Raw genomic sequence first — 56,339 nt, forward strand, 5'->3', positions numbered from 1 at the left:
TGGCTATGCGGTGCAGATCTATTGCGACTTTTCCGCCTATTCCGACATGGCGATCGGGCTGGCGGCGCTGCTGGGCTACACTTTCCCGCGCAATTTCGACCAGCCGTACCGCGCCGCCTCGCTGCAGGGTTTCTGGCGGCGGTGGCATATCAGCCTATCGAGCTGGTTGCGCGACTATCTCTACATCCCGCTGGGCGGCAGCCGGAAGGGGCCGGTGCGGACCTATATCAACCTGTTCCTGACGATGCTGCTGGGCGGGTTGTGGCATGGCGCCAGCTGGGCGTTCGTGATCTGGGGCGCGCTGCATGGCGGCTGGCTGGCGATCGAGCGGTTTTGGGCGCGGCATCGCCCCGCCGGCCTGCCCACGGCGCCGCGCTGGGCCGGTATCCTGCTGACGTTCCACATCGTCGTGCTCGGCTGGATCTTCTTCCGTGCGCAGGGCGAGGGGGAGGCGTTCGCCTATCTGGGGCAGCTGTTCGCCGGCGATTGGCGCAACACGCTGGTCACGCCGCTGTCGCTGGCGCTGGTCGTGCTGGGCCTTGCCATCCATGCCGTGCCGGCCGGCATCCTGCAGGGGCTGGCGGTGCGGGTCCGCCACCATGCCGCGCCGATCATCGGGCTGGCGCTGGGCGTGCTGATCCTGATCGTCGACGCGATGCGGCCCGAAGGGGTCGCGCCGTTCATCTATTACCAGTTCTGAGCGGGAGCCGCCGATGACCACGGGTGCCGAACAGGGGGAGATCGTAGAGGTCGGGTCGCCGGTGCTGGTCGCGCCCGATCCGGTCGATGTCGTACGGCCCTTCGCATGGATGTCGACGATCATCGTGACCGCGACGCTGTTCTTGGCGCTGTTCAACGCGCATGCGATCGCGGCGTGGTTCGACGAGCTGCCGCCGTCGCCCTATACCGAGCCGTTGCGGGCGCCGATCGCGGCATGGGCGGGGTTGACCGAGCGGCTGGGGTTCGATGCGCCGCGGGCTGCGGTGCGGAGCCGGTGGGAAGCGGCGCAGGCAGCGCGGTTCGGGGGTGAGCAGCCGGGTGAGGATGGGAGCGCGCGGTAGTTACCGTCCGCTTCCGTTTGCTTCGAGCGCAGGTTCGAGCCTGTCGAGAACCGTAGTCGAGAAGGGCTGCCCCAAACTCAGGGTTCTCGACGGACGCTTCTCGACAGGCTCGAAGCTGCTCGAACCGAACGGGTTTGCGGAGGTGGCGGAAGAGTGTCGACCCACCAACGGCAACGCCCGCGGGAGCATGGCTCGGCGCGGGCGTTGCGGAGGTCCTGGCGGATGCCAGGAGCGTGTCAGCGGTAGAAGGTGTGGTCGGCGATCTGCGCGACGCGGGTGCGCTTCGGGAAGGAAGCACCGGCCGAGTGGAAGAACAGCGCGCCCGGGGCGACGTCTTCGCCCTTGCCGGCCAGCGTGCGCTTGGCGATGTCGACGGCGGTGTTCCAGCGGCCGTTGTTGCGCGGCGGATTGTATGCATCGACGTTGAAGAACTGGCCGCGCTGCTTGACGACGCCGCACGCGCTGGGGGCGAAGCGGCCGCTCTTCATGCGGGCGCGAATGACTTGGGCGACGGCCAGCTGGCCCTTGTGCGGCTGGTTGCCGGCTTCGTGCACGACGACCTTGGCGACACATTCGATCTCGGACTTGTCGAGATCGGCGGTATCGACGTCAGCGTCGTCGGTGGCGACGTCGGCTGCTTCGGTGGGGAGGGGCTGCACGACCGGGGTCGCGGCGGCAAAGGTAACGGGAGTGGAAGCGGGGGCGATCGGTGCCGGTTGCTGTACGACCGGGAGTTCGGGATCCGTGTTCATCGCGACATGGGCGCTCGCTACGCCGCTTGCCGCCGTCAGGCTCCACAACACCAATACGGACCAACGCTTATTCATTCCAACGCATCTTTTGTGCGCGAGGGTGCCCGCCATCGGCCGCAGAAACGCGGACAAAAGAAGCGGCCGTCGGGATCCCCCACGTCTCGCCGTGCGACTTCCGCTTCTTTGGAAAGGGCGGATGGCCGGACCGGCTGAAAACCGGGACGTCCTTCGGGCCGGCGCGGCAAACTGTCAACGTTTGCACCGTTCATCGGCGACGAACCGTTCGTGGCGTCCGATCAATCCACGGCCGAAACGATAAAATAATCGAACGTAAACGCGCGGAAACCATGTTCCTGTCGCCGGATTGTCGCGAATCGTCCGTAGAACCGAGCGTTGTCCCGCCGTCCGACTATTTCGATTCGTCGCCGCGTTCCCGCGCAAATTCATCGAGCAGCCAGCGCCGGAATTGCTGCATCGCACGCCCGGTCGGTCGTGATTTCAGCCGGGTCAGCCAATAGCTGTCGACCGCCGCCTCGATCGCAAAAGGCTGGACAATGCGTCCGCTGTCCAACTCTCGCCGGAACATGGCCGCGGGGGCCAGCGCGACGCCGTTGCCAAGCATCGCCGCCTGCACCATCACCAGCGAGGAATCGAACAGCGGCCCGTGCAGCGCGCCGACCTCCAGCCCCGCCGCCGCGAACCATGCCGGCCAGTCCTGCGACCGATAGGAGCGCAGCAGCGTCGTGCGCAGCAGGTCGCCGGGTTCGCGCAGCGTCCGCGCGACGACCGGCGCGCAGAGCGGGGTGAGCGGCGCAGGGCAGATCACGTCCGCCGCCACGCCATGCCATGCGCCGTCACCGAAGCGGATCGCATAGTCGAGACCCTCGGCCACCAGATCGACCTGGTTGTTGTTGGTCAACAGCCGCAGGTCGATCCCCGGACAGGCGGCACGAAAGGCCGGCAACCGTTCGAGCAGCGCGCCGACCGCGAAGGTGCCGACCGCGCTGACCGTCAGCACCTCGGCCACGCCGCCGGTATCGAACCGGTCGAACAGCCGATCGATCGCGCCGAACGAGTCGATCAGCGTGGGGGCCAGCGCCATCCCTTCGTCGGTCAGCAGCAGCCCGCGATTAGAGCGACGGAACAGCGTGACGCCCAGCCGCGCCTCCAGCGCCTTGATCTGATGGCTGACCGCCGCCTGCGTCACGCACAATTCGTCCGCGGCGCGGGTGAACGACAGATGCCGCGCGGACGCTTCGAACGCGCGCAGGGCATTGAGCGGAACCGGTGCACGCGCCATGGATGCCGAGATTTCCTAAGGATCGAACCGAGATATGATCCTTTGTCGGTGCGTGTATTTGCGGTCAATTCCCCGTAGCGAAGCATGGGCAAGGGGATGGACACAATGCGATACCATAAGCTCGTTCGGGGATGGCTGGCGTTGGCGGCGATGGTGGCGGCCGGTCCCGTTCTGGCCGCCGACCCGCCCGAATGGTCGACGCCGACCGAACCGTTCCGCATCGCCGACAATCTCTATTATGTCGGGACCAAGGGGCTGTCGGCCTATCTGATCGTGTCGCGCGACGGGGCGATCCTGCTGGACGGGACGCTGGAACAGAATGCGGCGCTGATCGAACGTAGTATCCGGCGGGTCGGTGTGCCGTTGAACCGGGTGAAGCTGATCGTCAGCAACCATGCCCATAACGATCATGTCGGCGCGATCGCCCGGATCAAGCGCGATACCGGCGCGCGGTTTCTGGCGAGTGCCGGGGATCGCTGGGCACTGGAACACGGCACCGGACAGAGCGACGTGACCTATCGTCCAACCCGCTATCCTGCGATCCAGGTCGACCGGGTGATCGGCGACGGCGAGGTCGTGCGGCTGGGCGAGGTCGCGCTGACCGCGCATCTGACACCGGGGCATACGCCGGGCTGCACCAGCTGGTCGATGGTCGCGCGCGACGGAGGCAAGCTGCGCCGGGTGCTATTTCCGTGCAGCATCACCGTGGCGGGCAACAAGCTGATCGGCAATCGCGGCTATCCGGGGATCGTCGGCGACTTCCGCCGCACCTTTGCCAAGCTGGCGACGATGCGTGCGGACATCGTCCTGCCGGGCCATCCCGAGTTCGCCGATGTGATCGCGCGCGGTGCACGGCGCAGGGCGGGGCGGGTGGATGCCTTTGTCGATCCCGGCCTGCTGCCGCGCATGGTGGCAGAACAGCGTGCGGCGTTCGAGGCGGAACTGGCCGCGGCACGGCGCAAGGTGAAGCGGGATGCTGTCCGGCGGAACCGATCGTCGTGAACAGCCGCTGCGCTTGTCGAAGCGGCGTATCGAAGGGCCGGCCCAAGTGCTTCGATATGGGCCTTCGACACGCTCAGTCCCTACTCGGCACGAACGGTTCCACCCGCCTGTGCCAATCGCGGCCGCAGACGCTGAACGCAGGTCACCAAGGTCGGACAACGCCGAGTTTGGATCAGCCCGGATCAGTCGTCCTCGTCCGGCGGCGCATCGCCGGGAGAGTGGAGCATCCCGCGATAGATGCCATGCTGCGATCCCGGAATGACGCTCACGTCCAGCCACCGTCGATAAAAGGCTTCCGGCCCGATACCGCCGATGATCGCATAGCCATATTCCATCGCGCGCATGTCGTGCAGGGTGGCGAACAGCAACGCTTCGCCGACACCCCATCCGCGTGCCGCCGGATCGACACCGGTCGGACCGAAAAAGCCGCGCATCGAACAGTCATAGGCCGCGAAACCGATCACGGCATCGCCCCGAACCGCGATCCACAGCGTCGTGACCGGCCGGATGAAGGCGCGCGCCGCCTCGCTCCGCCAAGCCGGACCGAACGTTTCCGCGACCCATGCCAGTACGACATGGCGTTCGGCGGACATTGCCCGGCGGATATTGACGCCGTGTTCGGCAAGTTGTGGACGGTGCTGCACATCGGGCAGGTCGTACAGGCGGACGAGCAGGTCGGTCATGCCGGCATCTTCGTCGCGGAGGACGCGAGACGCAATGTTTCGCTGACGATGCTGCGTCGCGCTCGCAAAACCGGTATCGGCGGCGGGCGGAGCGCGATAGGGTGGCGGTCATGCCGCCGCACCCGCCCGTGTCCGTTCGCAGCCGCCTGTCGCGGTGGGGCTGGATCGCGCTCGGCTGGCTGTTCGTCGCGCTGGGGTTCATCGGCGCGCTGCTGCCGGTCATGCCGACGACGATCTTCCTGATCGTGGCGGCGGGATGCTTCGCGCGCGGGTCGCCGCGGCTGGAGGCGTGGCTGCTCGGCCATCCGCGCTTCGGACCGACGCTGGTGGCGTGGCGGCGCGACGGGGCGATCGGGCGCCGGGCCAAGGGGATGGCCTGTAGCGGCATCGCGATCGGCTATGCGCTGTTCCTGTTCGGCGCGCGCCCCGGGGTCGGTCTGGCGGTGCTCGTCGCGGCGGTAATGGGCGGTTGTGCCGCCTATATCGTCACCCGCCCCGCACCGAGCGACTGAGCCGGTTCGACGATGATCGCCGGCGTCGTCAGCGCGACGAGGCTCAGTTCGAGCTCGGCATTGCGGAACGGCTTGGTCAGCCGGGGAACATCGGCATCGATCCCGTCTTCGTCGGCATAGCCCGACACGATCAGCACTGGCAGCGTCGGATGGGTCCGCTTCAGCCGGCGGGCGAGATCGGCGCCGCTCATGCCCGGCATCAGATGGTCGGTGATCAGCACGTCCGGGGTGAGGCCGGCGTCGAGCATGGTCAGCGCCTCTTCGGCCGAGGCGGCTTCGACGACATTGTAGCTAAGGTCGGCGAGCATGTGCGCGGTGCTCATCCGCACCAGATCCTCGTCGTCGATCAGCAACGCGGTGCCGAGCCGGGTCGGGGCGGGCTGCGGGTCGGCGGGGCGTTCCTCGTCGCTCGGCACGACCGAGCTGACCGGCAGCCACAGGCTGAGCGTGGTGCCCTTGCCCGGTGCGCTGTCGATGGTCAGCCCGCCGCCCAGCTGCGCGGTCAGGCCGTGGACCATCGACAGGCCGAGGCCGGTGCCCTTGCCGATGCCCTTGGTCGAGAAGAACGGCTCGATCGCGCGGCGGGCGGTCGCCTCGTCCATGCCGCAACCGGTGTCACCGACGCTCAGGCGGACATAGTGCCCGCGGGCGAGGCCGGGGACGTCGCCCGGCCGGATCGTGCGCCGGGACGCGGCGATGGTCAGCGTGCCGCCTTCGGGCATCGCATCGCGCGCGTTCACCGCGAGGTTCAGCAGCGCCATTTCCAGCTGGTTGAGATCGGCATGGGCCGGGGGCAGTTCGTCCAGCCTGACCTCGACCACGATGGTCGGCCCGAGGGTCGAGGCGATCAGTCCGGTCATGCTGTCGATCACCCGAGCCACGTCGACGCCGGTCGGTTGCAGCGGCTGGCGCCGGGCGAAGGCCAGCAGTCGCTGGACCAGCATCTTGGCGCGTTCGGCCGATTGCAGCGCGCCCTCGATCAGGCGGCGTTCGCGTTCGGTGCCGACATTCTTGCGCACCAGCATGTCGAGCGAACCGATGATCGGGGTCAGCAGATTGTTGAAGTCATGTGCGACGCCGCCGGTCAGGCTGCCCATCGCCTCCATCTTCTGGCTCTGACGCAGCGCCTCGCGCGCAATTTCCAGATCGGCCTCGCGCTCCTTCGCTTCGGTCAGGTCGCGGCCGACCGCGACGAAATTCTGGCCATCCGCTTCCGGCGCGACGGTCCATTCGACATGCTTCCATTCGCCCGTACTGGTCGCGATGCGGTTCTCGAAACGGTTGGGGCGATGCGTCGCCGCCATCTGCGCGATCGCGGCCAGCGTGTGCGGCTCGTCCTCCGGATGCATGAAGCGCGCATAGCCGCGCGAGAGCAGTTCGGCCTCGCTCCAGCCCAGGACCCGCGACCAGGCCGGGCTGACCGCCGACATCATCCCGTCATAGCCGGCGCGCGCCAGCATGTCCTGCGACAGGTTCCACAGCCGGTCGCGCTCGGCGGACCGGGTTGCGACCTGTTCCTCGAGCGTTTCGTTCAGCCGGCGCAGATCTTCTTCGGCCCGCGCGCGCTCGACCGCGTTCTTGACCCGTTCGCCGACCTCCTGGACCAGGCTCTCCTCGGCCGGGGTCCAGGCGCGCGGGGTGGCCGACTGCACGGCAAGCACGCCGACCCATTCGGTCTCGTCGAACAGCAGCACGTCGATGAACGCCGCGACCCGCCGCTCGGCGAGCGCGGCACGCGTCGCCTCGCACAGCTGCATGTTGCCGGGGATGTCGGGCACCACCACCGGCGCGCCGGTGCGATAGGCGTCGAGCAGGCCGGAGCCGAACGAGGCGAGCGAATGCGCACCGGCGAGCGACTGCACCCCGTCGCAATAATCGCAATCGATCCGCATCACCATGTCGCTGCTGATTTCGGCATAGAAGGCGCGGTTGGCGTTCAGCCATTTCCCCAGCCGCTCGGCCGCCAGTGCCATGATGTCGTTGCGCGTCGTCAGCGGACGCAGCGCATCGGCCAGCGACAGCAGGAACTGCGTCCGCCGCGTGTTGGTGACCCGGTCGGTCGTCTCGGCAAGGATGCAGATGACGCCGGCCGGCTCGCCGCGTTCGTCGAGCACCGGCGAATAGTCGAGGTCCATCCAGACCTGTTCGGGCCGGCCATGGCGGTGGAGCGTCAGCTCCTGATCCTGATAGCGGAGCGTGCCGCCCGCCAGTCCGACGCGCATCACATGATCGTTGAAGTCGGCGACCTCGGGCCACCCCTCGCGCACGTTCGATCCCAGCAGTTGCGGATGGCGCCCGCCGGCAAAGACCGAATAGGCGTCGTTGTACAACATGACGCCGTCTTCGCCCCACAGCATCACGATCGGCACCGGCGACCGCAGCAGCATCGCGGTCGCGGTCTTCAGCGACTGCGGCCAGTGGGCGATCGGCCCCAGCGGCGTCGCGTTCCAGTCGAGCGCAGCGATCAGCCCCGCACAGTCGCCGCCCCCGGCAAGAAACGCGAGATCGCGGTCAAGCGGCCGGGGTTCGACGGAGTGTAGGTCGGACATTGGAAACGACATATCCTGCAATGGCGATGGCCGCGAAATGCCGGTGAGCACCGGAATTTCGCGCACGCGCGGCTTTCCTGATAGCTCAATCGACGTCGGGAATAAACTGCCCGTCCCATGTAACGCGCCGATGCGCCATTCGGCGCCATCGGTTCGGCGCAAGTGGCGGATGGACGATGTACTATTGTGATACGCCCGCGCGAAACGTCTCGATGCCACCGCCAATCAATAGGTGAGGGCGGGCTGTTACCGGACGAGTTTTGCGGCTAATCGAGCTTTTCCCTTGTCGATCGGAATGTGCGTGTCGTCGGAACTGCCCAAAGCGCTTCGCGAATATTTTGAACAGTCGCGGGTCGCGCTCGCGCTGGCCTCGGCCGAGGGTGACAATCATCTGGTGCTGGTCAGCCCGGCGTTCAGCCGCCTGACCGGCTACGAGCCCGAGGACGTGGTCGGGCGCAATTGCCGGCTGTTGCAGCGCGATGCGGCGAATGTCGAACCGCGCGCCCGGCTGCGCGAATTCCTGACGCGGCCGTCCCAGCCCAATGTGCGGACGCCGATCGTCAATTTCCGCAAGGACGGGACGCCGTTCGTCAACCTGCTCTACATGTCGCGGCTGCGCTCGATCGACGGCAAGGCCAGCTATATCTTCGCGTCGCAGTTCGACGTGAGCCGGTCGCAGCCCGAAATGCTGGCGGAATATGACGAGCAGCTGACCGCCACGCTCGGCCGGCTGGTGCCGATCGCCAGCGATGCTGGGATCGTGGTGGAGGGTACGTTGCTGACCATCGCCAACAGTGCGGCGATCGTGGCACAGGCGAAGATGATGCTGGCCGGCCTGGAGTCCCCCCCCGATGCATGACGTCGTGAGTGCCAAGGTCGACGCGCGTTCGCACCGCCCGGCCGGGGTGCCGGTGGTCGGGATCGGCGCATCGGCCGGCGGGCTGGAGGCGCTGCGCGAAATGCTCGCCCCGGCCAGCCTGCCGACCGGCCTCGCCTTCGTCATCGTCCAGCATCTCGACCCCAACCATGAAAGCATGCTGGCGCAGCTGCTCGACCGCAACACCGCGCTGAACGTGCTGCAAAGTTCGGGCGGAGAGCGGATCGAGGCCGATACCGTCTATATCATCCCGCCCGGCCGTGGCCTTGCCATTCGCGACGGCGTGCTGGAACTGACCGATTTCCAGCAACCCCGCGGCATGCGCCGGCCGATCGACGATTTCTTCCTGTCGCTGGCTGGCGACCAGCAGTCCAACGCCGCCTGCGTCATCCTGTCGGGCACCGGCGCCGACGGCACCACGGGCCTGCGCGCGATCAAGGAAAATGGCGGCGTCTGCGTCGTGCAGCAGCCCGAGAGCGCGCGCTATGACGGGATGCCCTTGTCGGCGGTCGGCACCGGCCTGATCGATTTCGTCAAGCCGGCCGGCGAAATCCTCCATTGCCTTCAGGCGTTCTTTCGCCGGCGGGGGTCCGAACCGCTGCAACCGGAAGCGAATGTCGTCGCCGATCATGTCGACGAGATGTGCCGGGTACTGCGCACCGCCATCGGCCATGATTTTTCGGGCTACAAGCGCTCGACGCTGGTGCGCCGGGTTGAGCGGCGGATGCATGTGCTGGGCATCGATACCGGCCGGGCCTATCTGGCGCGCATCCGCAGCGATGCCGCCGAATGCGAGGCGCTGTTCCGCGACCTGCTGATCAACGTCACCCGTTTCTTCCGCGACCCCGATGCGTTCGAAACGCTGCGCATGCGGGTGATCGACCCGCTGATGGCGGACCGCGCGCCGGACGAGGATATCCGCGTGTGGGTGCCCGGCTGTTCGAGCGGCGAGGAAGCCTATACCATCGCGATGCTGTTCGCGGAGGCCGCGCGCAAATCGGGATCGCCGCTGGCGGTGCAGATTTTCGCCACCGATATCGACGAACAGATGCTGTCGATCGCGCGCGAGGGCAGCTATCCCGCCGCTGCGATGGCCGACATCCCGCCGGCCTTACGCGAACGCTATACCGTGCCGCATGCGGAGCGCTTCACCATCGCGGCATCGATCCGCGACATGATCCGCTTTTCCAGCCACAGCCTGGTCAAGGACCCGCCCTTTTCGCGGATCGACCTGGTGTCGTGTCGCAACCTGCTGATCTATTTCGACGACCGGTTGCAACAGGCGGTCGTGCCGCTGCTCCATTATGCGCTGCGGCCCGGCGGCTTCCTGTTCCTGGGGCCGTCGGAAAGCGTCGGGCGGTTCGAGCATCTGTTCGAGCCGGTCGACCAGCAGGCGCGGCTGTTCGAACGTGGACCCGGTGCGCCCAATTATCCGATCGACCTGCCCGGCAGCCAGCGCCAGCCCGTGCCGCGGCGCGAACGCGACAGCCGCGGCGACACGGCGTCGCTCGGCAGCGAATCGCTCGCCACCCGGCGGATGGTGGAACGCTATGCCCCGCCCAGCCTGATCGTCGATCAGGACGGCGGCATCATCTCGGCCTATGGCAAGCTCAGCCGCTATTTCGAATTTCCGGTGACGCGGACCGGGGGCAGCAGCGCGGTCAACCTGGCGCGCGCCGGCCTGCGCAACGTCATCGGCCCGTTGCTGCGCCAGGCGCGCGACGAACGCCGCCGGGTGATCGCGCGCGACGTGTCGGTGGAGGCCGATTACGGCACGCAGCCGGTCGAGGTGATCTGCGATCCGCTGGGCGATGGCACCTTGCTGTTCGTGTTCCGCGACACCGGGCCGTTCGTGCCGTCCGATCCGGGCGAGTTGCAGGACCTGGAGCCGAGCGACGATCATCTGGAATCGCTGGAGGACGAGCTGCGGCTGACCCGCCACCGGCTGCGCTCGGCAATCGAGGAGCTGGAGACGGCGAACGAGGAGCTGAAAAGCTCCAACGAAGAAATGATGTCGATGAACGAGGAGCTTCAATCGACGAACGAGGAATTGTCGACGGTCAATGACGAGCTGAAGAGCAAGGTCGACCAGCTGACCGTCGCCAATTCCGACTTGCGCAATTTCTATGAATCGACCGAACTGGCGGTCGTGGTGCTCGATGCCGATCTGAAGGTGCGCAGCTACACCGATGCCGCCACGCGCATCTTCCCGCTGAAACCCACCGACCGCGGCCGCCCGCTGACCGACGTCGCCAACCGGTTGCAGGATGCCGGCCATCTGGAGGATGCGCGCGCGGTTGCTGGCGGCGCGTCGCCGGTGCAGCGGCGGGTCCACACCGTCGACGGGCAGCATATCTTTTCGATGCGGGTGCTCCCCTATCGCACGCAGAGCGGCGAGGTGGATGGCGCGACATTGGTGCTGACCGACATCACCGACGCGCTGTCGCTCGAACGGCAGCTGGCGGCCGAACGCGAGCGGCTCGACCTCGCGATCAAGGCGGCGGGCATCGGCGTCTGGGAATATTGCCCGGAAAATGGCGAACTGGTGCTCGACCAGGCCGAGCGCCAGCTGTTCGAAGTGGCAACGGATGCCGAGGCGAGCATCTGAGCAGCCCCCATCGGGTGGTCCGGGTTATTAGTTAGTGCATTGTCGTCTCCGCCGCCATTGCCGGTCGTAGGTGGAGCGAAGCGGAACCGGAGGCCGGCAATGGCGGTGTCGCCGCTTGTGGTGCGGGCGGCCGATAGCCCAGGCTGCTGTGCGGCCGGACGGTGTTGTAGTGACGGCGCCACGCCTCGATCAGTACCCTTGCTTCAGCGAGGCTGTAGAAGATCTCGCCGTTGAGCAGCTCATCGCGCAGCGAGCCGTTGAAGCTCTCGTTGTAGCCATTCTCCCACGGCGAACCCGGCACGATGTACAGCGTCTTCACGCCAACCTGCCCGAGCCATTTCTGAACCGCGGTAGCGATGAACTCGCTGCCGTTATCTGATCTGATATGCGCGGGCGGACCCCTCGCGATGAACAGGTCGGCAAGCGCTGCCAGCACGTCTTCGTGTCGAAGCTGGCGCGCGACGACCAGTGCCAGGCATTCCCTGCTGGCCTCATCGATGATGGTCAGTATCCGGAACTTGCGCCCGTCATGCGTCCGCGCTTCGACGAAGTCATACGCCCACACATGCCCCGGATACTCCGGTCGCAGCCGGATGCACGAGCCGTCGTTCAACCATAGCCGGCCACGTTTAGGTTGCTTCTGCGGCACCTTGAGGCCTTCGCGCCGCCAGATCCGCTCCACCCGTTTATGGTTCACCGACCAGCCCGCCGCATGCAGCAGTGCGGTTACCCGGCGGTAGCCGTAGCGCCCGTACTGCCTGGCCAGCGCGACGATGTCGTCGGTCAGCACCTCTTCGTCATCTGCCCCGCACGGCACCTTGCGCTGTGTCGACCGGTGCTGCCCCAGCACGCGGCACACGCGCCGCTCGGATACGTACAGCACCTCTCGCACCTGGTCGATGCAGCGTCGGCGTCGCGCGGGGCTCAGAAGTTTCCCCGCGCCGCCTCCTGTAGAATCAACTTGTCCAGTGTCAGGTCGGAGATCGCACGCCGCAGCCGCAGGTTCTCCTTCTCCAGATCTTTCATCCGACGCGCCTGATCCGTCTTCAAGCCGCCGTACTCCTTGCGCCAGCGGTAGTAAGTCTGCTCGCTGACCGCGATCCGCCGGCATGCCTCAGCGGTCGTCCCGCCCTGGCCCAGCATGATCTCGACCTCACGCAGCTTCCCGATGATCTCCTCAGGCTTGTGCTTCTTGGCAGGCATGCGTCGTCCCTTCCTTGATCCAGACTGTCATAGTCGATGGACCACTCAGAAGGGGGCAGCTCACGATCAGGAGAGCCAGGCGGAAGTCGGTGTAATGGGCGCCAGCGGTCCTGATCTCCTGTTTTGAAAGCGGCTCGCGGGCAAGTGCGCTAAGCGCCAAGGCGGAGGGAATCGGTGCCCTTTTGATCTCGGCCACAACCGGTTCGGCCAAGGCAATCGCTTCGGCTTCAGGTAGCTGAAACTCAGCCGCCAGGCACTTCTTGCGGTAGCTGGCGAGATCGAACCCACCAATGAGGGCGGCCGCTGCATCGAGAATGTCCAGGCGGCGAGCATAATTACCGTCCGACGCACGGCTTTGCGACCCATGCGTGAGAACCTCATCCGCCCTAACCAACAGCGCCCGTTCCAGCGGAAGCGGTGCGCTCATGTTGCGAGCACCTGAAACTCGCATTGATCGCCGAGCGCCGGCTCATTGACCTTCAGTTCTCCTTCAGCGCGCGTAAAGCTGAGGACGTACTCCGTAACGCTGTCCCCGTTTGCACTCGCGGTGCGGTTTGGCCGGTAGCGACCGACGCCTTGAATTGGCGTGCACTCGACGGTGCCGCTGCGCTCAAGGCCCGCACAAAGGTCTTCCAAGTCCACGTGCCCTTCGCAACTGTATGAAATCAGTACGCGGCGTGACGCGATGCGCTCAACCAGCGAAAGCAAAGCATCGAGTGCCCTTGTCTTATAGCAGTATGCCGAGGCCTTGTGCTTCCACGGGCGTAGGCCGCTTACGCCTTCGACGTTCGGTTCATCACCGACGGCGATCGTTTCGAGGATGTGGTAATAGGATGCGTACTGCCGTTTCGTGTAGGGCGGATCCAAATAGACCAGATCGTTCGGCGAGGGTCGCAGATCTGCGACGTCTGCCACCGTCGCCACCAGCTCCGTGGCCTCATTTTTCAACGACCGCGGCTTCAGCTGGAGGGGCTGATGTGCAGAATTCTGCCACTTTCGCAGAAAGCAGCCATAGGTGCCTGCAATGTTGGCGACACGGTTGGCTGCCGAGATAAGGTCCGCGATGAGCAACTGCTCTTCGCGGTCAGTCAGGAGGCCATCTGTCGCCCATTCTGCTATTTGGGCGCGGACGGCATCTATTGCCGCCGCGTTGCGCTCGGTGAAGTAGCGCCGCTCAATGCGATCACAGTCAAAACGGGCTGACGCCGGGCTGTAAGTGCGCCACATGGGGCCTTCAGATGGCTCGAGTCTGTTCAGACGTTCGACCGCGTCAGAATACCCGCCAAGCGAGGCCATGCGAACTTCGCCCACTGACGCCAGCCTCGCTACCGTCATCACGATGGCGCTTTCCAAGGCGTCGTTAGCCCAAACTGGCCAGCCAAGCGAAGCCGCCAACTCGGCCACTGCGCCGGTGCCGCTGAATGCGTCTACGAATCGCCCGGAACCGTCGTCGAAGGCCTCGATTGCACGCGCCAATGGCATCGTTAGGCGGGCCTTTGAGCCAATGTACCGGAACGTCATGCGGCTCCCTCTCTTACCAGATTTGCGCGTCGCTACCTTGCCTAACAGCACTGGGATTCCTTGTTAATCCCTTGGGTGGTCGCCTATGCCTGAGCGCTCCGCGACACGCTGATTTCTAGTGGAGCCTAGGGCGGCGGTGCCGCCGCCCTAGGCTCATTACGCCGCCTCGCTATCCAACCACGGCGCGAGAGTCGCGGCATCGTTCGCCGCAGTCGCAAAATCTGCGGCGAAGCGCTTGGCTCGGCGTGCTGCAAGTGCCGCGAGATAGCCGCGCCCATGGCGCAGCTCGATCACATGGCGCAGGATGCGATCCTCGACCGCGGCGAAGTTGGCCCGCGGATCGTGCAACTGCCGCCAACGCGCGAGCAGCAGCGCGGTGCTGATGACGTCCCCCTCGCACGCTTCCTGCACCGCGTCCCACTTGCCGGCATAGATCAGCCGCGCGACCGCGAATGCCGGCACGCTGATCTTGGCGGGGATGTCGAGGCTGGCGAGGATTTCGGCCATGTGGACGGGCTTCATCTTGAACCCGCCGGTGGTGGTCCGCGCGAAGTCGAGGTGGCGGACGGGGTCGTTGCCGCCGAACCCGAGCCAGCCCCAGCCCTTGGGCAAGGTGAGCCCATGCCGCATAGCGCCGAGCGTCAGCAACGGCACATCGTGAAGCATGCCAGCCCAGGACACGAGTTCGGCACCGTCCGGCGCATCGGCCAGCACCCGCAGCACGCCGGTGATCACCGCGCGCTCGTCATGGTCCGGCTGGCTCAGCGTCACGAACCGCGACACGTCGAGGTTCCCATCCGGGTGCTCGACCAGGACCATGGCGGCGGCGGTGACGATGGTCTGGAACGGCCATCGCGGGGTGGTCAACGGATCCTCGTGGCGCTTGTATCCGCGGCGGCTCGGCTGGTCGTCGTTGCCGGGGACGTAGCGTTCCATCGCTTGGTAGCGTTTGTGTCCGGTTTCGTCGGTCACGGCGCTCTCGATATCGAGCACGACATAGGCACGTGGGCGGCGGGGTTCGAAGGGGTTGTCGATCTTCATTATTTTTCTCCTCCGGAATCATTCCCGGCCATGACGGTGCTGGACAGGGGCGGCCCCCGTCGCGCGGGGGCCGCAGGGTTTCAGCCGAAGCGGACGATCGTCTCGACCGGCGTCTCCGGCTCGCTCCAGTCGCTGCCGAACGGCACGAACCGGTTGTTGGCGAGCAGCTCGTCGCCCATCGTCGCGGCGGTGGCGCGGATCCGCTGCATCGCCAGCTTGCGGCCGGTGCCGATGGCCTTCGGCTTGCCCGGAACACGCACGAGCGAGCCGCGGCGATCGACCGCGAAGTGCTCGTCCGCGCGGGTGCTGACGAACAGGATCGGTCCATCGTCGTTGGCGGCGTAGGGGACGACGCGATCGACGATGTCGACGGTCAGCATCTCGCGATAGACGATCGTGAAGCCGAGCGGCGCGGTCGCCGCCATGTTCGCCCAGCTGGTGTAGACCGCGTCCTTGCGCAGCGTCTGGGCGATGCGCGCCATCTCCGAGCCGACCTCGAGGTCCATCCTGCGTCCCGAGCAGAAGGCGATTGCGTCGTTGGCGGGCTTGAAGCCCGGCCAGCCCATCTCGCGGCGTACTGCGAGCATGAAGTTCTGGTGGTGAAGGCCGATGTTGCTCTGCTGCATGCTGTCGTTCCTTTGGTGTGACGGTCGTTATGGCCGGAGCATTTTTCCCCAACCCTGGGATGCTCGCTTCATCTCGTCTTAAAGGGGACGGCGCGTCGCAGCGCGCCGTCTGCTGACGGTGGTCTCAGCGGTGCCGCTGATGCCAGGTGATCGGCAGCATCCGCGGCACCGGCCCGTGCGGCGCGATGTGCTGGCGGAACCAGCGTTCCTCAGCGGCACATTCGTCCTCGGCGAGCTCGCACCACCAGACCTTCTGACGCGGATCCCAGCGGTAGCCGCGGGCCTTGAGCGCGCTGCGCCGGTCGAACGACGCGCCCGTCGCCTCGAAGCGAATGGTTGGCTTCGCGGCGTTGGCCAGCAGGGCGCCGATCACGGTGCCGCCATGCGGCAGCCGGTGTGCGAGCAGGTGGATGAGGCTGACGACGTCGGCCATCGCCCTGTGTGCATTGTTGAAGCGGCCGATCTGCATCAGCAAGTGGCCGAGCTTGCGCCCGTCCAGTCCGGCCTCCAGCCAGTCGAAGTCGTTGGCCGAGCAGGCCCAGGCCGCGCCCGCTATACCTGGCATCAGGTTCTCGATGAAGGCGATGTCGAACATCGCGTTGTGCGCGACTAGCACATCGGCCTTGCTCAGGCGGTGTTCGAGCCGATCGAGGTCGATGATCCGTCCGCGCACGTCCGCGTCGGTGATGCCGGTGAGCCTGGTGATGTAGGGCGGGATTGGCATGCGCGGGTCGCGCAGCGCCTGCCCGGAGCTGACGATGCCGACGATCTCGCCCGCTGCGTCCACTTCCAGCGTGACAAGCGCGATGTCGATGATCTCGTCATGCATGGGGTCGGTGCCGGTGGTTTCAGTATCGATGACGGTGACGAACCGGACTGGCCCGTCGGTCGGCGGCGCCAGCGGGAAATCCTTCAGCGCAATGACACGGCGCAGGATGCGGATGTCCGGATCGTCCGGATGCACGGCAAGTGCCGCCCCGGCGGGGGCGGCGTCGGTGGTGTGGGTCATGGTCGATGCTCCTGTTCGAAGTCGACCGAGCGTCAGCGAGGTCTTTTCCCCTCGCTCTTCCCGGTCACGAAACAGGCCGCAGCCGTGGCTTTTCCACGCCTGTCACATGCGTCTTCGAGCACCCGCACCGAACCGCTGGCGTAGCGCGATCTTAATCGGCGGGGTGCAGAAGGGAGAGCATGAACGACGATGATCGCCGATTGCTGCAAGGATGGAACGACCAGCTGAGCCCCGTGCTCGACGAGAATTACGGGCTCGTGGAGAGCCTGCCGCGTGTGCCCGTCTGCGTCGCGTGTCCGATGGCGCAATGGTACAAGCTGGAAGGCCCGCCGCCGAAAGCGGGAACGGAGCCGAAGCCGCCAGAGCTGGAATGCTTCTGTACCGCCTTCCACGGTGTGATGTATGACGGACGACGCGTCGTGACGGCGTGCGACGCGCGAAAGGATGCGCTAAAGCAGCAGGACGGCTAGCCCGCGTAACCGGATCAGTCGCCGATGCCCTGGCCCGGCGGACGGGGGAAGTTGCGGGTCGGCGCTGATTGATCCGTCGATCGATCAGCCCCCGGTTGCGGGAGCATGCGGCCGGGGCGTGCGAGGCCGGCGTCGCTCGACCGTTTCGTTTCATCCCAGCCCGCCAACGCCCGCTGCCGCAGGGCGCGAGCCGCTTGCCATTTGCTGCCCCGCGGCTCCGCCGCCGCCGTCGCGGCTTCGAGTGAGCGTCTGTCGATGATCGCCTGATCGGCGACAGCTCGCGCTTCCCGCGCGGCGCGCACGACCATCTCGGCTTCGCGCTTCCGCCGCTCGTCATCCCGCCGCTGCGCTTCGCGGGCGCGCAGGATGGCGCGATCCAGCCTACCGAAATCGGCAAGGATCGGCGGAGCCCATGCCAGCGTGAGTGCGGGCAATTGCAGAACGATCGGCCGGGGCACGATCGGCGTCCGAAGGGCTTGCGCTGGCATCTTCGCCAGCCGGAGCGATGGTGCCGTCGGCAGGTGCGGGATCGTCGGTGCAAGTGCTTGCGCGGAAGCAACGGGCATGGCCGCCGGCAGCATGACAGGCTTCGGCCCTGGTAACGGACGGATTCGCAAATTTGCGATTCCCATATGGGCCGCGCGCGGAGTGGACCGGGGTGCTGCGCCTGTGGCGATCCCAACAGACGAAAGCCGGTAGGCGCCCCGCTGAGGCGGCTCGAACGACCCGATCACCTGGGCTCGCTCGGCTGTTGCCGGGGGGAGTTCCGGCGTGACGATCACCGCCGTGGACACACGCGGCACCGCGCCAAAGGCTGGCGCGTCAAGGACCATCGTGGCAGCGACGATCCGCTCCGGCACGCGCATGGGCAGCGCCGGCAACCGGGCGAACCGCGCGGCAATGGCGCGGGCGGTGTCCTGTGCCCTTGCCAGCGCCTCGTCGGCGTGACGCAGCGCGTCGTCGATCACTGCCGCCTTCGAGCGCATGACGCGCTCGTGGTTCTCCTCGTTCTCGGCGACATATTCGCCGCTGCGCGCCTGGTTCGTCCTCGCACCGCCGAGATGGACCTGCGGCTCGTGCGGCAGGCCGCGGTCGGCATTGCTCTTCGCGGTCCAGACCTGGTTCTGACCGACCTTGAACGACATTTCGGTCATGACGCTCGCATACATCTCACGGAACAGCTTCATGGCCTTGAGATTGTCGAGATCGGTGCGCAGCATCTCGCCGACATACCATTCGTGGTCGCCGGTGCGGACCATCGGCCGGAACGACCACAGGACGTGCAGGTGCCAGTTGCGCTGGTCGCCGTCCGGCGGCGGTGCGTGGAGCGTTACCAGATAAGGCAGGTCGAACCGGCCAAGCGTCTCCTCTGCCCAGCGGACGCCGCAAGTCATCATCTCGTCCGGGGACTGGCGATGATCGACCGCCAGTATGCCGTGCATCAACAGCTTGGCGTTCTTCTGCGCCGCCCAGTTGACCTGCTCGAGATGGTCAAACCCGCACAAAGCCTCGTCGACCGTCATACCGATGTTGGTCGCGACATAGGGGTTGCCGTCTGGATCGAGCTCGGCACCGTTGAAGCAATACAACACCACCCGTTGCGACACGCCTGCCTCAGCGGTGCGGCGCGAGTAATAGCGCATCCGCATGAACACGCCGCGTTGCCCCCTGCGGTCGATCACCGGGCCATCGTATTTCGGCAGCGCGACGGCGGCATAGGGCCAGTGGCGCTTCCGTTCCCTCGGCGGCGTGTGCCGGATCTTCTTTTCCGGCCGTACCTTTGTCCTGAGCGAGCGCCGCAGCAGACGGGCGCGGTGATCGCTCTCGCGCAATTCGGCAGCTACGCTGCGCTCCGCAGCGCGCCATTCGCGAATCTCGATGCGGCGCAGCTGCTTTTCGTGTCGCTCGCCTTTCAGCTGGAGCGACTGGGCCGCGGCGTCAAGCTTCTTCCTGGCGAAGCCGTTGGCGCTGCTGGTAGTCAGCTTCGACTGGCGGCCGAAATCATCCGTGAACAGCGCATCGATGTAGCGATGCGCCCTGTGTTGGGGGGCGTTTCGAGAAGCCCGGGAGGAGGTAGAGGGTTTCGCCATCGGTGAAACATTTCTTGCGCCAATCTTAGCCCCCCAACCTTAGCTCTCCTGAATCGATGATCCTTTCCGGACCTAGCTTCGGAAAGGATCACCGTCCTAATCTCGTGATCCTCTGCTTCGAAGGAGAAGCAGAATGGATTCGCGAATTTACGAAAACGCCGATGGCCAGCCGGGCATCGACCGCATCCTGGCTCAGGCCGATGCGGCTGTTGCCCGGCTAGACGAAGACCGAGCCGCCATCGCCGAACGCCGCCGCGCGCTTATCGCACCCCGTTACAAGACCGTGGTCGCCGAGCCGACCGATCTGCACAACAAGATCGCGCTCGGCGGCGTGCTGGTGCACCACGGCCTGTCGGCGATCGACGCCGACGCTTTGGCGGGGCTGCTGGCGTTCTGGGCCGATCAGGTCTGGTCCGACATGGACGTACTGATCGACACCGATCCGTCGGTGTCGTTCGGCCAGGCAATCGTCATGATGATCGACCGCCACGGTCGCGACCTGTCGGCGCGCGGGCTGTACGAGACCTGGCTCCGCCGGCTCGCCGCCTATGACGCCGATCGTGCCGAGTGGCTCGCACGCGACGAGGAGTTCCGGCTCGAAGGCGCATGGCGCGAAGAGAGCATGACACGCGACCAGCGCTGGCTGATCCGCGTCACCTGCCGACTGCGCCGCATCGACGTGCCCGGACACCTGTCGCGCGGTGATGCCGCCGACTGGCTCGAGGCGCACGGTGCCAACATGAACTATCGCGAGTTCGTCGCGTGACCGCGTTCGTGTGGACCGACCGTGACGCACGGCGCCATGAACTCGGCAGCCCGGCGAGGATCGAAGCCGAGGCGGCGGCGATCGCGCAGGAGATGGACCGCTACATGGACATTCTCGATGGCGGGGATCGCATGCTGCGCGATACGGCACGCACCGCGATCCGCAGGCTCCAGTCCCGGCTCGAGCAGCTGCGCGCCGACATCTTGCGCTGGAACGACCACGCGCTTGCGGCGATCCGGGCCGCGGCGGCTACGCTCGCCGAACAGATCGAACGGCTGCCAGCGACGATCGCCGACGTGCTGCTGGTCGTCGAGCTGCACGGCGAGCAGGCCCGGTTTCGGGCGATCGCAGGCGACTCGCCCGATATGCAGGCGCGGATGCTCGCCGAGCCCATGACCGCGACCCAGCGTCGCGCGATCGCGGTGTGCGCGTCGCGCACCGCGCCGGCGGACACGGCAACCCGGGGCGAGGCCGGAGCTTGGCTCGACGCGGAGCCGCGCTTCGCTCGTGGCGGTCAGGTCGATGGCGGCTGGTTCGCGTGGGTCGATCGCCACGGCCATGCCCATCGTCTTGGCGACCCGCTGATGATCGAGCGCGAGATCGCGGCCTTGACGAAGGAGATGGTCGCCCAGCGCCCGACGCTTATCGGCACGGGCAGCGCGGACGCCCTCTACGCAGCCGTCGAAGCCGGGCTCGCTTCTTGGGAGCGACTCCAAATCCTACAAGGGGATCTGGAGCGGTACGATCGCGAGGCCACGGCCCGCGAGGACGCCGCATGGACAGCCTATGCCGTCGACTGGCGGTCGAAGAGGAAGACGTCGTGACCGCATATCCCGGCCTCCTATATGGTGAGGAGATCAACACCGCCAGGGCGCACGACCTTATGAAGGCGTTCGGCGGCGGTATATCGGCTCCCGCCCGTCGCGTGATGGAACGACGGGATGGAGTGTCAGACGACGATCCCGACGCAGGCGTGGCTCGCGGCGCGGACAGCGCGATCCGCTTCCCCGGGGTGCGCGACATTCTCGTCGCCGGTGACCCCGTCGTCGCCGACCTGTCCGCGAGGCTGGCCGCCGATCCCGGTGTCATACCGGCACCTGATGAGGGTGTCGTTGCGCACCTCTCGGCGCTCGACGGCTACGCCCGCGACGGCAAGGTCATCACCATCCACGGCGTGCCGGTCCCGGCCGGCCGGCCGCAGACCGACTATTACATCGTGCTGCGCTGGCGCCCGCTCTACAGCCCGTTCGCACTGCCGCACCTGATCTACAGCCGCGATCCTGCCGACGTGCGCCCCGCCGACCGGGCGGCGCTCGGCGTCGCCGAAGACGAGGAAGTCCAGCGCATCCACCTCGTCGATCACGATGCGCGCCACGTCACTGACGAGACGCAGGCGTCGCTGCTGATGTTCAGCACCGCGATCCACCGCGACAACCTCGTCGAACTGCAGACCACGAATCCGGCGCTGTTCGTCGCGCTGTGGCGGCGGGACATGGACGAGGCGTGGCGGCTGGGCCGCAAGATGAGGAACGGCGACCTGCCGGTGTCCAACCCCAGGAGCCGCGTCCGCAGCCGACTTCGCCGCCTGATCTACGGCGCCGCCCTGATGAGCGAGTGGGAGCGCCTGTTCGAGATCATCGAAGCATTGAGGGCGGAGAAGGGCGTGACCCGCGACAGCGTCAGGGCGGCGCTGCTTGGCTGCTCGTCGCTCACCGGCGTGGCGCTGATCGAGACCGAGGCGTTCGTAGCCACTGCCGTGGCGCACGTCCGGGCGCTTCATCCGACGATGGACCCCGACACCGCCGATCGGCCCGACCGCGTCGCCGCCGCGTTCGGCGGCAGCGCGATTTTCCGCACCCGATATCGCGCGGTGCGCGCGGTCGCCGGCGGGATACCGGTCCGCTACTTCCTTGGCGTCGAGCCCGGAATGCTCGCTCTGGTCGCGCTGGTCCACATGGTCGAGAACGTGAAGCGGCTGGAGGGCGACCACCGTCAGCCGGGCCGGGCCGGGCTCGGCACCTTCGATCGGCAGGACACCGCGAGCGTCGAGCTGGCAGTGCTCGTCACCAGCAACCTGTGTCTCCCCACGGCGCGCACGATCCTCCAGCGCGAGGCGAAGCTCGGTGGATCGGACAAGGGCTGGGCTCGGGTCGTCATCCCGACGCTGATCGACAACCCGCACCTGCGCGACGAGGCCGAGCGCCTCTACGCGAAGCAGCATGGCCTGACCGGCGCGCTCCCGCAGCCGGCCTATGCCGACTGCGACCGCAAGCGCCGCCACAGCCCCTACGAGAAGGCGGGCATGCGCGCGAAGCTGTGCGCAGCACCCGTCGGCCAGCAGGGCTGGACGCAGGGGTTCCGGTTCGAGGCCTGGCTGCGCCCTGACGCCGAACTCGCGTTCCTGCGCAACTGCTGCCGCTACATCCAGTACGACCAGGGCCTGGCGGAAAAGCGGGACGCGCATCTCGCCGAGCATTTTCCGGACAGCGCCGATGCGGAGGCCGACGCGATGGCGAGCAACGTCCCGCTGCCGCGCCAGCACCCGCTCGAGCGCATCCAGGATCTGTTCCGCCGCTTCTTCGATCGCCTGCAGGTCGCCGAACAGGCGGCGGAGCGCGCGTCGGCTGAGTCCCGCGCCAATCGCGAGGCCATCCTCCGCGAGGTCGCGCCGCTGCTCGCCGCCGTCAGCCCGATCACGGTCGACCCCTATCTCAACGAACGCATGCTCGCCCCGCCGACCGACGCGCAGCGGCGGGTGGCGCGTGAGGTGTTCTGGAATATCTGACGCAACGGCCCAAAAAATAGCGCCGAGCGCTCGCGGCCGCATCCGGAAGCGCAGCGAGTAGAGCGCCGGTTCCCCCCGGGAGAACGGAATGCGCCGACATTTCTCATCTTGGTTGTCGGTGGTGCTGCAAATGTTGGTCGCGCGACCGGCACCGATCTGACAGGATCATGCCAATGAAAAACGACCCGTTTGGATTGTCTGAAACCGCTGCCGATCGCTTCCTTCGCGAGGATCGTGAACGTGCTGCTATGTTCAAGGATGTCTTCGCCGGGGGCGTGGTGGCCGAGGCAATGCGGGCAGCGACCCTTCACGACAAGCTGTTTCGCGGGGTGGACTTCGACAAGCCCTACCGCGGCATCCTCGACACGCTCGAACGAGATCGGAAGGAGCGCGAGCGCTTTAAGGAACTGACCAACACGGCGTGGGCTCTGTCGGTCACCGATACAGCGCGCAGCCTCACCCAGCGCAGCGCCGATCTTGTGGAGCAGCAGCGGCGTCTGTCGTCGTCAGTAGTCGATACGATGCGAGCGTTCGATACGAACCGATCGACCGTGGCTACCGCGCTGGCCGCCGCGCGCTCCGGCGAAAGCTATCGCCGGATGGTCGAGGACATGTTCCCGAAGATGACGGGGTTTAGCGCCATCGCCGAGCGGATGCGCCTCGTCGATGTCATGACGCTGCGCGCCAGTGAAGGGGTGGTAGCTTCTGCCACTACGCTTGCTGCCGAGATGGTGCTGGAAACGCAGCGAATCACCGAAGCGATCGCGGCAGCAGCGACAGAGGATGAGGGCGCCGCGCTCTTCAGTGAACTGTTCGAAAAGGTGACCGTTTATGTAGCGACGCTTGGCCCCAAGACGATCGCCGAGCTCAACACGATGGGGCTCATGCAGTGGACCGCGTGGCTGTTTGGCTTTCTGGGCTTCGCGCTGGCGATCGTGGCGTTGATCCCGAACCCCTCAGCCGAGCAGCAGCGCGCGATCACCGAACTCAACCAGAAGTATGAGGCGCTGCACCAGGAGGCCGACCGGCTGAGCGAGGCGGATGCGAAGGTGAACGAAGATTTCCTCGACGCCCTGCCGCGCGCCGAGATCGTGCGTGATGCCACCCTGCGCCGCAAGCCCGAGCGGGCCGGTGAGGTGGTACTGCATATGCAGGCCGGTGACGCCGTTGCGATCGAGAAGGCTCAGGGGCGCTGGCGCTTGGTCGTCTTTCGCGATCCGCTCTCGAGCCAGCTTTCGCGCGCTTGGGTCTATCATACCGCCCTCAGCCCGCTCGCCAACGGGCTTGATCTGAGCCGCGACTGAAGCGCGAGAGCGGCGTCGGGAGCCTAGCAAGGCAAAGGCGGGGCGAGGCCCGCCGGACGCTTCTGGCTGGACGCTGCCATTCGCGGAACCTGGCTAGACCGGTGGGTAAGTCCTCAGTTCCTGCCATCCGAGAACGGTTACCGTTTCCCGAAACACCATCGTTTTTGGGAAAGCAGGAACTTCTGTGCCCGTAGCTTCGGAAAGGTTTCGGCCGCGAATCGGCTGATTGGGTTTCCCGCGAGTGCGCGTCGCATGGTGCGTCAGCGGCTCGCGGGAGACCGATCATGGCCGCGAGTAACAAGAACGAACTGCCCCTCGACGATCTGAGCGAGTTGAATGCCGCCGCCGGCGCCCAGCCGACGGCGCCGGTCGAAGCCGACGAAACCCTGCCCCAGGACGCGGGGCCGGGTGAGCTGGTCGCCGAAGATGCGACCATCGACGAAGGCTACGCGGACATGCCGGACGACGAACCGGACACCGAAGATGACCCCGATGCCGGCGAGGATTTCCAGCCAGCCCCAATGCGTCCCGGCACGTTCCTCGTGCCGCTCAGCAGGCTCGGCGAGTGGGAGCACCATCCCCGGCGCGGCTCGCGCTTCTTCGGCAGGCATGAGAAGCCGCTGCTGCTCAGCGCCGCCGATCCCGCGTCGATGGCCGAGATCGTCGTGCTGCCCGCGGTCGACGGCATCCACCCGATCGTCGATGGTCGCTTCCGCTGGGCCGCGATCCGCGAGGTGAACAGCGGCAACGAGGACGTCCCGGTCCGCTGCATCCTGTTCGACGGCGACGAGAAGGCGGCGGTCGTGGCCATGTGCGACACCGCGCTCGGGACGATCGGCGTCAGCGCGATCGAGCAGGCGCAGGCGCTGCTCAGCCTGACCCGGACCAACGGTGTCGGCCGCACCGCGATCGCCAACCACTATCCCGGACTGACCGTGTCGAAGGTCAGCAACATGCTGATCGCTGCGGAGATCAGGGCAGCCTTTCCGGCGCTGTTCGACATCCTCCACGAGCCTGACCGCGCGCCGATCTCCTACGGGGTCGAGCTCAACAAGGTCCGCAAGGCGATGGGCAATGCGTTCCAGGCGGTGCTGGATCGCGCTGCCGATCTCGCCGCCAATGGCGAGCGGTGCCGGCCCGCCGAAGCGTTCGACTTCCTGCAGATCGACCGCGTCGTGGATCCCGACGCGCCCGAGCCGACCGCGGCCAGGCCGAAGCCGATCGTGCCGATCGAGAGCGAACCCATCCTTGGCCACGACGACCAGCCGGTCGGTGCCTACGAGCGGCTGGCCGACAACGTCGATCGCATCCGCCTGCCCGACGTGTCCGGGATGTCGCTCGCGGAGCGCGAGATCGCCGCCGATGCCTGCATCGGTCAGGTCCTCCGCCACTTCGGCCTGGCCGAACGCGACTGAGAGGAGGCGCAGGCGGAGGCATAGCGCTTGGGTGCGTCCACCTCTGGCGGTCGGAACGGCGTGCCCGGCGTCGGCGATGCTCGCCGGCGCCGCGCCTTTCGTGTCCCCGGCGCTGACGTGCCCCGTTTCGAGGTGGTCGATGCCCTCGCCGGCTCTTTCCCTCTGCTGCCGGGCGAGTCACAATGGCTGATGGCCCTCTTGGCCGACGACCTTGCTAGGATCCTTGCCGATGACTGACCCGACGATGTTGCGCGCCTGCGCCTATGTGCGGGTCAGCACCAAGCGGCAGGCCGAGCACGAGACCTCGCTGAACGAGCAGGAGACGGGCATCGCGCGGGGGGCGGCTGAGCGCGGCTACGAGATCGTCGAGACCTACGTCGAGGCGGGCCGGTCCGGCATGACCGATCGCCGCCCGGCACTGCAGCGGATGATCGCGGACGCCTGCGCGCAGCCGAAGCGATACGACGCCGTGTTCGTCTACAACTTCAGCCGCTTCTTCCGCGACGAGTATGAGTGCGAGGGCTATCGCCGCAAGCTGGAGAAGGCGGGCGTCAAGCTGATCTCGGCGACGCAGGATGTCGGCGAAGGTCCGCATGCGCGCCTGATCCGCAGCATATTCACGTCCCTTGATGCCGCGTCGAGCGAGATCAACGCCGAGCAGGTCAAGGTCGTCATGAGCGCCAATGCCGAGGCCGGCTTCCACAACGGCTCGGCGCCACCGCTCGGCTATCGCACCTATGTCGCCGAGCGCCGCGGCAAGAAGGACAAGAAGAAACTCGAGATCGATCCGGCCGAGCGTCCGCTCGTCGAATTGATCTTTCGCCTGTACATGGAAGGCGACGGCACCGGCGAGCCGCTGGGCATCGGCAGCATCGTCAAGTGGCTGCGCGAGCACGGCTACACCCATCGCAGCCAGCATTTTCACACCGGCCTCATCTACGCGATCCTGACCCGCGAGACCTATGCCGGTCGCCACTATTACGGCTGCCGCAACAGCCGCACCAACGAGGCGCGCCCGCGCGAGGAGTGGATTGAAGTCAAGGTGCCCGCGATCCTCAGTGAGGAACGGTTCCAGGCGGTCCAGCAGCGGCTCAAGGCGCGCAACCCGCACATTGCCGCGCCGCGATCCCACACGTCGCCCGTGCTGCTGTCCGGCATCGGCCGCTGCGGCTGCAACGGCTGCATTTCGACGATGATGCTGATGACCGGCAAGGGCGGGAAGTATCGCTATTACGCCTGCTCCAACCGCCGGAAGAAGGGTGACCTGTCCTGCGGCGGCAACAACGTGCCGATGGACAAGGTTGACGATGCCGTGGTGTCGGCGCTCGAGAAGCGGTTGTTCCAGCCCGAACGGCTAAAGGCGCTGCTTGGTGAGATGCTCGACGCATCCGACGCTGCCGATGCCGACCGCCGCAAGCGGCTCGCCGTCCTCCGCACCGAAGAGACCGAGGTCAACCAGTCGATCCGCGCGCTGTTCATGATGGTCGAGAGCGGCGTCACCACCCCCGACGACCCGTTCCTGAAGGAGCGGCTGGCGACGCTCAAGCTGCGGCTTTCGGGGATCGCTGAGGAAGCGGTCAGCCTTGAGCGTCAGATCGGCGCCAAGGGCGGCCGGATCACGCCAGAGAAGGTCGAACGGTTCGCCGAGGCTATACGCGCAAGGCTGCGCGACGCCGACGACTCGCAGGTCCGTCGCCGTTACGTTCGCGCGTTCGTCGGCGAGGTCGTGATGACCCGCGAACGGCTCATCATCCGCGGACCTAACCGTGCGCTCGAACTCGCCGCCGCGGGCGAAATGCCCGCCGACGACAGGGTTCGTACTTTCATGAGTGATTGGCGCACCCGGAGGGATTCGAACCCCCGACCAAGGAGGTAGAAGCTCCTTGCTCTATCCAGCTGAGCTACGGGTGCCCGGCGCTTCGTTAGCGCGCATTGCGGCGAAGCGGAACCGCTATCATAACGCCGTCATGCAAGAAGCTGCCGATCCCGTCCTGCACCGTGTCGAGGCCAGCGCCGTTCCCGAACGCGGGTTTCGGCATTTCGATCTGGTGATGGCGGCGTTCGTCACCATCCTGCTGCTGTCGAACATCATCGGCGCGGGGAAGGTCGCGGCGATCGATATCGCCGGTACGCCGTTCGTGTTCGGCGCAGGTATCCTGTTCTTTCCGGTATCCTATGTCATCGGCGATGTGCTGACCGAGGTCTATGGCTATGCCCATGCGCGACGCTGCATCTGGGTCGGGTTCGCCGCGCTGTTGTTCATGGCGTTCATGTCGTGGGCGGTGGTCGCCATGCCGCCGGCCGCCGACTGGACCGGGCAGGGCGCCTATGAAGCGGTGTTCGGACAGGTGCCGCGCATCGTGTTCGCGTCGATCGCCGCCTTCTGGGCGGGGGAGTTCGTCAACGCCTATGTGCTGGCGCGCATGAAGGTGTGGACCGACGGCAAGGCGCTATGGACCCGCACCATCGGGTCGACGGTGGTGGGACAGGCGGTCGACAGCGCGATCTTCTATCCGCTGGCGTTCCTCTATGTCTGGCCGACGCAGCAGGTGGTGACGGTGATGGTCACCAACTGGGCGATGAAGGTCGCATGGGAAGTGGTGCTGACGCCGCTGACCTACATCGTAGTCGGGTGGCTGAAGCGGCGCGAGGGCGTCGAGATCTTCGACACCGCGACCGACTTCTCGCCGTTTTCGAACAAGGGAGCGTAGCGTGTACGACAAGGCCGGCTTCAACGACTATTTCGCCAACACTGTCGGTGCGTCGAAGAATGCGTGCGACACCTATCGATCTTTTCTGAACAGGATCGACCAGGCTATTGGCGGCTTGGATGAGGCATTGCTGTCGCAGGGACTGGAGGCGGTGGCGCAATGGGCGAAGGACACCGACAAGGAGCCGTTTGCGACCTATCGCTCGCACGCCCGATCGGTCCTCAAACGATACTCGCTCTATCGGCTGGAAAAAGCGTCGGACGGTGTCGAGGACGACATGGCACCACCCGTAACGGACGTCGTTACCGACCTTGCCGATGTGATTGTCGCGGACGCGAATTTCCTGCGCGAGCGCGAGATGCAAACTCAGGTTCGACAGCAACTGTCAGCCTTGGAGGCGGGCCTGATTGCTATCGACAACGGCGTCGAAGTCAGCGTTGCAACGGGCCGTATCGATATATTGGCCCGTGATGCGCATGGACGGACGGTCGTGATCGAGCTGAAGCCCGGCAAATGCCCCGCTGGTGCGCTCGAACAACTTCTCGCCTATGCTTATGACATTGAGCAAGAGCAGGGCCAGCCGGTCCGGGCTATGCTGGTCGCTGGTTCTTTTTCCGATCGTATTCGGGCCGCAACTCGACGGGCCGGTAACGTCGAATTGCGGACCTATGCATATTCCCTGAACTTTGCCGCTATCGGGTAGGGCTTATGCGCCGACCTTGGCCAGCAGCCCTTCGAACAGCGCGCGGCCGTCGCGGCCGCCATGGGCGGCTTCGATGCGGCGTTCGGGGTGCGGCATCATGCCCAGCACGTTGCCGGCGTCGTTGACGAGGCCCGCAATGTCGCGGGCCGATCCGTTGACCGGTTCGGCATAGCGGAACGCGACCTGTCCCTCGCCCTCGATCCGGTCGAGCGTGGCGTCGTCGGCGGTGTAGTTACCGTCATGATGCGCCACGGGCACGCGGATCGTGTCGCCTGCGCGATAGCCGCTGGTGAAGGCCGAGCGGGTGTCGCCGACCGTCAGCGCGACGTCGCGGCACACGAACGACAGCCCGCGATTGCGCATCAGCGCGCCGGGCAGCAGGCCGGCTTCGGTCAGGATCTGGAAACCGTTGCAGATGCCGAGCACGGGCAACCCCTTGCCCGCCGCATCGACGACCGCGCGCATGACCGGTGACCGGGCCGCGATCGCGCCGGAGCGCAGATAGTCGCCATAGGAAAAGCCGCCGGGCACCGCGACCAGACCGATATCACTCGGCAGGTCGGTGTCGCGGTGCCACACCATCGTCGGCGCGGTGCCGGTGACCGATTCCAGCGCGACGGCGATGTCGCGGTCGCAATTCGACCCCGGAAAGACGATGACGGCGGTCTTCATGCCCGTTCGACCCGGTAGTTTTCGATGACCGTGTTGGCCAGCAGCTTGCGGCACATCGCGTCGATCGTCGCGTCGTCGGTGTCGTCCGCGACCTCCAGCTCGATCAGCTTGCCGACACGGGCTTCGCCGACACCCGCAAAGCCGAGCGAGGCCAGCGCGTGTTCGATCGCCTTGCCCTGCGGATCGAGTACGCCGTTCTTGAGCGTCACGACGATGCGGAGTTTCATGGATAGCCCTCGACTGCACAATATTGCCGCGCGCTATGGCCCCGCCGCGCCGCGTGCACAAGAGCATAGGCGGGATTCGCTTGAGCGGGCCGTATTGCGCCCCTATCACACCCGCCATGGATGATACCCCTGTGCTTGGCACCCTCGACCGCCGGTTCCTGAACGTCCTGCGGTGGCGGGGGGCGATCAAGGCGTTGGTCCTGCTAGCGGTCGGCGGGGTCGGCGAGTTGATCCTCGCCGATCAGGGAGTGCAGAACGGCTTGGCCGTCGTCCCCGCGCTCGTGCTGGGCGCGTGGCTGACCTTCGTCGCGCCGGCGCGCAAGTTCGCGCATTGGGGCTTCGCGCTCGACGATCGGGAGCTGCAGGTGGCGCATGGCTGGCTGATGCGGGTGCATACCGTCGTGCCGATCGGGCGGGTGCAGCATATCGACCTGTCGCAGGGGCCGATCGAACGTGCCTGCGGTGTCGCGACGGTGGTGCTGCACACGGCCGGCACCGACAACAGCCGGGTCGCGGTGCCCGGCCTGTCGCGCGCGGCGGCGGAGGGGGTACGCGACCGCATCCGCGCCGCGATCGGCGCATCGCCATGGTGAGCGCGCGCGATGCGGCGCGGCGGCTGCATCCCGGGACCATCGCGCTGCGGATCGTTATCAAGGCGCCGCAGAATATCGCGGGGCTGGTCGCGCTATCGGCAGCGGCGTCGCGCGGCGGGTGGCTGGTGATGGCCGGGGTCGCGGCGCTGGTACTGGTCGGGGCGGGACTGGTCACATGGTTGCGCTGGCGGTCATTCACCTATCGCATTGCGGACGGCGAACTGGTGATCGCCGACGGCATCCTGCACCGCAACCGCCGGTCGATCCCGTTCGGACGCATCCAGGACGTGTCGATCGACCAGAAACTGCTGGCCCGCCTGTTCGGGCTGGCGCGGGTGAGAATCGAAACCGGCGGCGGCGAGGCGGACGAGGCGTCGCTCGACAGCGTGTCGCTGGCCGAAGCCGCGCGGTTGCGAGCGGTGTTGCGCGGGCGGGATGCGCCGGTCGCCGAAGCGGTCGAGCAGGCGCCGGTGCGCGATACGGTGTTCGCGATGGACGGTCGCCGCGTGCTGACCATGGGCCTGTTCGGCTTCTCGCTGGTCTGGGTCGGCGTGCTGTTCGCCGCGATCAACCAGGTCGGCGATCTGATCGGGTTCGACCGGGATATCTGGCGCGACTGGGCGGGGATGGCCCGGCGCGAGGCGATGGCGCTGGCGACGCCGCTGTTCGCGCTGCTCGCCGCCGTCGCCGCGCTGGTCATCGGTGCGATCAGCGGCGTGGCGCGGACCTTCTTCATCGAACATGGCTTTCGACTGGAGCGCGAGGGCGACCGGCTGCGCCGCGTGCGCGGCCTGACCACCCGGACCGAGGTGGTGGTCAGCCTGCGCCGCATCCAGCTGGCGCTGATCGAGCGCGGCATGGTCAGCGGGCGGCTGGGCTGGTCGAGCCTGCGGTTGCAGACGCTGGGCGGCAGCGACGATGCCGGTGGGCGGCAACAGGTCGCGCCGTTCGCGCGCGACGAGGAGGTGACGCGGGTACTGGCGGCAGCAGGCTATCCGCCGTTCGATCCGCTGCCGTTGCGACCGGTCGCCTTCGGCCATGTCGTGCGGGCGGCGTTGCTGCGCGGCGGGGTGCCGCTGGTCGGGGTGGCCATCGCCTGCTGGTTCCTGCCGCTCGCGGGCCTTGCGCTGCCGTTGGTGGCAATCCCGGTGGTCAGCGCGCTGCTGGCGCGGCGGCGGCATCGCTATGCGATCGTCGGCACCACGTTGCAGGTCATGCGCGGCGTGCTGTCCCAGCGGGCATGGATCGTGCCGCTGTCGAACATCCAAAGCGTATCGGTCACCCGCTCGCCGCTGCAACGGCTGCTCGGCATCGCGACGGTGCGGGTCGACACTGCCGGGGCGAAGGGGATCGGGCGGCCGGACATTTCCGATCTGGCGGTCGAGGACGCCTATTCGCTGGCGCGGGCGCTATTGCGGAACGGGTGAAGGAACGGCCGTCGGTTCGGTCCGCCGCCGGACGCCGGCCAGCGGCGCGGGTCCGGCCGGATCGGCTCGCACTGGTGTAGCGGGCGGCGGCGGGGGCGGGGGCGCGACCGCCCGGCGCATGCACTCCGCCGCCGGGCGCGATACCTGCTGGCAATTCCACAGGCGGCGCTCGATCGACTGGGTCCGGTCGCGGAAATAGCCGAACGACATCGCCTCGACCGCTGCGGGTTCGTTGGCGGCGGCGACCTGCGCCGGCACCGCCGCCCGGTCGCGCCAGCCGAGGAACTTGCAGCGCACCCGGTCGCCGCACGCGGCGGCGGCCAGCGCCGGCCAGCCCTCCGGCGATCCGGCGCCGTCAAGCGCGACGAGGAACGTGTCGGGATCGTCGCTGCTGGGGCGTGGCAGCGATCCGCCGGCAAAGCGTGCCGCCAGCAATCCGGCCTCCTGTTCGACCGCCAGCACTTCGGGCAGCTTGTGGACATCCGAATAGGGGGTGAGTTGCCCGATGCGCGGTTCCTCGCCCCGCGCCGCCTGTCGGAACGCGCCGGGGGTGCCCCACCACCCGGCCCAGCGGAAGAACAGATGCGTGTCGACCGCCGCGATCTTCGGCAGGCTCGACTGCCAATAGGGGACGACCCAGTCGGTGTGATAATGGGTGGCATAGCCGACCGGCGCATAGACGCTGCCCGACAGCGCCGCCGCCGCGACCTTGCGCGCGCGTTCCCAGAAAGCTTCGGGGTAGGCGCGGGCGAGCGCGCCGTCGCAGGTGAAGGTGAACTGACACCCGGTACGGCGTTCCGATCCCTGGAAGACGACGCCGCACACGCTCGCCGGAAAGGCGGGGTGGCGGACGCGGTTCAGCACGACCTGCGCGACGGCACGCTGCCCCTTGGTATCGTCGCCCGCTTCGTACAGGACGGCGGCGGCAAGGCAGTCGGTGGCGCGGGCGCGGTTCTCGGCATCGCCGGCGAAGCGGAACGGACGCGCCGCCGGGTTGGGGCCGTCGAAGAACGGCACGGTGGCGTTGAACGCGCGCGCCCCGTCAGGCGGCAGGTTGCGGAACTCGGCCGGTTCGACCGGGGGCGGGGGAATGGCGGGACCTGTGGCAGGGGCGGCAGCGCCACGCTGGCCGGCCGCGATGCGGGGTTCGACGCGGATCGGCGGCACGCGCTCGACGATGACGGCGGGGATCACCGCAGCGGCGAGCGACAGCGCGACGAGCACGCCGTCGAGTGCGGTCGATCCGGTGCGGATGCCGCTTCGGGTCGGCGTTGCGTCGGTTACTGAATGCGCCACAAATTACCCGTTCGGTTCGAGCAGTTTCGAGCCTGTCGAGAAACGTCCGTCGAGAACTTCGCGCCAGCGGCGCCTTCTCGACTGCGGATCTCGACAAGCTCGATCCTCCGCTCGAAGCGAACGGAGTTTGGAAGCGCGCCTAGCCGCTTACTGTTCGGGCAGGAAGTCCGGCACCGACAGATAGCGCTCGCCGGTGTCGTAATTGAAGCCCAGCACGCGCACGCCGTCGGGCAGGTCTGGCAGCTTCTGCAGGATCGCCGCCAGCGTGGCGCCGGACGAGATGCCGACCAGCATCCCTTCCTCGCGCGCCGACCGCCGCGCCATGTCCTTCGCCACGCCTGCATCGACCTTGATGACGCCGTCGATCGCACGGGTGTGGAGGTTGGCCGGCACGAAGCCCGCGCCGATGCCCTGGATCGGGTGCGGCCCCGGCTGCCCGCCCGAAATGACCGGCGAGAGTTCGGGTTCGACCGCGAAGACCTTCAGGTTCGGCCATTTTTCCTTAAGCGTTTCGGCGACGCCGGTGATGTGGCCGCCGGTGCCGACGCCGGTGATGATGACGTCGATCGGCGCATCGGCGAAGTCGTTCAGGATTTCCTGCGCGGTCGTGCGAACATGGACGTCGATGTTCGCCGGATTTTCGAACTGCTGCGGAATCCACGCGTCCTGCGTTTCGGCGGCAAGTTCATGCGCGCGCTCGATCGCGCCCTTCATCCCCTTTTCACGGGGCGTCAGGTCGAAGGTCGCACCATAGGCCAGCATCAGGCGGCGACGCTCGATGCTCATGCTTTCCGGCATGACCAGTATCAGCTTGTATCCCTTGACCGCCGCGACCATCGCCAAGCCGACGCCGGTATTGCCACTGGTCGGTTCGATGATCGTGCCACCGGGCTTCAATTCGCCGGAGGCTTCCGCCGCCTCGATCATGGCCAGCGCGATACGGTCCTTGATCGACCCGCCGGGGTTGGAACGTTCGGACTTGATCCACACCTCGGCATCGCCGAACAGCCGGCGGACGCGGACGTGCGGCGTATTCCCGATGGTTTGCAGGATGGTATCGGCCTTCATGGCTGTGTCTCCTTTGGGATGACTTCCAAATCTTCGGGCGGCGTAAAGCTCCGCGCGGCGCGCAGTTCGGGGAACAGGCGCGACCATAGCATCGTAACGCCGATCGCCAGCACCCCGCCGCCCGCGACCGCGACGACCGGGCCGACCAGTGCGGCAAGAAAGCCGGAGCGCGCCTCGCCCAGCTCGTTCGACCCCGACACGAACAGGGTCGACACCGCGCCGACCCGCCCGCGCATAGCATCGGGCGTGTGTAGCTGGATCAGCGACTGGCGGACATAGACCGATACCATGTCGGTCGCGCCGACGACGAACAGCGATACGAGGGCGAGCAGCGCGGCGGGCGCGAAGTCGCTGCCGATCGCCGCCGGTCCGAACACCGGGATCAGCAACGGCGCGGACAGGCCGAACAGCGCGGTCGCCGCACCGAAGCCCATCACCGACAGCAGCATCTTGGCGCCGACATCCTTCGACAGCGGCTTGACCGCGAACACCGCCGCGACGACCACCGCGCCCAGCGCCGGGGCGGCGCGCAGATGGCCGAGACCGTCCGCACCGATCTGCAGGATGTCGCGGGCATAGATCGGCAGCATCGCCGTCGCCCCGCCCAGCAGCACCGCGAACAGATCGAGCGAGATCGCCCCAAAGACCAGCCGGTTGCGCCGGACATAGGCGAGGCCGTCGAGCATTTGCCGCCACGGGTTCATATTGCCGGTGATCGCCGCACGCGGGATCGGCGGGATCAGGAACAGCATGACCAGCCCGAACAGGAACAGCCCGGCCGACACCGCATAGGGCAGGTAATGGGCGAAGGCGTAGAGATAGCCGCCCATCGCCGGCCCCAGCACCGATCCGCCCTGCCACGCGATCGAACTCATCGCGATGGCGGTCGGCAGTACGGCGGCAGGGACGAGGTTGGGGGCGAGCGCCTGCAACGCCGGCCCGGCAAAGGCACGCGCGACGCCCAGCAGCGCGGCGACGAAGAACAGCCACGGCAGGCTGATCCCGCCGGTATAGGTCAGCCAGGCGAGCAGCAGCGCACAGCCCCCCTCCAGCGCGACCGATCCGCGCGCGATCCAGCGGCGATCGACCCGGTCGGCGACCCAACCGGCGACCAGCGACAGCACCAGCAGCGGCAGGAACTGCGCGACGCCGATGAGGCCCAGCTGAAACGCCGATTCCTTGATCGTCATCGTCTCGCGGGCGATGTCGTACACCTGCCACCCGATGACCACGACCATCGCGATCTGCGCCAACGTATTGGACAGGCGCGCGAGGAAATAGGCGCGGAACGGGCCGATCGATAACGGGTGGGGGGTGGTACGCATGGGGCGGGGTGTAGGTCCGCTGGCGGGGCGGGGCAATGCAGATCGGCTTGGGGGTGTTGGGTAGTGGCTTCATCCTGGTTCGTCACCCCCGCGAAGGCGGGGGTCCATATGCGCCAACCTTGAGGATCATCATGACCGTCAGCGCTTATGGATTCCCGCCTTCGCGGGAATGACGACGGGCGGGAGGCGGCTTATTTCCCCAGGAAGCTGAGCAGATCTTCGGTCAGCCGGTCGCTTTCGGTGGCGAACAGCCCATGCGGCGCGCCGTCATATTCGATCAGCGTGGCGTTCGGCAGCGCCTTGGCCAACGCGCGGCCTGTCGCGTCGATCGGCACCGTCTGATCCGACGTGCCGTGGATCACCAGCGTGGGCACGGTGATCGAAGGCAGGTCGGGGCGGAAATCGGTCGTCCCGAACGATTCCGCACAGGCTAGAGTCGGCTTGAGGCCCGCCAGCATCGCGGTGTTCCACGACAGGTCGAGCACTTCCTCGCTCACCGGGCTAGTGATGAAGCCGACGCCGTAGAACTGGTCGAAGAAGCTGCGGAAGAATTTCGGGCGATCCGCCTTGATATTGTCGGCGATCTCCTGAAGCTGGTCCTGCGGCACGCCGTCGGGATTGTCGTCGGTCTGGAGCATGTAGGGCACGACCGATCCGATGAAGCCGGCCCGGGTCACGCCCTTGCCGCCATGGCGCGACATATAGCGCGCAACCTCGCCGCCACCCATCGAGAAGCCGATCAGCGCGATGTCGTCGGTGACGCCGGTTTCCTTCAGCACATCGGCCAGATCGTCCGACAGCGTGTCATAGTCATAGCCCGACCAGGGCTGGTCCGACCGGCCGAAGCCGCGCCGGTCATAGGCGATCACGCGGTATCCGGCATCGGCCAGCGCCATCGCCTGCGGGTCCCAGCTGTCGGCGCTCAGCGGCCAGCCATGGATCAGCACGACCGGGCGGCCCTGTCCCCAGTCCTTCACGAACAGGCTGGTGCCGTCACGGGTCTTTACATAGGGCATGGCGCGGTCCTCGTTGCGAATTGCTCGTCGGTGAACGAGCGAGCCGCGACGCGGTTGCCTCCGAACGACAACCGTACGGTCAGCGCGGAACGATGCCCAGCACCGGGCGGACGATGCCCCGTTCGGCATCGCGCAGAATCGCCGAGTAGCGTTCCGCCATCTCCGCATGGACCCGCCGCACTTCCGGCAGGCTCGCCTCGCTGGCGCGGTGCCGTGCCTCGTCCAGCCGGCGGCGATAATAGGTAATATTGTCGGTGGGCATCATGGCCTCCTGTACAGTGTACCTGGCGGACCATAGTCTACGCTGTTATGCCAAAGGCGTCGCTGATCCAGATTAAGCATCTGTTCAGTAACGATAATCCTCAGCCCGGTGTCACGAAGCTGTCGAGTACGCGCTTCTGTCCCGCCGTCTCGAACAACACTTCCAGCTTGTTCCCTTCGATCGTTTCGATCGTGCCATAGCCGAATTTCTGATGGAACACGCGTTGCCCGGTCGACAGGTCGCTGCGGCCCTTGTTGCCCAGGCTGATCGCACTCGCCCGCGCCTCGACCACCCGCGACGGGGTGGTGGTGAAGGTGGAGCCTTGCGACGCCGCGCGCTGCCACCCCGGCCCCCGCCCGGTCCCACGCGCGACATCGGCGAAGGGGTCGGCGCGCTCGCTCCAATTCGCCCGCCACAGGCTCTCGCCGCCCGACATCGTCGTCTCGGTTTCGATATGCTCGGGAGGCAGTTCGCCGACGAAGCGCGACGGCAGGGACGAATTCCACTGTCCATAGATGCGGCGATTGGCAGCGTGAAAGATCACGGCCAGCCGCCGCGCGCGGGTGATCGCGACATAGGCGAGGCGGCGTTCTTCCTCCAACGACGCGGTGCCGCCCTCGTCGAGCGAGCGTTGCGACGGGAACAACCCTTCTTCCCACCCGACGCAGAACACCGTGTCGAACTCCAGCCCCTTGGCGGCGTGGATCGTCATGATCGTGACCTTCGGCTCCTCCGCCGATGCCTCGTTGTCCATGACCAGCGACACGTGTTCCAAGAACGCGCCGAGCGATTCATATTCCTCCATCGCGCGGACGAGCTCGGTCAGGTTCTCCAGCCGCCCGGCAGCCTCGGCGGTCTTTTCCGCCTGGTACATGGCGGTATAGCCGCTTTCGTCGAGCAACTGCCGCGCCAGTTCGGCATGCGGCAGGCCCTGCGCCATGTCGCGCCAGCGCGCGAAATCGCCGACCAGCCGCCCCAGCGACTTGCGCGCCGCGCCGGTCAGTTCGTCGGTGTCGAGGATGCGCGCGGCGGCGGTCATCAGCGAACTGCCGGTCGCCCGCGCGAAGCGGTGGATGGTCTGCACCGCCTTGTCGCCCAGTCCGCGCTTGGGCACGTTGACGATCCGTTCGAACGCCAAATCGTCCGCCGGCTGGTTGACGACCCGCAGATAGGCCAGCGCATCGCGGATTTCGGCGCGTTCGTAGAAGCGGAAGCCGCCGACGATCCGGTAGGGCATGCCGATGCCGATAAAGCGTTCTTCGAACTCGCGCGTCTGGTGCTGCGCGCGGACGAGGATCGCGAACTGGTCGAGATTCCTGCCATCACGCTGGCCGCGCTCGATCATCTCGCCGACGCGGCGCGCTTCTTCCGGCCCGTCCCATACACCGATGACGCGGACCTTTTCGCCAACATCGGTCTCGGTCCACAGCGTCTTGCCCAGCCGCCCGCCATTATGCGCGATCACGCCCGATGCCGCGCCCAGGATATGCGGGGTCGATCGGTAATTCTGTTCCAGCCGGACGATCTTGGCACCGGGAAAGTCGCGTTCGAACCGAAGGATATTCTCGACCTGCGCGCCGCGCCACGAATAGATCGACTGGTCGTCGTCGCCGACGCAGCACAAATTGCGCCGCTCCTGCGCCAGCAATCGCAGCCAGAGATACTGGACGCTGTTGGTGTCCTGATATTCGTCGACCATGATGTAGCGAAAGCGCTGCTGATATTGCTGCAACACCTCGCGGTTGGTGCGCAGGATCGTCAGCACGTGCAGCAGCAGATCGCCGAAGTCGCAGGCGTTCACCGCCTTCAACCGGTCCTGATATTCCTGGTACAGCTCGCCACCGCGGCCATTGGCGAAGCGTTCACTCTCCCCGGCATCGACATCGGCGGGGGTCATCCCCTTGTTCTTCCAACCGTCGATCAGGCCGGCGAGGCTGCGCGCCGGCCAGCGCTTCTCGTCGAGATTGGCGGCGACGATCAACTGTTTCAGCAGCCGCAACTGGTCGTCGGTGTCGAGGATGGTGAAGTTCGACTGCAACCCGACCAGTTCGGCATGGCGCCGGAGCATCTTCGCGCCGATCGCGTGGAAGGTGCCGAGCCACGGCATCCCCTCCACCATGTCGCCGACCAGCCGGGCGACGCGCTCACGCATTTCGCGCGCGGCCTTGTTGGTGAAGGTCACCGACAGGATTTCGGACGGATAGGCCTTCCGGGTGTAGAGCAGATGCGCCAGCCGGGCGGTCAGCGCCGCGGTCTTGCCCGTGCCCGCGCCGGCCAGCACCAGCACCGGCCCGTCGGTGGTCAGTACCGCATCGCGCTGCGGTTCGTTCAGGCCGCGCAGATAGGGGGCGTCGGCCGGGGTCGGGGCGGGGGGAGCAAGCGAGGACATCGTCGAACAGGTAGGGAACGAACCGTAAAGCGACAAGCAAGGAAATCGTTTCAGAACCGTCATCAACCTGCCATCATCGCTTCGCTGCGTTGCAACATTGGGTGACTATCGCGCGGCTGCCGGTGGACGGCGGCGTCATCCCGGACGACCGCTGCCGCGACGGGCACCGCATTCGCAGGAGCTATCATGACCAACCGTCTCATCGTCCTCGCGGCGGCCGTTGCCGCCTGCCTGTCGTCCGCCGCCCATGCCGAACAGCGCGAGCCGGTCACCGCCCGTGTGTCGATCGCCGGCCTCGACCTCGGCACCGCCGAAGGCCGCCGCATCCTCGACGCGCGTATCGATCGTGCCGCGATCGGGGCGTGCCGGTCGCGCGCCTTCGGCCTGCGCGGTGTCGCCGATGAAGGCCGTTGCCGCCGCGAAATGCACCGCGACGCGCAGGTCCGGGTCGCGCAGCTGACGCCGGTGAAGCTCGCCAGCGCGAAGTAACACCGTCGTCACCCCGGGCTTGACCCGGGGTCCCGCTTCTTTGGCAACCGGAGTGAGAAGCGGGACCCCGGATCAAGTCCGGGGTCACGAGCTGCATGGGACAGGGTCCTATAATTACGTGACAACGCGCCTGTGTGAACGCTTCTTGCCTTGGAGCGTCAAATTGCTAGGCGGGCGCATGACCCAACCGCACCCCATGCGCGTCGATCGTCGCATCCTGATCGCCAGCCTGATCGGCACCTCGGTCGAATTCTACGACTTCTATATCTACGCGACCGCCGCGACGCTGGTCTTCGGACCGCTGTTCTTTCCGTCGGAAAGCGCGTCGGCGCAGCTGATGGCGAGCTACCTGTCGATCGGCCTCGCCTTCATCGCACGACCGCTCGGCGCGGTGGTGTTCGGCCATTTCGGCGACCGGCTGGGGCGCAAGTCGACCCTCGTCGCATCGCTGATGCTGATGGGCGGGTCGACGCTGCTGATCGCGTTCCTGCCGACCTATGCCATGGTCGGCTGGATCGCGCCGCTGCTGCTGTGCACGTTGCGGTTTGCGCAGGGGCTGGGGCTGGGCGGCGAATGGGGCGGGGCGGCATTGCTCGCGGTCGAGAACGCCCCGCCGGGCTGGCGCGGACGGTTCGGCATGGTGCCGCAGCTGGGCGCGCCGGTCGGGTTCATAGCCGCCAACGGGCTGTTCCTGCTGCTCGGCCTTGCACTGTCCGACGCCGACTTCGCCGCCTGGGGCTGGCGCCTGCCGTTCCTGTTCAGCGCGGCGCTGGTCGGCCTCGGCCTGTGGGTGCGGGTGAAGCTCCACGAAACGCCGGCCTTCGCGAAGGCGCTGGAGCGGGAGGCGCCCGCCGCGGTGCCGATCGCCGAACTGGCCGGCGCGCATCTGCGCGCGACGCTGGCCGGGACGTTCGGGGTCGTCGCCTGTTTCGCGCTCTATTATATCGCGACGACCTTCGTGCTCGGCTACGGCACGACCGCCTTGGGCTACAGCCGCAGCGCGTTCCTCCAGACCCAGCTGATCGCGATCCTGTTCATGGCCATCGGCATCGCGCTTGCCGGATGGCTGTCGGATCGCTCGACCCCGGCCAGGGTCCTTGCCGGCGGCTGTGTCGGCGTGGTGCTGGCTGGCGTGCTGCTGGCGCCGATGGTCGGCGGCGGATCGCTGTTCGTGATCGGCGCGTGGCTGTCGTTCGCGCTGCTGATGATGGGCTTCGTCTACGGACCGCTCGGCGCATGGTTGCCCGCGCTGTTCCCGGCGCGGGTGCGCTATACCGGCGCATCGATGGGGTTCAATGTCGGCGGGGTGATCGGCGGCGGACTGACCCCCAGCATCGCCCAGGCACTGTCGGTGTCGCACGGCTTGTCCGCGGTCGGCGCGGTGCTGGGCGCGGCGGGGATCGCCAGCATCGTCGGCCTGCTGCTGGTCCCCCGCGAGCGATAACCTTTACCCAGTCCGCAGGCTCTGCGCGTCGACCACCGGGTCGGGCACCGGGCAGATCCGGTTGCGCCCGGCGCGCTTGGCTTCATAGGATCGCCGATCCGCCCGGTCGATCAGGCTGTCGAGCGTATCGCCCGGTTCCAGCACCGCCAGCCCGGCGCTGACCGTGATCGGCGGCAGATGCGTGGCGATGGCGGGCAGCGACGCGCGGACCGACTGCGCCGCCAGCCACGCTCCGCGCAGCGTCGTGCGGTCGAGCACGGCGACGAATTCCTCCCCGCCCAGCCGCGCGATCACCGCCGATGCCGGCAACCGTTCGGTCAGCATCGTGGCGAACGCGCGCAGCACGAGGTCGCCGGTGGCATGGCCATAGCCATCATTGACTCGCTTGAAATGGTCGAGGTCGAACAGGATCGCTGCCAGCGGCTCGTCCTGCTGCCAGGACCGGGCCAGCAGCCGCGTCGCGCGCCGTTCGAACCCCCGTCGGTTGGCGATGCCGGTCAGCGGATCGGTTTCCGACGCGGCCACCGACAATCCCATCGCTGCCTTCACCACCAGCAACAGCGTCAACAGTCCCGCTGTGACGATCAGCACGCCGCCGGTCGCCTGAGAGAACAACGCATAGCTGCTGCTCGCATAAGCCTTTGCCGTCGTTCCCGATCCGAACGTCGCCGCGAAAAAGGGTTTGACGACGAAATGCGCGGTCGTCAGCGCGGATGCGATCGCCAGCGCCAGCCACAGCGCGCCGCGCCTGCGCCGCACCGCATCGACCGCAATGACCGTCGATAGCGACGCGCCCAGCGCGAACGGCGCCTGATAGGCGATTTCATACCACAATTCGTTGCGCGGTCCGTTCCAGATCAGCGCCCGGACGACCACGCCGAAGACCAGCAGCGCGATCAGCGGCCCGCGCGGGACCGCGCGTCCCGCCAGCGCGGCCAGTCCGCCCTGCAACAGCACAATGCTGACCAGAAACGACCCATAGCTGCCGATCATGAACAGCGTGGTCGAATCGGTCAGCCGCACGCCCAGTTCGCTCAGCGGCGTCAGCCCGCCGATCAGATAGGCCAGCACGAACCAGGTGACGTAACGCTGTTCGGGATAGGATATCCGGACGATCGCGAACGCGGTCGCGAACAGCCCGGCGATGCAGGCGTTGACGATCAGGGCATATACCGCGCTGTCCATTCCCCATCCCGCCGCTGCAACGATCCGAAAGCCCTATCAGCATTTTTCGGTCGAAATGTTAACGGCGGGAATATTTCGGGATCAAATCAGTCGCAAGAGCGTTATGCGCGCCTTCCCATAGGTGCGTTCCGCATCGACGGTGAATTGGGGCAGGTCCAGCGCCTCGCTCTTGGCGGTTTCGATGCTGACCCACGTCGCCGGACCGATCCAGCCCAGCCGCGCCAGCTTGTCCGCCGCCACGGCGCCGGCGCCGCTGCCATAGGGCGGGTCCATCATCACGATGTCGAGCGGGCGCGGCGCCGGACCGAGCGCCAGCACCGACGTTGCCCGCACGTCTGCACCCGCCACGTCCAGCTTCGCCAGATTGGCGCGCAGCGCGTCCAGCGCGGCCTTGTCCTGTTCGACGAACAGGCAGGTCGCGGCACCGCGCGACAGCGCCTCGATCCCCAGCGCGCCCGATCCGGCGAACAGGTCCGCCACCGCCAGCTCGTCGAAGCTGCCGACCCGGCTGGCCAGCATCGAAAACAATGCCTCGCGGGTACGGTCGGCGGTCGGGCGGGTTGCATCGCCCTTGGGAGCGACGACCGGGCGACCGCGCCATTGTCCTGAAATCACCCGCATCAGCGCTTTCCTCCACCGGGCTTGCCGCCGCCGGGGCGACCGCCCTTGGGCTTGCCCTTGGCGATGCGGGGGGAGGGGCCGGCCTTGGCCCAGCCGCTGGGCTTGCGCTTGGGCCGGTCGACGAAGCTCGCCCGGTCGGCTTCCGCCGCTTCCGCCTGCGTCATCCGCTTGTCGACCGGGCCACGCGCCGTCCGCGCCTCGTCGGTGTGCGCCTGCTCGCGCGGCTTGCGCGGCACGCGGGCCACGCCGTCATAGCCGGGCCGTTCGGCATGCGCCGCCGCCCGCCGTGCCCGCGCATTCTCGGTCGGCCGGTCGCCATAGGCGCGCCGGTCGCCAAGCCCCGGCTGCCGCCGCTCGGCCGGCGTCTGTCCGGCCTGGGTGAGGGGATCGAAGCCCTCGCGTCGCTCGACCGGCCGTTCGGTCACATGGGTGCGCGGGCCGCTCCGCCGGGCATCGCCCTGCAGCCGCGTGCCGAAGCGGGGGCGCTCGCCGCCCGCCTGCGCGCCATCGCCGAAGATGCGCCGTTCGCCGCCGTCGCGGTCCGGCCGGCGCCCGCTGAACCCCGAACGCTGCCCGTCGCGCTCCACGCGCGGGCGGCGTTCGTCGAAACGCGGTCGCTCGACCGGTTCGGGACGCGGCAGCGGCGTCGCCCGCTTCCATGCCTTCAGCGCGGCAGGATCGGCACCCTCCGGCGCGGGCTTGCTGGTCGGCTTGTTGGCCAGCGTCTTGCGGAACGCGACCAGCTCGTGCTGGCGGATCTCGTCGACCTCGCCTTCGGGCAGGTCTTCCAGATAGAAGGGGCCATAGCGAGTGCGGATCAGGCGCGAGACCTTCAGCCCCAGATGTTCGAGCACGCGGCGAACCTCGCGGTTCTTGCCTTCGGTCAGCGTCATCTCGATCCAGGTGTTCGTCCCGGTGCGCCGTTCGAGATTGGCGTTGATCGGGCCGTAGCGCACGCCCTCGATCTCGATCCCCATCATCAGCTCTTCGAGCTGCTGCTGGCTGACCTCGCCGTACGCGCGCGCGCGATAGGTCCGCTCGACCCCGGTCGCGGGCAGTTCCAGACGGCGCTTCAATTCACCGTCGGTGGTCATCAGCAACAACCCCTCGGTATTGAGGTCGAGCCGCCCGACCGGGATCAGCCGGGGGAGGCCCGCCGGCAACCGGTCGTAGATCGTCGCGCGACCCGCGCCGTCACGCTCGGCGGTCAGCGTGCCGGCGGGCTTGTGGAAGCGGAACAGCCGCGTCGGTTCGGGCGCGGCGACGGGCGCGCCATCGACGGTCACGCCCTTCAGATTGGGCAGGATGGTGGCGGGCGTGTCGACGACGACGCCGTTCAGCGCCACCCGGCCGGCGGTGATCATGCGCTCGACATCGCGGCGCGACGCGACACCGGCGCGCGCCATCAGCTTGGCGATACGTTGGCCGTCGCGGGGGGATTCGGTCGGGGATTCAGGGGACGTAACGATGATCTGGGTATCCGTTTGCGGCGACGCGACGAAAGTTTCAGCCGAAGCGGTTCCTTCGTCGCCTTCGCGAGTTTGTGGCTTCGTATAAGCTGGTTGCATCCCGGTGGAAAGCGAGAGGGGATATGTTGTTCGGGCGCAAGAAGCGGCACATCAACCGGATCCTGGTCGTCGAGGACGAACCCCTGGTCGCGTTCGACACCGAACATTTCCTGGGGGCGTCGGGCTTCGACATCCGCGCGACCGTCGACACCGTGGCCGGTGCCTGTGCCGCGATCGAGGGGGATGACGGGCTCGACCTCGTGTTGGTCGACATCAACCTGTCGGACGGCAGCGGGCTGGACGTCGCGCGCGTGGCGCATGGACGCGGCGTGCCGGTGCTGCTGGTGACCGGCAGCTGCCCGCAGGGCGCCCAGGATTTCGCGGCGGGCTGTCTCAGCAAGCCCTATCCGCAAAAGGACCTGATCAGCGCAATCGACGCGATCGACGCGGTGGTGGCCGGCGCCAAGCTGCCCAGGCGGTTGCCGAGTGGGTTCAACCTGTTCCAGACGGCAGCATAACCGTATCTAGGATCCGCTTGGTTCGAGCAGCTTCGAGCCTGTCGAGAAGCGTCCGTCGAGAACGCTGCCCGCGGTTTAGGAAGTTCGTTTCACGCGAAGGCGCGGAGACGCGAAGAAGATAGTTTTCGCGCAGAGGCGCAGAGGCGCGGAGATGATGCGCATGCCGCCATGGCGCCCCCCTCTTTCTGCCGATTGGGACGGCTTCGCCGTAAGAACGGCGCCGGCGTGAATCGCAGTCTCTCTGCGTTCTCTGCGCCTCTGCGCGAACCACTTTTCCTTCTTCTCCGCGTCTCCGCGCCTCCGCGTGAAACCGAATCTTCTTACAACGCTCCGTTCTCGAAAGACTCGAAGCCGCCCGAACCAAAGGGATAAGGCATGCGAAGGCGGCTGGCCCACCTTGCCGCCACCCCCAACCCCTTCTACGGTCGCGCCCCTTCCGGGAGGATTTGAATGACCGAAGCCGCGCCCAAGGGGCTGGCGCTGATCCGCATGGGGCTGAACAACCCCAAGACCGGGGCGATGTTCGCCTTCGGCCTTGCCGCCGGGCTGCCCTTCACCCTGCTGCTCGGCACGCTGAACGCCTGGCTGGGCGAGGCGAAGATCAACCTTGCGACCATCGGCCTGTTGTCGTGGATCGGTCTGCTTTACGCGTTCAAGTTCCTGTGGTCGCCGCTGGTCGACCGGTTGCGCCTGCCGCTGCTGGAGCGCTTCGGGCGGCGGCGGTCGTGGCTGCTGCTGTGCCAGGGGGTGCTGGCCGCGACCTTCCTGTTGCTCGCGATCAGCGACCCGGCGCGCGCGATCGGCTGGTTCGCGCTCATCGCCGTCATCGGTGCCTTCGCCGCGGCGACGCAGGACGTGGTAATCGACGCATGGCGCATCGACGTCGCCGACGAACGCGCGACCCTGGGCATCCTGTCGTCCATCTATCAGCTCGGCTACCGGCTCGCGACGCTGATCGGTGGCGCGCTCGCGCTGGTGCTGGCGGCGCGGATCGGTTGGCAGACGGTCTATGCCGCGATGGGCGTCCTGATGCTCGTGCTGCTGCTCGTCACCTTGCTCGCCCCCGATACGCCGCGGCCGGCGGTGCAACAGGAGGCCGTAGCCGTCACCGGCCCCAGCGCGCGCGACAAGCGTACCGGCCTGATCATCGTCGGCCTGTGCTGGGGCTGGGCGATCGTCACCATCGGTGCGTTCATGGCGCGGGTGCTCGCGACGCCCGCCGGCCAGACTCCGCCCAGCGTCGGCGACTTCACCCGGCTGACCGGCTTCTGGATCGTCATCGCGACCGTCATGATACCCGCGCTGGTCGCCGCGTGGCTCAACCGCCGCGCGCTCAACGCCCAATATTTCGGCTGGGAGCAAGAGGGCGCGGCGCCTGCCAGCGGCTTCGTCGAACATGGCTATCGCGCGCTGATCCTGCCAATGGCCGAGCTGGTCGGGCGGCTGGGCTTCGGCGTGGTGATCGTGCTCGGCCTGATCCTCAGCTACCGGCTGTGCGATTCGATCTGGGGGCCGTTCGCCTATCCCTTCTATCTGGAGGAGCTGAAATACACGAACGACGAGGTCGCCTTCGCCTCCAAGATCTTCGGCGTGGGCATGACCATCCTCGGCGTGTCGCTGGGCGGTATCTCGTTCGCGATGCTCGGGCGGATGCCGACGCTGTTGATCGGCGCGATCGTCGCGGCGGCCAGCAACCTGCTCTATGCCGATCTGGCCGCAGGTGCGCCGGTGATCGATGCGGTGGCGGGGACGCTCGGCCTGCATGGGCTGGGCGCCGATGCGCGGATGGTTCGGCTGATGGTGGCGATTTCGGGCGAGAATATCGCGGGCGGTTTGGCCGGGGCGGCATTCGTCGCCTATCTCTCCTCGATCGCCAGCAAGGAACATAGCGCGGTCCAATATGCGCTGCTGTCGTCGCTGACGCTGCTGGTCGGCTCGCTCGGCCGCGCGGGGCTGGGCGAAGCGGTCGAGCAGATGGGCTATGCCCCGGTGTTCCGCTTCACCGCCGCACTGGGTCTGGTCGCGGTGGTGTTCGTGCTGCTCGAATGGGTGCGGTGGAAGCGGGAGCTTCGTAAGGGTTGATTCACGCGGAGGCGCGGAGGCGCAGAGAAGTTGTACCTACCGCGACAGCGGCTCTCGATCTTGGAGCGCAGGTAAGAGCAGGCTTCGCCGACTCGATAACACCCGCCAGCTTCGAAACCTCTCTGCGCCTTCGCGCCTCCGCGCGAAAACTAATCTTCTTCGTGCCTCCGCGCCTTCGCGTGAACAAAAACTAAACCGGCACCTCGTCATTCGCCGCCAGCACCGTACCCGCCAGATACAGCGACCCAGCGATCAGCACTGCCTCCGGCTCCGATCGCGCCAGCAGGTCCAGTGCCGCCGCCGGATCGGTCGCGACATCGGCGGTCAGCCCCAGTCCCCGCGCAACCTTTGCCAGATCGGCCGGCGCGTGATGCGCATGGCCCGGCACCGGCACCGCGACGACATGGTCGACCACCTCGGCCAGATGCCGCAGCACCGCACCGGCATCCTTGTTGGTGAGCATCCCCAGCACCAGCGCCGAGCGTTCGCCCCGCGCGATCCCCGGCCAGACCCGCGCGACCTCGATCGCCGCAGACTCGTTATGTGCGCCGTCCAGCCACACGCCATGGCGCGGATCGACCCGCCCGGTCAGCGGCCCGCCCGGCCGCAGCCGCTGCATCCGCGCCGGCCAGTGCGCCGCGCGCCCACCGGCAACGATCGCCGCATCGGGCACGTGCACCGCCGACTGATGCCGCAGCATCGCCGTTGCCAGCGCCAGATTGTCACGCTGGTGCCGCCCTGCCAGCGCCGGTTCGGGCAGATCGAGGCCACCGGCCGCATCGCGATACCGCCCGCCCTCGACGTCCCATCCATCGCCCCGCGCGACCAGCACGCCCCCGGCCACCGCAACCGTCTCAGCCACCCGCGCCGCGATCTCGGGTGGATAGGCAAGCGTCACGATCGGCACGCCCGGCTTGGCGATCCCGGCTTTCTCGCCGGCGATCCCGACCAGCGACGACCCGAGGAACGCCTCATGATCGATCCCCAATGCGGCGATTCCGCAGGCGGCCGGGGCAGGGAGGACGTTGGTCGCGTCCAGCCGTCCGCCTAAGCCCACCTCGATCACGCACGCGTCGGCCGGCGTCCGCGCGAACGCAACGAACGCGGCGGCGGTGGTGATCTCGAAAAAGCTGGCTCCGATCCCCTCGGCCACGTCCAGCACTTCGCGCAAGAGGTCGGCCAATGCCGTATCGTCGATCAGCGTGCCTGCCAGCCGGATGCGTTCGTTGAACCGCACCAGATGCGGGCTGGCATAGACATGGACCCTGAGCCCCGCCGCCTCCAGCGCCGCGCGCAGATAGGCGCAGGTCGATCCCTTGCCATTGGTGCCGGCGACATGGAACACCGGCGGCAGCCGCATATGCGGGTCGCCCAGCCGGCCCAGCAGCCGAGTGATCCGGTCGAGGCCGAGAATGTCGGCCCCCGGCGACAGGGTGACCAGCCGGTCGAACTGCGCTTGTACGGCGGGGTCGGCAGATATCGCGAAATCGGGCATCTCAAAATCCTCCCCGCTACGCGGGGAGGGGGACCATGCGAAGCATGGTGGAGGGGGCTGGCCATCTCCACAACGGTTGCGTTTCGCCGCGATCCCCCTCCACCACCGCTATGCGGCGGTCCCCCTCCCCGCGGAGCGGGGAGGAACTGGCTGTCAGGCCGCTTCCTTGCGCCCCAGAAACTCGATCAGCTGCGCCAGCTCGCCCGGCAGATCGCGGCGATGCGTCACGCGGTCGATCAGGCCATGGTCGCGATAATATTCCGACGTCTGGAAATCGTCGGGCAGCTTCTCGCGGATCGTGCTCTCGATCACGCGTCGTCCGGTGAACGCCAGCGTCGCCTTCGGCTCGGCGATCTGCACGTCGCCCAGCATCGCATAGGCTGCCATGACCCCGCCCGAGGTCGGATCGGTCAGTACGACCAGATAGGGCAGGCCGGCATCGTGCAGCATCTCGATCGCAACGGTCGTACGCGGCATCTGCATCAGGCTGAGGATACCCTCCTGCATCCGCGCCCCGCCGCTGGCGGTGAAGACGATATAGGGCACGCCGCGCGCGATCGCCGCCTCCACGCCCGCAATGAACGCCTCGCCGACATACTGACCCATCGACCCGCCCATGAACGCGAAATTCTGCACGCCGATCACGCAGCCCTTGCCCTGGATCGTGCCATAGGCGTTGCGATACGCGTCCTGCTCGCCGGTATCGGTCCGCGCGGTCTTCAGCCGGTCGACATAGCGCTTGCTGTCGCGGAACTTCAGCGGGTCCTCGGCGACCTTCGGGTTCGGCAGGATCTCGACGCTGCCGGCATCGAACAGCTGTTCGAACCGCTCCTTCGGCCCTATGCGGCCGTGATGGTCGCATTTCGGGCAGACGTGCAGATTTTCTTCCCATTCCTTGGTGAAGATCATCTGCCCGCATCCCTTGCACTTGTGCCAGAGATGGTCGGGCGTTTCCTTGCGCGCGACGAAGGGGAGGGCGTTACGGACGCGGTTGAGCCAGCTCATGCGGGTTCCCTGCTCGCGGCGGCAACGGCCGAGGCGAGGCTTTCGATATAGGTGCGGACGGGTTCGGCGGCTTGCGTGCCATGCTCGGCGACGATCTCGACGATTGCCGATCCCACGACGACGCCGTCGGCCACGCGGGCGATATTGGCGGCCTGTTCGGGCGTACGCACGCCGAACCCGACCGCGATCGGCAGGTCGGTCGCGGCCTTCAACCGGGCGACCGCCTCGTCGATCGACGTCTGCACCGCCTGCTGCTTGCCGGTGATCCCGGCGACCGAGACATAATAGAGGAAGCCGCCGGCCCCCTCCAGCACTGCCGGCAGGCGCGCGGCATCGGTGGTCGGGGTCGCCAGCCGGATCGGCGCGATGCCATGCGCGCGCAGCGTCGTGCCGAGGCTGTCATCCTCCTCGGGCGGAATATCGACGCAGATCACCCCGTCGACCCCGGCCGCGACGCACCCTTGCGCAAACCACTCGGCGCCGCGCCGCACCATCGGATTGGCATAGCCCATCAGCACCAAAGGTACGTCGGGATGGCGCTCGCGGAAACCCGTGGCGATCCGCAGCACATCGGCGGTGCGCGTGCCGGCGTTCAGGCTGCGGATATTGGCCGACTGGATCGCCGGGCCATCGGCCATCGGATCGGTGAACGGCATGCCGAGTTCGATCACGTCCGCGCCACCGGCTACGAGCGCGTCGAGAATGGCGGGCGTCGCGTCGGGCGTCGGGTCACCGGCGGTGACGAAACAGACGAGCGCCGGACGGCCTTTTGCAAAGGCAGCGACAAGACGAGAGGAGGTCATTGGGAATATTCGAGGTTTTGTTTCGGCCACTTCTCATCAAACCATTTGAACCATGGACGGGCTAGCAATGCGGTGATGCCGCCGGTTGCTGGCGCGAGATATCGCGGAAGCCCGATCAAGGGTAGGCCCCAGTCCGCTATGAAAAATAGCAGCGTGAACAGCGCGAACGATGCCGCAAAAAGCGCGATCTTGATGGAACGTCGTTTGAGGCTGCCTGGCGATGATTTCATTAAATCGCCACCCCCAGCGCCGACGCCACGGTGAAGATATCCTTGTCCCCCCGCCCGCACAGGTTCGCCAGGATGATTTGGTCGCCGCGCATGGACTTCGCCCGCCGCGCCACCGCCGCAATCGCATGCGCCGGTTCCAGCGCGGGGATGATCCCCTCGGTCCGGCACAGCAGCTGGAACGCATCCAGCGCCTCCTTGTCGGTCGCGCTGTCATATTCGACCCGCCCGATATCGCGCAGCCAGGCATGTTCCGGCCCGATGCCCGGATAATCGAGGCCGGCCGAGATCGAATGCCCCTCGGCGATCTGCCCGTCCTCGTCCTGCAGCAGATAGGTCTTGTTGCCGTGCAGGATGCCCGGGAACCCACCGGCCAGCGATGCGGCATGGTCCTTGTCCAGCCCATGCCCCGCCGCCTCGACGCCCAGCATCGCCACATCGGCATCGTCGAGGAACGGGTGGAACAGCCCGATCGCGTTCGACCCGCCGCCGATCGCCGCGACCAGCAGGTCGGGCAGGCGTCCGGTCCGCTCCAGCATCTGCGCCCGCGCTTCGCGGCCGATGATGCTCTGGAAATCGCGCACCAGCTCCGGATAGGGATGCGGACCGGCGGCGGTGCCGATGATGTAGAAGGTGTCGTGGACGTTCGCGACCCAGTCGCGCAAGCCTTCGTTCATCGCATCCGACAGCGTCGCCGCACCCGACGTTACCGGACGGACTTCCGCCCCCAGCAGCTTCATGCGGAACACATTGGGCTGCTGTCGCTCGACGTCCTTGGCACCCATATAGATGACGCAGGGCAGGCCGAAGCGCGCGCAGACGGCGGCGGTCGCCACGCCATGCTGGCCCGCACCCGTCTCGGCGATGATCCGCGTCTTGCCCATCCGGATCGCGAGCAGGATCTGCCCGATGCAGTTGTTGATCTTGTGCGCGCCGGTATGGTTCAGCTCGTCGCGCTTGAACCACACCTGCGCGCCCATGCCCGGCTCCGCGCCGCTACGCAGCGTCTCCGACAGCCGCTCGGCATGATAGAGCGGGCTGGGACGACCGACATAATGGGTCATCAGATCGTCGAACTGCGCCGCGAATGCCGGGTCGGCCTTCGCCGCCTTGTACTCGCGGTCGAGGTCGAGGATCAGCGGCATCAGCGTTTCCGCGACATAGCGGCCGCCGAAATCGCCGAAATGCCCACGCTCGTCAGGCTGGGCGCGATAGCTGTTGGGGGCGTTCATGGCGACGCTCGTTACGCCGCACGCGCGCCCATGTCTATCGATCAGGCACCGCGCACCGCTGTACAAAAGGCCAGGATGCGCGCGGCATCCTTCACGCCCGGCGCGCTCTCGACCCCCGACGACACATCGACCAGCGGCGCGCGCGTGACCCGGATCGCTTCCGCGACATTCCCCGCATCCAGCCCGCCCGACAGCGCCCAGGGGAGCGGATGGCGAAACCCGTCGAGCAGCCCCCAGTCGAACCGCAGCCCCATGCCCCCCGGCAACGCCGCGCCCGGCGGGGTCTTGGCATCGTAGAGCACCCGGTCCGCCGCACCGCTCAGCGCCCGCGCGCCGTCCAGATCGGCCCGTGTCTTGACCGCCACCGCGCCCCATGTCTCGCGCCCGGTCCGCGCGCGGATCGCTGCGATCCGCTCCGGCGCGGTCTTGTGCAGCTGGATCACGTTCAGCCGCGCCGCCGCCATCGCCGCATCGATCAGCGCGTCGTCGGGATCGACGAACACCCCGACCTTGGCGCGCCCGTTCGGCACCGCCTGCGCCAAGCCATTCGCCACATCGAAGCCGACATTGCGGGGGGAGGGCGGGAAGAACACGAACCCGACATGACTCGCTCCCGCCGCCAGCGCGGCGGACAGGGTGTCGGGGGTCGAGAGGCCGCAGATCTTGATGAGCGTCATGGGGCGGGGCTTAGAGGGTTGCGCCAGCAAAGAGAACCATTCGTCATTCCCGCGAAGGCGGGAATCCATACACGCCAACGTCTCGGCTCCATGCGCAGCGTCAGCGTCTATGGACTCCCGCCTGCGCGGGAGTGACGGTCCGAGGTTGTGGAGTGCAACCCCCAACCCAAACCGTCACCCCGGCCTTGATCCGGGGTCCCGCTTCTTCCTTCTTGCTGCCCTCGGAAGAAGAAAAAGCGGGACCCCGGATCAAGGCCGGGGTGACGAAGGATGTGCCACCCTCAACTCCGCCGGATCAACGCCCGCGCCAGCCGCCGGTCCTCCAGCGAATAATACAGCCAGATCGCTCCCCCGACGACCACCACCGATGCCGCGAACGCGATATCCGTCGCACTCCGGTCGTCGACCGGCGGCGGGGTCACCAGCGGCTGGATGCCGCGCGCCACGACGCGGGTGTAATCGGCATCGAACGCCACCCACCCGATCCGCCAGCGCGCATCGCGGGTCGCCCCGTTATAGAACATCACCGGCGTCGACGGATCGTCGGTCAGCAGCGGCCCGGTCGACAAATGCCAGTCGTCCCAGCTGTCGGTGCGCGGGGTGAAGGGCGTCGGCTGCTCGTCCCACGGCCCCGCCACATCCGGCCCGACGGCCAGCCCGACGCGCGACGCCTCGTCGGCGGCATATTCGTAGAATAGCCGCCATCCGCCATCGGCGGTCCGATCGACCGTCGCCTCCTTCGTATTCCCCTCCGACTTGGACGACGCCAGCGCCACCCCGCTCTTGGTCAGCGCATCCAGCGACGGCCCGGCGGCATAGGACAATTCGCCATGGGAATGATCCGACAGCACGCCCGAATAATAGACGACATAGCCGCGATCGGTCCGCACCACCGTCGGGTCCTCGACCCCGCCCGCATCATGGTCGCCCGGACCCGGCACGATCGACGGTCGGTCGAGCATTTGGAAATGCCGCCCGTCCTCGCTCCATCCGGACCAGATGACGCCGGTATCGGTCAGTTCCTGCCCCTGCGGCACCACCGCGCGCACCATCATCGCATAGCGCCCGTCCGGCTCGCGCCAGACATAGGGGCTCATCAGGTCGCGGGCCATCAGTTCGGGCGGCCCTGCGATCGTGACGTCCTCGATGGCCTTCACGTTGAAATCCAGCGCGATCGGGCTGTCGGCCACTGCATCCTTGCGATGCGGATCGGCGACTGGGGAATCGGACGCGATCATGCGCCCAGCGCCTGCATCAGCGACAGCCCGCCGTCGATCACGATCCGAGCGCCGGTGATGTAGCGTGCCTTGTCGGAGGCCAGGAACACCGCCAGATCGGCGACCTCGCTCGCCTCGCCCGCACGCCCCAGCGGAATGTTGCGCTCCAGCGTCGCGCGATAGGTCGCATCCGCGCTCGCCCGCGCATTCATCGGTGTCAGGATCATGCCGGGTTCGATCGCATTTACCCGGATGCGGCGCGGCGCCTCCTCGATCGCCAGCGTCTCGACCAGGTTCGACAGCCCGCCCTTGGCCGCGCAGTAATCCGCGCCGCCCGCGCGCACCGCATAGGCATGGATCGACGAGATATGCAGGATCGCCGCATCACCCGGCTCGGTCCCGCGCCCGATCAGGAACCGCCGCGACGTCAGGAACGCGCCGGTCAGGTCGGTATCGATCAGCCGCCGCCACTGGTCCAGCGTCATGTCGCGCACCGTCACGCCCGACATGTTCAGCCCGGCCGAATTGACCAGCACGCTCGCCGGACCCCAGGCCCGCTCGACCGCGCCGAACGCCGCGTCGACCGACGCCTCGTCCGCAACATCGGCCTGCACCGTCATCGCCTCGCCCCCGGCGCGGCGCACCGCATCGGCACTGGCATCGGCCGCCTTGCTGTCCGCATGATAGCCGATCGCGACCCGGTCGCCCAACGCCCCGAACGCCGCCGCGCACGCCGCACCGATGCCCGATTCCCCGCCGGTCACGAAGATTGTCCGCCTGTCCATCATCCCTCCGCACATGCTCATGGCGGCAACGTCGGGCCGCCGCGTTGGTTCAGGGGCGGAACGGCTTTCCTACATGACGACGGTCGGGCAGGGTGGCCGAGGATCGTCGCGTTTGTGTCGGCGGCCGGGTCTTTCTCAGGGTTGGAATGGGGACGGTGCAGAACGCGCGCGAAACCGTGGCGAGTGTGAACTTAGTGAAGTTTGAAACTAGGGTATGGAGCGTTGTCTAGCAAAAACAACAGCCTGGCCCGTCACCCCGGGCTTGACCCGGGGTCCCGCTTCTTCTTCTTTGGAAGGAAGCAGAGGGCCCGTCGCGGGCAAAGCCCGCGTCGTCGGACGGCGCTTTTCGCGCCGCCGGCCGGACGCGCCTCGTGCGGCTCGGTCGAGCGTCGCTCGACCTCACCCGGCGCGTCCTATAGCGTCCCCTCGATCGCCCGTGCGGCCTGATCCGGGTCCTCCGCCTGCGTGATCGGCCGCCCGATCACCAGCACCGACGCCCCGGCGTCCAGCGCGGCGCGCGGCGTCACCACCCGCTTCTGGTCGCCGACCGGTCCGTCCGCCGGCCGCACGGCCGGCACTACGAAAAAGCCCTGCGGCCACGCCTTCTTCGCCGCCGCAACCTCGGCCCCCGAACACACCACGCCGTCGATCCCGGCGCTCTTCGCCAATTCGGTCAGCCGCACCACCTGTTCATGCGGGTCGGGCGACAGGCCGATCGACGACAGGTCGTGCGCGTCGAGGCTGGTCAGCATCGTCACCGCGACGACCTTGGTCCCGACCGGCGCGGCGGCCTTCGCATCCTCAAGCATCGCCCGCCCGCCCGAGGCATGGACGGTCAGGATCGCCGGATCGAGCGGCCCCAGCGCCTGGATCGCCTTGGCGACGGTATTGGGAATGTCGTGGAATTTCAGGTCGAGGAAGATGGGCAGCCCCAGTTCGGCCATCGTCCGCACGCCCGCACGGCCATTGGCCATGAAGAATTCGAGGCCCAGCTTCAGCCCGCCGACATGGCCGCGCACCTTGTTCGCCAGCGCCTTGGCGCGGTCGAGATCGGGGGTGTCGAGGGCGACATAGATCGGCGAACGGCTCACGATACGGCTCCCGGCGTGACCTGCGAAGGGATGGGGGCGGGGTCGGCGGGCACCGACACCGCCTCGACGCGGTGCAGGTCGGCCAGCGTCCGGTCGGTCGCCGCGATCCGCTGCCGCAGCCGCCAGCGCGTCAGGTGCAGCGCGACGAAGGTCGGCAGGAACCCCGCCAGGAACGTGACCAGCAGCAGCAGCGGCAGGTTCACATCGGCATAGAGCGTGCCCCACAGCTTCAGCGGCACCATCGTCATATTGTTCAGCGCGAAGGCGACCATCACCCCGACCAGCAAGGCCCAGAAGAGGGTTTTCAGGAACTGCATGCGGGGGGCGCCTTCGTCATTATGCTCGCTTGAGGTCCATCCTTACGCCGGTCATGCGCGAAATTCCAATAGGCGCAGGACCGCTCCACGATCTCCAACCGTCACCCCGGACTTGATCCGGGGTCCCGCTTCTGTTCAACCGCTGCCCGACGCGGCGCGCAGGGGCAGGGAAAGGCCGCTACCCGATCTCCGCCCGCAACTCGTCGAACAGCGGCTGGATCGTCGTCAGCCGTGGCTGCTCCTCGTCGAGGATCGCCAGGAACGCCGCGCGCTTGTGCCGGGTGATCCACCCCGGCGGCAGGCGGACCTCGCTCGGCAGGGTCGACAGCGCGATATCGATCATCCGCTCCGCCCCGTGCAGCCGCCCCCACAGATAGTCG

At 67.2% G+C, this 56,339-nt stretch carries 53 protein-coding genes, 1 tRNA gene and 1 pseudogene (2 of these 55 cut by a window edge); 21 read left to right on the forward strand and 34 right to left on the reverse strand.

Annotated elements, in window-relative coordinates:
- Positions 1 to 700 carry the final stretch of an MBOAT family O-acyltransferase gene (locus PPZ50_RS07460; protein ID WP_066689600.1) on the forward strand. Its footprint begins 707 nt before the window's first position, so the window shows 700 of its 1,407 coding nt (coding positions 708-1,407); the start codon falls outside the window, past its left edge; it ends in the stop codon at positions 698 to 700.
- Between the two features lie 13 nt (positions 701 to 713).
- The gene (locus PPZ50_RS07465) at positions 714 to 1,061 is read left to right on the forward strand and encodes a hypothetical protein (protein WP_066689599.1); all 348 of its coding nucleotides are present in this window, start codon (positions 714 to 716) and stop codon (positions 1,059 to 1,061) included.
- Positions 1,062 to 1,297: 236 nt separating this feature from the next.
- Here the strand turns inward: PPZ50_RS07465 and PPZ50_RS07470 are convergent, their stop codons facing one another.
- Positions 1,298 to 1,924: a cell wall hydrolase gene (locus PPZ50_RS07470; protein WP_232307919.1), complete on the reverse strand. Its 627-nt coding sequence runs from the start codon at positions 1,922 to 1,924 to the stop codon at positions 1,298 to 1,300.
- A 298-nt stretch (positions 1,925 to 2,222) separates the two neighbouring features.
- Complete coding sequence (gene gcvA, locus PPZ50_RS07475; protein ID WP_066689597.1) at positions 2,223 to 3,113, reverse strand: transcriptional regulator GcvA; 891 nt, start codon at positions 3,111 to 3,113, stop codon at positions 2,223 to 2,225.
- Between the two features lie 105 nt (positions 3,114 to 3,218).
- Here gcvA and bla point away from each other — a divergent pair, with 105 nt between their 5' ends.
- A complete protein-coding gene (bla, locus tag PPZ50_RS07480; RefSeq protein WP_066689746.1) occupies positions 3,219 to 4,115 on the forward strand; it encodes a subclass B3 metallo-beta-lactamase in 897 nt (298 codons plus the stop codon).
- A gap of 182 nt (positions 4,116 to 4,297) precedes the next feature.
- Here the strand turns inward: bla and PPZ50_RS07485 are convergent, their stop codons facing one another.
- Positions 4,298 to 4,798 carry a GNAT family N-acetyltransferase gene (locus tag PPZ50_RS07485; RefSeq protein WP_066689596.1) on the reverse strand — a complete coding sequence of 167 codons (501 nt, stop codon included), beginning with the start codon at positions 4,796 to 4,798 and terminating at the stop codon, positions 4,298 to 4,300.
- A gap of 110 nt (positions 4,799 to 4,908) precedes the next feature.
- On the opposite strand from PPZ50_RS07485, the gene PPZ50_RS07490 reads away from it, so the two are divergent.
- On the forward strand, positions 4,909 to 5,310 hold the full coding sequence (locus PPZ50_RS07490; RefSeq protein WP_066689595.1) for a YbaN family protein: 402 nt from the start codon (positions 4,909 to 4,911) through the stop codon (positions 5,308 to 5,310).
- On the opposite strand, the gene PPZ50_RS07495 is transcribed toward PPZ50_RS07490, so the two are convergent.
- Positions 5,277 to 7,859 (reverse strand): PAS domain S-box protein, encoded by a 2,583-nt coding sequence (locus PPZ50_RS07495; RefSeq protein ID WP_066689745.1) that lies wholly within the window; start codon positions 7,857 to 7,859, stop codon positions 5,277 to 5,279. The two genes, PPZ50_RS07490 and PPZ50_RS07495, sit on opposite strands and share 34 nt — an antisense overlap.
- A gap of 283 nt (positions 7,860 to 8,142) precedes the next feature.
- Between PPZ50_RS07495 and PPZ50_RS07500 the strand changes: the two genes are divergently transcribed.
- Both PPZ50_RS07500 and PPZ50_RS07505 read left to right on the forward strand, forming a co-directional pair.
- Entirely contained in the window at positions 8,143 to 8,718 is a 576-nt protein-coding gene (locus tag PPZ50_RS07500; RefSeq protein ID WP_232307918.1) for a PAS domain-containing protein, read from the forward strand.
- Positions 8,711 to 11,335: pseudogene (locus PPZ50_RS07505) on the forward strand (CheR family methyltransferase); the annotation flags it as partial. The gene PPZ50_RS07500 and the pseudogene PPZ50_RS07505, both read left to right, overlap by 8 nt.
- 40 nt (positions 11,336 to 11,375) lie before the next feature.
- Here the strand turns inward: PPZ50_RS07505 and PPZ50_RS07510 are convergent.
- The 6 genes from PPZ50_RS07510 to PPZ50_RS07535 form a co-directional block, all read right to left on the reverse strand.
- Positions 11,376 to 12,547 (reverse strand): IS3-like element ISGbe1 family transposase gene (locus PPZ50_RS07510; RefSeq protein ID WP_272815361.1). Its coding sequence is split into 2 segments (ribosomal slippage): positions 11,376 to 12,283 and positions 12,283 to 12,547, totalling 1,173 coding nucleotides; the frame shifts between segments, so codons are not numbered across the junction.
- Entirely contained in the window at positions 12,522 to 12,974 is a 453-nt protein-coding gene (locus PPZ50_RS07515) for a hypothetical protein (protein ID WP_272815786.1), read from the reverse strand. The genes PPZ50_RS07510 and PPZ50_RS07515 overlap by 26 nt, the downstream gene beginning before the upstream one ends.
- Entirely contained in the window at positions 12,971 to 14,068 is a 1,098-nt protein-coding gene (locus PPZ50_RS07520) for a DNA adenine methylase (RefSeq protein ID WP_066692897.1), read from the reverse strand. Before PPZ50_RS07520 ends, PPZ50_RS07515 begins: the two co-directional genes overlap by 4 nt.
- A 156-nt stretch (positions 14,069 to 14,224) precedes the next feature.
- Complete coding sequence (locus PPZ50_RS07525) at positions 14,225 to 15,109, reverse strand: hypothetical protein (protein ID WP_066692900.1); 885 nt, start codon at positions 15,107 to 15,109, stop codon at positions 14,225 to 14,227.
- Positions 15,110 to 15,189: 80 nt separating this feature from the next.
- Complete coding sequence (locus PPZ50_RS07530) at positions 15,190 to 15,735, reverse strand: hypothetical protein (RefSeq protein WP_066692903.1); 546 nt, start codon at positions 15,733 to 15,735, stop codon at positions 15,190 to 15,192.
- Between the two features lie 124 nt (positions 15,736 to 15,859).
- Positions 15,860 to 16,744: a 3'-5' exonuclease gene (locus PPZ50_RS07535; protein WP_066692906.1), complete on the reverse strand. Its 885-nt coding sequence runs from the start codon at positions 16,742 to 16,744 to the stop codon at positions 15,860 to 15,862.
- A 179-nt stretch (positions 16,745 to 16,923) separates the two neighbouring features.
- On the opposite strand from PPZ50_RS07535, the gene PPZ50_RS07540 reads away from it, so the two are divergent.
- Entirely contained in the window at positions 16,924 to 17,214 is a 291-nt protein-coding gene (locus tag PPZ50_RS07540) for a hypothetical protein (protein ID WP_066692919.1), read from the forward strand.
- A 14-nt stretch (positions 17,215 to 17,228) separates the two neighbouring features.
- Here PPZ50_RS07540 and PPZ50_RS07545 read toward each other — a convergent pair whose 3' ends face one another.
- On the reverse strand, positions 17,229 to 19,304 hold the full coding sequence (locus tag PPZ50_RS07545) for a hypothetical protein (protein ID WP_272815787.1): 2,076 nt from the start codon (positions 19,302 to 19,304) through the stop codon (positions 17,229 to 17,231).
- Positions 19,305 to 19,437: 133 nt separating this feature from the next.
- Here PPZ50_RS07545 and PPZ50_RS07550 point away from each other — a divergent pair, with 133 nt between their 5' ends.
- The 6 genes from PPZ50_RS07550 (at position 19,438) to PPZ50_RS18935 (ending at position 27,450) form a co-directional block, all read left to right on the forward strand.
- Positions 19,438 to 20,070, forward strand: a complete 633-nt coding sequence (locus PPZ50_RS07550; RefSeq protein ID WP_066692926.1) for a hypothetical protein — start codon at positions 19,438 to 19,440, stop codon at positions 20,068 to 20,070.
- Complete coding sequence (locus PPZ50_RS07555) at positions 20,067 to 20,894, forward strand: hypothetical protein (RefSeq protein WP_066692930.1); 828 nt, start codon at positions 20,067 to 20,069, stop codon at positions 20,892 to 20,894. Before PPZ50_RS07550 ends, PPZ50_RS07555 begins: the two co-directional genes overlap by 4 nt.
- Positions 20,891 to 22,855, forward strand: a complete 1,965-nt coding sequence (locus PPZ50_RS07560; RefSeq protein WP_157092778.1) for a hypothetical protein — start codon at positions 20,891 to 20,893, stop codon at positions 22,853 to 22,855. Before PPZ50_RS07555 ends, PPZ50_RS07560 begins: the two co-directional genes overlap by 4 nt.
- Before the next feature lie 173 nt (positions 22,856 to 23,028).
- Positions 23,029 to 24,159, forward strand: coding sequence for a hypothetical protein (locus tag PPZ50_RS07565; protein ID WP_157092779.1), 1,131 nt, complete (start codon positions 23,029 to 23,031; stop codon positions 24,157 to 24,159).
- Between the two features lie 284 nt (positions 24,160 to 24,443).
- Positions 24,444 to 25,574: a hypothetical protein gene (locus PPZ50_RS07570; RefSeq protein ID WP_272815788.1), complete on the forward strand. Its 1,131-nt coding sequence runs from the start codon at positions 24,444 to 24,446 to the stop codon at positions 25,572 to 25,574.
- Between the two features lie 244 nt (positions 25,575 to 25,818).
- A complete protein-coding gene (locus PPZ50_RS18935; protein ID WP_420038488.1) occupies positions 25,819 to 27,450 on the forward strand; it encodes a recombinase family protein in 1,632 nt (543 codons plus the stop codon).
- Here PPZ50_RS18935 and PPZ50_RS07590 read toward each other — a convergent pair.
- Positions 27,409 to 27,485, reverse strand: a tRNA-Arg gene (locus PPZ50_RS07590). The genes PPZ50_RS18935 and PPZ50_RS07590 overlap by 42 nt on opposite strands.
- Positions 27,486 to 27,541: 56 nt before the next feature.
- Between PPZ50_RS07590 and PPZ50_RS07595 the strand changes: the two genes are divergently transcribed.
- Complete coding sequence (locus PPZ50_RS07595; RefSeq protein WP_066686651.1) at positions 27,542 to 28,285, forward strand: queuosine precursor transporter; 744 nt, start codon at positions 27,542 to 27,544, stop codon at positions 28,283 to 28,285.
- Between the two features lies 1 nt (position 28,286).
- On the forward strand, positions 28,287 to 28,988 hold the full coding sequence (locus tag PPZ50_RS07600) for an endonuclease NucS domain-containing protein (RefSeq protein WP_066686653.1): 702 nt from the start codon (positions 28,287 to 28,289) through the stop codon (positions 28,986 to 28,988).
- Between the two features lie 3 nt (positions 28,989 to 28,991).
- On the opposite strand, the gene purQ is transcribed toward PPZ50_RS07600, so the two are convergent.
- Entirely contained in the window at positions 28,992 to 29,660 is a 669-nt protein-coding gene (purQ, locus tag PPZ50_RS07605) for a phosphoribosylformylglycinamidine synthase subunit PurQ (RefSeq protein ID WP_066686656.1), read from the reverse strand.
- A complete protein-coding gene (gene purS, locus PPZ50_RS07610; RefSeq protein WP_066686659.1) occupies positions 29,657 to 29,887 on the reverse strand; it encodes a phosphoribosylformylglycinamidine synthase subunit PurS in 231 nt (76 codons plus the stop codon). Before purS ends, purQ begins: the two co-directional genes overlap by 4 nt.
- A 116-nt stretch (positions 29,888 to 30,003) precedes the next feature.
- On the opposite strand from purS, the gene PPZ50_RS07615 reads away from it, so the two are divergent.
- Positions 30,004 to 30,480 (forward strand): PH domain-containing protein, encoded by a 477-nt coding sequence (locus PPZ50_RS07615; protein WP_066686662.1) that lies wholly within the window; start codon positions 30,004 to 30,006, stop codon positions 30,478 to 30,480.
- Positions 30,474 to 31,907 carry a PH domain-containing protein gene (locus PPZ50_RS07620; RefSeq protein ID WP_066686664.1) on the forward strand — a complete coding sequence of 478 codons (1,434 nt, stop codon included), beginning with the start codon at positions 30,474 to 30,476 and terminating at the stop codon, positions 31,905 to 31,907. The genes PPZ50_RS07615 and PPZ50_RS07620 overlap by 7 nt, the downstream gene beginning before the upstream one ends.
- Here PPZ50_RS07620 and PPZ50_RS07625 read toward each other — a convergent pair.
- From PPZ50_RS07625 to PPZ50_RS07650, 6 genes are all read right to left on the reverse strand, one after another.
- Positions 31,890 to 33,203 carry a cell wall hydrolase gene (locus PPZ50_RS07625; RefSeq protein WP_232307811.1) on the reverse strand — a complete coding sequence of 438 codons (1,314 nt, stop codon included), beginning with the start codon at positions 33,201 to 33,203 and terminating at the stop codon, positions 31,890 to 31,892. The genes PPZ50_RS07620 and PPZ50_RS07625 overlap by 18 nt on opposite strands.
- Positions 33,204 to 33,350: 147 nt before the next feature.
- Entirely contained in the window at positions 33,351 to 34,271 is a 921-nt protein-coding gene (gene cysK / locus PPZ50_RS07630; RefSeq protein ID WP_066686666.1) for a cysteine synthase A, read from the reverse strand.
- Positions 34,268 to 35,596 (reverse strand): MFS transporter, encoded by a 1,329-nt coding sequence (locus PPZ50_RS07635; RefSeq protein WP_066686669.1) that lies wholly within the window; start codon positions 35,594 to 35,596, stop codon positions 34,268 to 34,270. Before PPZ50_RS07635 ends, cysK begins: the two co-directional genes overlap by 4 nt.
- Positions 35,597 to 35,787: 191 nt before the next feature.
- Positions 35,788 to 36,612: an alpha/beta fold hydrolase gene (locus PPZ50_RS07640; RefSeq protein WP_066686672.1), complete on the reverse strand. Its 825-nt coding sequence runs from the start codon at positions 36,610 to 36,612 to the stop codon at positions 35,788 to 35,790.
- Between the two features lie 79 nt (positions 36,613 to 36,691).
- A complete protein-coding gene (locus PPZ50_RS07645; RefSeq protein WP_126012629.1) occupies positions 36,692 to 36,874 on the reverse strand; it encodes a hypothetical protein in 183 nt (60 codons plus the stop codon).
- Positions 36,875 to 36,974: 100 nt separating this feature from the next.
- Positions 36,975 to 39,263 (reverse strand): ATP-dependent helicase, encoded by a 2,289-nt coding sequence (locus PPZ50_RS07650; RefSeq protein ID WP_066686678.1) that lies wholly within the window; start codon positions 39,261 to 39,263, stop codon positions 36,975 to 36,977.
- A 186-nt stretch (positions 39,264 to 39,449) separates the two neighbouring features.
- Here PPZ50_RS07650 and PPZ50_RS07655 point away from each other — a divergent pair, with 186 nt between their 5' ends.
- Entirely contained in the window at positions 39,450 to 39,752 is a 303-nt protein-coding gene (locus PPZ50_RS07655) for a UrcA family protein (protein ID WP_066686680.1), read from the forward strand.
- Positions 39,753 to 39,948: 196 nt separating this feature from the next.
- Entirely contained in the window at positions 39,949 to 41,196 is a 1,248-nt protein-coding gene (locus PPZ50_RS07660; RefSeq protein ID WP_066686682.1) for an MFS transporter, read from the forward strand.
- 3 nt (positions 41,197 to 41,199) lie between these two features.
- Here PPZ50_RS07660 and PPZ50_RS07665 read toward each other — a convergent pair whose 3' ends face one another.
- The 3 genes from PPZ50_RS07665 to PPZ50_RS07675 all read right to left on the reverse strand — a co-directional run bounded on the left by PPZ50_RS07665 (position 41,200) and on the right by PPZ50_RS07675 (position 44,408).
- The gene (locus PPZ50_RS07665; RefSeq protein ID WP_066686683.1) at positions 41,200 to 42,381 is read right to left on the reverse strand and encodes a GGDEF domain-containing protein; all 1,182 of its coding nucleotides are present in this window, start codon (positions 42,379 to 42,381) and stop codon (positions 41,200 to 41,202) included.
- Positions 42,382 to 42,462: 81 nt separating this feature from the next.
- Entirely contained in the window at positions 42,463 to 43,002 is a 540-nt protein-coding gene (rsmD, locus tag PPZ50_RS07670) for a 16S rRNA (guanine(966)-N(2))-methyltransferase RsmD (protein WP_066686684.1), read from the reverse strand.
- On the reverse strand, positions 43,002 to 44,408 hold the full coding sequence (locus PPZ50_RS07675; protein ID WP_232307812.1) for a pseudouridine synthase: 1,407 nt from the start codon (positions 44,406 to 44,408) through the stop codon (positions 43,002 to 43,004). Before PPZ50_RS07675 ends, rsmD begins: the two co-directional genes overlap by 1 nt.
- A 185-nt stretch (positions 44,409 to 44,593) precedes the next feature.
- On the opposite strand from PPZ50_RS07675, the gene PPZ50_RS07680 reads away from it, so the two are divergent.
- Complete coding sequence (locus PPZ50_RS07680; protein WP_066686686.1) at positions 44,594 to 45,028, forward strand: response regulator; 435 nt, start codon at positions 44,594 to 44,596, stop codon at positions 45,026 to 45,028.
- Positions 45,029 to 45,478: 450 nt separating this feature from the next.
- Positions 45,479 to 47,110, forward strand: a complete 1,632-nt coding sequence (locus PPZ50_RS07685) for an AmpG family muropeptide MFS transporter (protein WP_066686687.1) — start codon at positions 45,479 to 45,481, stop codon at positions 47,108 to 47,110.
- 190 nt (positions 47,111 to 47,300) lie between these two features.
- Here the strand turns inward: PPZ50_RS07685 and PPZ50_RS07690 are convergent, their stop codons facing one another.
- The 11 genes from PPZ50_RS07690 to PPZ50_RS07740 all read right to left on the reverse strand — a co-directional run.
- On the reverse strand, positions 47,301 to 48,605 hold the full coding sequence (locus PPZ50_RS07690; protein ID WP_066686688.1) for a bifunctional folylpolyglutamate synthase/dihydrofolate synthase: 1,305 nt from the start codon (positions 48,603 to 48,605) through the stop codon (positions 47,301 to 47,303).
- 153 nt (positions 48,606 to 48,758) lie between these two features.
- A complete protein-coding gene (accD, locus tag PPZ50_RS07695; RefSeq protein WP_066686690.1) occupies positions 48,759 to 49,610 on the reverse strand; it encodes an acetyl-CoA carboxylase, carboxyltransferase subunit beta in 852 nt (283 codons plus the stop codon).
- On the reverse strand, positions 49,607 to 50,413 hold the full coding sequence (trpA, locus tag PPZ50_RS07700; protein WP_066686692.1) for a tryptophan synthase subunit alpha: 807 nt from the start codon (positions 50,411 to 50,413) through the stop codon (positions 49,607 to 49,609). Before trpA ends, accD begins: the two co-directional genes overlap by 4 nt.
- A complete protein-coding gene (locus PPZ50_RS07705) occupies positions 50,410 to 50,643 on the reverse strand; it encodes a hypothetical protein (RefSeq protein WP_066686710.1) in 234 nt (77 codons plus the stop codon). Before PPZ50_RS07705 ends, trpA begins: the two co-directional genes overlap by 4 nt.
- Positions 50,643 to 51,872 (reverse strand): tryptophan synthase subunit beta, encoded by a 1,230-nt coding sequence (trpB, locus tag PPZ50_RS07710; RefSeq protein WP_066686713.1) that lies wholly within the window; start codon positions 51,870 to 51,872, stop codon positions 50,643 to 50,645. Before trpB ends, PPZ50_RS07705 begins: the two co-directional genes overlap by 1 nt.
- A gap of 41 nt (positions 51,873 to 51,913) precedes the next feature.
- Entirely contained in the window at positions 51,914 to 52,549 is a 636-nt protein-coding gene (locus tag PPZ50_RS07715; protein ID WP_066686721.1) for a phosphoribosylanthranilate isomerase, read from the reverse strand.
- Between the two features lie 281 nt (positions 52,550 to 52,830).
- Positions 52,831 to 53,787, reverse strand: a complete 957-nt coding sequence (locus tag PPZ50_RS07720) for a glycosidase (protein ID WP_157092652.1) — start codon at positions 53,785 to 53,787, stop codon at positions 52,831 to 52,833.
- Positions 53,784 to 54,551, reverse strand: a complete 768-nt coding sequence (locus PPZ50_RS07725; RefSeq protein ID WP_157092653.1) for an SDR family oxidoreductase — start codon at positions 54,549 to 54,551, stop codon at positions 53,784 to 53,786. Before PPZ50_RS07725 ends, PPZ50_RS07720 begins: the two co-directional genes overlap by 4 nt.
- Positions 54,552 to 54,964: 413 nt before the next feature.
- Positions 54,965 to 55,642 carry an orotidine-5'-phosphate decarboxylase gene (gene pyrF, locus PPZ50_RS07730; protein WP_066686725.1) on the reverse strand — a complete coding sequence of 226 codons (678 nt, stop codon included), beginning with the start codon at positions 55,640 to 55,642 and terminating at the stop codon, positions 54,965 to 54,967.
- Positions 55,639 to 55,959, reverse strand: coding sequence for a lipopolysaccharide assembly protein LapA domain-containing protein (locus tag PPZ50_RS07735; RefSeq protein WP_066686727.1), 321 nt, complete (start codon positions 55,957 to 55,959; stop codon positions 55,639 to 55,641). The genes pyrF and PPZ50_RS07735 overlap by 4 nt, the downstream gene beginning before the upstream one ends.
- 178 nt (positions 55,960 to 56,137) lie before the next feature.
- A protein-coding gene (locus PPZ50_RS07740) for a patatin-like protein (protein WP_066686729.1) crosses the window boundary here: on the reverse strand, positions 56,138 to 56,339 show its end. The gene runs 2,096 nt beyond the window's last position; 202 of the gene's 2,298 nt are visible here — the last part of the coding sequence; the start codon falls outside the window, past its right edge — the gene reads right to left on this strand; its stop codon occupies positions 56,138 to 56,140.

Origin of the sequence: Sphingomonas hankookensis, assembly GCF_028551275.1 — a bacterium.
GTDB lineage: Bacteria > Pseudomonadota > Alphaproteobacteria > Sphingomonadales > Sphingomonadaceae > Sphingomonas > Sphingomonas hankookensis_A.

Bases quoted from the DNA above. Each gene is read 5' to 3' on its own strand.
- PPZ50_RS07640 (WP_066686672.1), bottom strand. From the start codon at position 36,612: ATGCCCTATGTAAAGACCCGTGACGGCACCAGCCTGTTCGTGAAGGAC.
- gcvA (WP_066689597.1), bottom strand. From the start codon at position 3,113: ATGGCGCGTGCACCGGTTCCGCTCAATGCCCTGCGCGCGTTCGAAGCG.
- PPZ50_RS07470 (WP_232307919.1), bottom strand. From the start codon at position 1,924: ATGGCGGGCACCCTCGCGCACAAAAGATGCGTTGGAATGAATAAGCGT.
- PPZ50_RS07565 (WP_157092779.1), top strand. From the start codon at position 23,029: ATGAAAAACGACCCGTTTGGATTGTCTGAAACCGCTGCCGATCGCTTC.
- PPZ50_RS07720 (WP_157092652.1), bottom strand. From the start codon at position 53,787: ATGATCGCGTCCGATTCCCCAGTCGCCGATCCGCATCGCAAGGATGCA.
- rsmD (WP_066686684.1), bottom strand. From the start codon at position 43,002: ATGCGGGTGATTTCAGGACAATGGCGCGGTCGCCCGGTCGTCGCTCCC.
- purQ (WP_066686656.1), bottom strand. From the start codon at position 29,660: ATGAAGACCGCCGTCATCGTCTTTCCGGGGTCGAATTGCGACCGCGAC.
- PPZ50_RS07535 (WP_066692906.1), bottom strand. From the start codon at position 16,744: ATGACCCACACCACCGACGCCGCCCCCGCCGGGGCGGCACTTGCCGTG.
- PPZ50_RS07645 (WP_126012629.1), bottom strand. From the start codon at position 36,874: ATGCCCACCGACAATATTACCTATTATCGCCGCCGGCTGGACGAGGCA.
- PPZ50_RS07705 (WP_066686710.1), bottom strand. From the start codon at position 50,643: ATGAAATCATCGCCAGGCAGCCTCAAACGACGTTCCATCAAGATCGCG.
- PPZ50_RS07725 (WP_157092653.1), bottom strand. From the start codon at position 54,551: ATGGACAGGCGGACAATCTTCGTGACCGGCGGGGAATCGGGCATCGGT.
- PPZ50_RS07550 (WP_066692926.1), top strand. From the start codon at position 19,438: ATGGATTCGCGAATTTACGAAAACGCCGATGGCCAGCCGGGCATCGAC.
- PPZ50_RS07650 (WP_066686678.1), bottom strand. From the start codon at position 39,263: ATGTCCTCGCTTGCTCCCCCCGCCCCGACCCCGGCCGACGCCCCCTAT.
- PPZ50_RS07595 (WP_066686651.1), top strand. From the start codon at position 27,542: ATGCAAGAAGCTGCCGATCCCGTCCTGCACCGTGTCGAGGCCAGCGCC.
- PPZ50_RS18935 (WP_420038488.1), top strand. From the start codon at position 25,819: ATGTTGCGCGCCTGCGCCTATGTGCGGGTCAGCACCAAGCGGCAGGCC.
- trpA (WP_066686692.1), bottom strand. From the start codon at position 50,413: ATGACCTCCTCTCGTCTTGTCGCTGCCTTTGCAAAAGGCCGTCCGGCG.
- PPZ50_RS07525 (WP_066692900.1), bottom strand. From the start codon at position 15,109: ATGAAGATCGACAACCCCTTCGAACCCCGCCGCCCACGTGCCTATGTC.
- PPZ50_RS07655 (WP_066686680.1), top strand. From the start codon at position 39,450: ATGACCAACCGTCTCATCGTCCTCGCGGCGGCCGTTGCCGCCTGCCTG.
- trpB (WP_066686713.1), bottom strand. From the start codon at position 51,872: ATGAACGCCCCCAACAGCTATCGCGCCCAGCCTGACGAGCGTGGGCAT.
- PPZ50_RS07490 (WP_066689595.1), top strand. From the start codon at position 4,909: ATGCCGCCGCACCCGCCCGTGTCCGTTCGCAGCCGCCTGTCGCGGTGG.
- PPZ50_RS07465 (WP_066689599.1), top strand. From the start codon at position 714: ATGACCACGGGTGCCGAACAGGGGGAGATCGTAGAGGTCGGGTCGCCG.
- PPZ50_RS07530 (WP_066692903.1), bottom strand. From the start codon at position 15,735: ATGCAGCAGAGCAACATCGGCCTTCACCACCAGAACTTCATGCTCGCA.
- PPZ50_RS07690 (WP_066686688.1), bottom strand. From the start codon at position 48,605: ATGCCCGATTTCGCGATATCTGCCGACCCCGCCGTACAAGCGCAGTTC.
- PPZ50_RS07685 (WP_066686687.1), top strand. From the start codon at position 45,479: ATGACCGAAGCCGCGCCCAAGGGGCTGGCGCTGATCCGCATGGGGCTG.
- PPZ50_RS07520 (WP_066692897.1), bottom strand. From the start codon at position 14,068: ATGACGTTCCGGTACATTGGCTCAAAGGCCCGCCTAACGATGCCATTG.
- PPZ50_RS07715 (WP_066686721.1), bottom strand. From the start codon at position 52,549: ATGACGCTCATCAAGATCTGCGGCCTCTCGACCCCCGACACCCTGTCC.
- bla (WP_066689746.1), top strand. From the start codon at position 3,219: ATGCGATACCATAAGCTCGTTCGGGGATGGCTGGCGTTGGCGGCGATG.
- PPZ50_RS07675 (WP_232307812.1), bottom strand. From the start codon at position 44,408: ATGGCGCGCGCCGGTGTCGCGTCGCGCCGCGATGTCGAGCGCATGATC.
- PPZ50_RS07635 (WP_066686669.1), bottom strand. From the start codon at position 35,596: ATGCGTACCACCCCCCACCCGTTATCGATCGGCCCGTTCCGCGCCTAT.
- PPZ50_RS07485 (WP_066689596.1), bottom strand. From the start codon at position 4,798: ATGACCGACCTGCTCGTCCGCCTGTACGACCTGCCCGATGTGCAGCAC.
- PPZ50_RS07545 (WP_272815787.1), bottom strand. From the start codon at position 19,304: ATGGCGAAACCCTCTACCTCCTCCCGGGCTTCTCGAAACGCCCCCCAA.
- PPZ50_RS07495 (WP_066689745.1), bottom strand. From the start codon at position 7,859: ATGTCCGACCTACACTCCGTCGAACCCCGGCCGCTTGACCGCGATCTC.
- PPZ50_RS07620 (WP_066686664.1), top strand. From the start codon at position 30,474: ATGGTGAGCGCGCGCGATGCGGCGCGGCGGCTGCATCCCGGGACCATC.
- PPZ50_RS07680 (WP_066686686.1), top strand. From the start codon at position 44,594: ATGTTGTTCGGGCGCAAGAAGCGGCACATCAACCGGATCCTGGTCGTC.
- PPZ50_RS07735 (WP_066686727.1), bottom strand. From the start codon at position 55,959: ATGCAGTTCCTGAAAACCCTCTTCTGGGCCTTGCTGGTCGGGGTGATG.
- PPZ50_RS07515 (WP_272815786.1), bottom strand. From the start codon at position 12,974: ATGAGCGCACCGCTTCCGCTGGAACGGGCGCTGTTGGTTAGGGCGGAT.
- PPZ50_RS07665 (WP_066686683.1), bottom strand. From the start codon at position 42,381: ATGGACAGCGCGGTATATGCCCTGATCGTCAACGCCTGCATCGCCGGG.
- accD (WP_066686690.1), bottom strand. From the start codon at position 49,610: ATGAGCTGGCTCAACCGCGTCCGTAACGCCCTCCCCTTCGTCGCGCGC.
- PPZ50_RS07570 (WP_272815788.1), top strand. From the start codon at position 24,444: ATGGCCGCGAGTAACAAGAACGAACTGCCCCTCGACGATCTGAGCGAG.
- PPZ50_RS07540 (WP_066692919.1), top strand. From the start codon at position 16,924: ATGAACGACGATGATCGCCGATTGCTGCAAGGATGGAACGACCAGCTG.
- PPZ50_RS07615 (WP_066686662.1), top strand. From the start codon at position 30,004: ATGGATGATACCCCTGTGCTTGGCACCCTCGACCGCCGGTTCCTGAAC.
- PPZ50_RS07660 (WP_066686682.1), top strand. From the start codon at position 39,949: ATGCGCGTCGATCGTCGCATCCTGATCGCCAGCCTGATCGGCACCTCG.
- purS (WP_066686659.1), bottom strand. From the start codon at position 29,887: ATGAAACTCCGCATCGTCGTGACGCTCAAGAACGGCGTACTCGATCCG.
- cysK (WP_066686666.1), bottom strand. From the start codon at position 34,271: ATGAAGGCCGATACCATCCTGCAAACCATCGGGAATACGCCGCACGTC.